At 64.3% G+C, this 48785-nt stretch carries 45 protein-coding genes and 3 pseudogenes (1 of these 48 only partly in view); 27 read left to right on the forward strand and 21 right to left on the reverse strand.

Annotation, left to right across the window (positions count from 1 at the left end; all coding sequences use genetic code 11):
• The 4 genes from EET13_RS27345 to EET13_RS27360 all read left to right on the forward strand — a co-directional run.
• Nucleotides 1-1734, forward strand: the 3' portion of a protein-coding gene (locus EET13_RS27345; protein WP_122445180.1) for a PPE family protein. Its footprint begins 69 nt before the window's first position; the window shows 1734 of its 1803 coding nt (coding positions 70-1803); its start codon lies off the left edge, out of view; its stop codon occupies nucleotides 1732-1734.
• A gap of 103 nt (nucleotides 1735-1837) precedes the next feature.
• Nucleotides 1838-2011 carry a CsbD family protein gene (locus EET13_RS27350; protein ID WP_122445181.1) on the forward strand — a complete coding sequence of 58 codons (174 nt, stop codon included), beginning with the start codon at nucleotides 1838-1840 and terminating at the stop codon, nucleotides 2009-2011.
• 67 nt (nucleotides 2012-2078) lie between these two features.
• On the forward strand, nucleotides 2079-2792 hold the full coding sequence (locus EET13_RS27355) for a cutinase family protein (protein ID WP_122445182.1): 714 nt from the start codon (nucleotides 2079-2081) through the stop codon (nucleotides 2790-2792).
• A 57-nt stretch (nucleotides 2793-2849) separates the two neighbouring features.
• Complete coding sequence (locus EET13_RS27360) at nucleotides 2850-3827, forward strand: SDR family NAD(P)-dependent oxidoreductase (RefSeq protein WP_168990910.1); 978 nt, start codon at nucleotides 2850-2852, stop codon at nucleotides 3825-3827.
• Nucleotides 3828-3849: 22 nt separating this feature from the next.
• On the opposite strand, the gene EET13_RS30680 is transcribed toward EET13_RS27360, so the two are convergent.
• The gene (locus tag EET13_RS30680; protein ID WP_168991173.1) at nucleotides 3850-3993 is read right to left on the reverse strand and encodes a hypothetical protein; all 144 of its coding nucleotides are present in this window, start codon (nucleotides 3991-3993) and stop codon (nucleotides 3850-3852) included.
• Between the two features lie 133 nt (nucleotides 3994-4126).
• On the opposite strand from EET13_RS30680, the gene EET13_RS27370 reads away from it, so the two are divergent.
• The 5 genes from EET13_RS27370 to EET13_RS27390 all read left to right on the forward strand — a co-directional run bounded on the left by EET13_RS27370 (nucleotide 4127) and on the right by EET13_RS27390 (nucleotide 7644).
• Complete coding sequence (locus tag EET13_RS27370) at nucleotides 4127-4438, forward strand: carboxymuconolactone decarboxylase family protein (RefSeq protein WP_122445185.1); 312 nt, start codon at nucleotides 4127-4129, stop codon at nucleotides 4436-4438.
• Entirely contained in the window at nucleotides 4435-5013 is a 579-nt protein-coding gene (locus EET13_RS27375) for a carboxymuconolactone decarboxylase family protein (RefSeq protein WP_122445186.1), read from the forward strand. Before EET13_RS27370 ends, EET13_RS27375 begins: the two co-directional genes overlap by 4 nt.
• A gap of 246 nt (nucleotides 5014-5259) precedes the next feature.
• Complete coding sequence (locus EET13_RS27380) at nucleotides 5260-5994, forward strand: Crp/Fnr family transcriptional regulator (RefSeq protein WP_122445187.1); 735 nt, start codon at nucleotides 5260-5262, stop codon at nucleotides 5992-5994.
• Between the two features lie 291 nt (nucleotides 5995-6285).
• Nucleotides 6286-6960, forward strand: a complete 675-nt coding sequence (locus EET13_RS27385) for a haloacid dehalogenase type II (protein WP_211189150.1) — start codon at nucleotides 6286-6288, stop codon at nucleotides 6958-6960.
• A 204-nt stretch (nucleotides 6961-7164) separates the two neighbouring features.
• Complete coding sequence (locus EET13_RS27390; RefSeq protein ID WP_122445188.1) at nucleotides 7165-7644, forward strand: MPT63 family protein; 480 nt, start codon at nucleotides 7165-7167, stop codon at nucleotides 7642-7644.
• Nucleotides 7645-7652: 8 nt separating this feature from the next.
• Here the strand turns inward: EET13_RS27390 and EET13_RS27395 are convergent, their stop codons facing one another.
• Both EET13_RS27395 and EET13_RS27400 read right to left on the reverse strand, forming a co-directional pair.
• A complete protein-coding gene (locus EET13_RS27395; protein WP_244604141.1) occupies nucleotides 7653-8306 on the reverse strand; it encodes a hypothetical protein in 654 nt (217 codons plus the stop codon).
• 86 nt (nucleotides 8307-8392) lie between these two features.
• Nucleotides 8393-10060: a multicopper oxidase family protein gene (locus tag EET13_RS27400; protein WP_244604142.1), complete on the reverse strand. Its 1668-nt coding sequence runs from the start codon at nucleotides 10058-10060 to the stop codon at nucleotides 8393-8395.
• Nucleotides 10061-10298: 238 nt separating this feature from the next.
• On the opposite strand from EET13_RS27400, the gene EET13_RS27405 reads away from it, so the two are divergent.
• Complete coding sequence (locus EET13_RS27405) at nucleotides 10299-10883, forward strand: hypothetical protein (RefSeq protein WP_122445190.1); 585 nt, start codon at nucleotides 10299-10301, stop codon at nucleotides 10881-10883.
• 20 nt (nucleotides 10884-10903) lie between these two features.
• Here the strand turns inward: EET13_RS27405 and EET13_RS27410 are convergent, their stop codons facing one another.
• A complete protein-coding gene (locus tag EET13_RS27410) occupies nucleotides 10904-11749 on the reverse strand; it encodes a patatin-like phospholipase family protein (protein ID WP_122445191.1) in 846 nt (281 codons plus the stop codon).
• Between the two features lie 265 nt (nucleotides 11750-12014).
• Here EET13_RS27410 and EET13_RS27415 point away from each other — a divergent pair, with 265 nt between their 5' ends.
• Together EET13_RS27415 and EET13_RS27420 are read left to right on the forward strand one after the other, a co-directional pair.
• On the forward strand, nucleotides 12015-12551 hold the full coding sequence (locus EET13_RS27415) for a protein disulfide oxidoreductase (RefSeq protein WP_122445192.1): 537 nt from the start codon (nucleotides 12015-12017) through the stop codon (nucleotides 12549-12551).
• Nucleotides 12548-13426 carry a cytochrome c biogenesis CcdA family protein gene (locus EET13_RS27420; protein ID WP_122445193.1) on the forward strand — a complete coding sequence of 293 codons (879 nt, stop codon included), beginning with the start codon at nucleotides 12548-12550 and terminating at the stop codon, nucleotides 13424-13426. The genes EET13_RS27415 and EET13_RS27420 overlap by 4 nt, the downstream gene beginning before the upstream one ends.
• A gap of 9 nt (nucleotides 13427-13435) precedes the next feature.
• Here EET13_RS27420 and EET13_RS27425 read toward each other — a convergent pair whose 3' ends face one another.
• Both EET13_RS27425 and EET13_RS31030 read right to left on the reverse strand, forming a co-directional pair.
• Nucleotides 13436-13828, reverse strand: a complete 393-nt coding sequence (locus EET13_RS27425) for a hypothetical protein (RefSeq protein WP_122445225.1) — start codon at nucleotides 13826-13828, stop codon at nucleotides 13436-13438.
• A pseudogene (locus EET13_RS31030) lies at nucleotides 13805-14095 on the reverse strand (DUF427 domain-containing protein); the annotation flags it as partial. The gene EET13_RS27425 and the pseudogene EET13_RS31030, both read right to left, overlap by 24 nt.
• 156 nt (nucleotides 14096-14251) lie before the next feature.
• On the opposite strand from EET13_RS31030, the gene EET13_RS27430 reads away from it, so the two are divergent.
• From EET13_RS27430 to EET13_RS29985, 4 genes are all read left to right on the forward strand, one after another.
• Nucleotides 14252-16018, forward strand: a complete 1767-nt coding sequence (locus tag EET13_RS27430) for a radical SAM protein (protein ID WP_244604143.1) — start codon at nucleotides 14252-14254, stop codon at nucleotides 16016-16018.
• A gap of 86 nt (nucleotides 16019-16104) precedes the next feature.
• On the forward strand, nucleotides 16105-17277 hold the full coding sequence (locus tag EET13_RS27435) for a zinc-binding dehydrogenase (RefSeq protein ID WP_122445194.1): 1173 nt from the start codon (nucleotides 16105-16107) through the stop codon (nucleotides 17275-17277).
• Between the two features lie 158 nt (nucleotides 17278-17435).
• On the forward strand, nucleotides 17436-18251 hold the full coding sequence (locus EET13_RS27440; protein ID WP_122445195.1) for a TIGR04255 family protein: 816 nt from the start codon (nucleotides 17436-17438) through the stop codon (nucleotides 18249-18251).
• Nucleotides 18251-18919 carry a hypothetical protein gene (locus tag EET13_RS29985; RefSeq protein ID WP_136623270.1) on the forward strand — a complete coding sequence of 223 codons (669 nt, stop codon included), beginning with the start codon at nucleotides 18251-18253 and terminating at the stop codon, nucleotides 18917-18919. Before EET13_RS27440 ends, EET13_RS29985 begins: the two co-directional genes overlap by 1 nt.
• 266 nt (nucleotides 18920-19185) lie before the next feature.
• Here the strand turns inward: EET13_RS29985 and ligD are convergent, their stop codons facing one another.
• Entirely contained in the window at nucleotides 19186-20223 is a 1038-nt protein-coding gene (gene ligD, locus EET13_RS27445) for a non-homologous end-joining DNA ligase (RefSeq protein WP_122445196.1), read from the reverse strand.
• Nucleotides 20224-20260: 37 nt separating this feature from the next.
• Between ligD and EET13_RS27450 the strand changes: the two genes are divergently transcribed.
• The 3 genes from EET13_RS27450 to EET13_RS27460 all read left to right on the forward strand — a co-directional run bounded on the left by EET13_RS27450 (nucleotide 20261) and on the right by EET13_RS27460 (nucleotide 23958).
• Nucleotides 20261-21367, forward strand: coding sequence for an ATP-dependent DNA ligase (locus EET13_RS27450; RefSeq protein ID WP_122445197.1), 1107 nt, complete (start codon nucleotides 20261-20263; stop codon nucleotides 21365-21367).
• Nucleotides 21368-21380: 13 nt separating this feature from the next.
• On the forward strand, nucleotides 21381-22964 hold the full coding sequence (locus EET13_RS27455; protein ID WP_122445198.1) for an FAD-dependent monooxygenase: 1584 nt from the start codon (nucleotides 21381-21383) through the stop codon (nucleotides 22962-22964).
• 538 nt (nucleotides 22965-23502) lie between these two features.
• Nucleotides 23503-23958 (forward strand): hypothetical protein, encoded by a 456-nt coding sequence (locus EET13_RS27460; RefSeq protein WP_244604144.1) that lies wholly within the window; start codon nucleotides 23503-23505, stop codon nucleotides 23956-23958.
• Between the two features lie 47 nt (nucleotides 23959-24005).
• Here the strand turns inward: EET13_RS27460 and EET13_RS27465 are convergent.
• Both EET13_RS27465 and EET13_RS27470 read right to left on the reverse strand, forming a co-directional pair.
• Nucleotides 24006-25140, reverse strand: a pseudogene (locus EET13_RS27465) (HNH endonuclease signature motif containing protein); the annotation flags it as partial.
• A gap of 288 nt (nucleotides 25141-25428) precedes the next feature.
• Nucleotides 25429-26673 (reverse strand): cytochrome P450, encoded by a 1245-nt coding sequence (locus EET13_RS27470; RefSeq protein ID WP_122445199.1) that lies wholly within the window; start codon nucleotides 26671-26673, stop codon nucleotides 25429-25431.
• Nucleotides 26674-26752: 79 nt separating this feature from the next.
• Here EET13_RS27470 and EET13_RS27475 point away from each other — a divergent pair, with 79 nt between their 5' ends.
• Complete coding sequence (locus tag EET13_RS27475) at nucleotides 26753-27835, forward strand: DUF2330 domain-containing protein (protein ID WP_122445227.1); 1083 nt, start codon at nucleotides 26753-26755, stop codon at nucleotides 27833-27835.
• Here EET13_RS27475 and EET13_RS27480 read toward each other — a convergent pair.
• The 4 genes from EET13_RS27480 to EET13_RS27495 all read right to left on the reverse strand — a co-directional run bounded on the left by EET13_RS27480 (nucleotide 27808) and on the right by EET13_RS27495 (nucleotide 31748).
• Entirely contained in the window at nucleotides 27808-28713 is a 906-nt protein-coding gene (locus EET13_RS27480) for a haloalkane dehalogenase (RefSeq protein ID WP_122445226.1), read from the reverse strand. The genes EET13_RS27475 and EET13_RS27480 overlap by 28 nt on opposite strands.
• 17 nt (nucleotides 28714-28730) lie before the next feature.
• On the reverse strand, nucleotides 28731-29216 hold the full coding sequence (locus EET13_RS27485) for an NUDIX hydrolase (protein ID WP_122445200.1): 486 nt from the start codon (nucleotides 29214-29216) through the stop codon (nucleotides 28731-28733).
• Nucleotides 29217-29227: 11 nt separating this feature from the next.
• Nucleotides 29228-30589 carry a WS/DGAT/MGAT family O-acyltransferase gene (locus EET13_RS27490; RefSeq protein WP_122445201.1) on the reverse strand — a complete coding sequence of 454 codons (1362 nt, stop codon included), beginning with the start codon at nucleotides 30587-30589 and terminating at the stop codon, nucleotides 29228-29230.
• A gap of 82 nt (nucleotides 30590-30671) precedes the next feature.
• The gene (locus EET13_RS27495; protein WP_122445202.1) at nucleotides 30672-31748 is read right to left on the reverse strand and encodes an SDR family oxidoreductase; all 1077 of its coding nucleotides are present in this window, start codon (nucleotides 31746-31748) and stop codon (nucleotides 30672-30674) included.
• 176 nt (nucleotides 31749-31924) lie between these two features.
• On the opposite strand from EET13_RS27495, the gene EET13_RS27500 reads away from it, so the two are divergent.
• Together EET13_RS27500 and EET13_RS27505 are read left to right on the forward strand one after the other, a co-directional pair.
• Nucleotides 31925-32731 (forward strand): lysophospholipid acyltransferase family protein, encoded by an 807-nt coding sequence (locus tag EET13_RS27500; RefSeq protein ID WP_122445228.1) that lies wholly within the window; start codon nucleotides 31925-31927, stop codon nucleotides 32729-32731.
• 139 nt (nucleotides 32732-32870) lie between these two features.
• Nucleotides 32871-33275 (forward strand): hypothetical protein, encoded by a 405-nt coding sequence (locus EET13_RS27505; protein ID WP_136623271.1) that lies wholly within the window; start codon nucleotides 32871-32873, stop codon nucleotides 33273-33275.
• Nucleotides 33276-33467: 192 nt separating this feature from the next.
• Here the strand turns inward: EET13_RS27505 and EET13_RS27510 are convergent, their stop codons facing one another.
• Both EET13_RS27510 and EET13_RS27515 read right to left on the reverse strand, forming a co-directional pair.
• Complete coding sequence (locus EET13_RS27510; protein WP_136623272.1) at nucleotides 33468-33797, reverse strand: DUF732 domain-containing protein; 330 nt, start codon at nucleotides 33795-33797, stop codon at nucleotides 33468-33470.
• A 232-nt stretch (nucleotides 33798-34029) separates the two neighbouring features.
• Complete coding sequence (locus EET13_RS27515) at nucleotides 34030-35613, reverse strand: succinic semialdehyde dehydrogenase (protein WP_211189151.1); 1584 nt, start codon at nucleotides 35611-35613, stop codon at nucleotides 34030-34032.
• Between the two features lie 166 nt (nucleotides 35614-35779).
• Between EET13_RS27515 and EET13_RS27520 the strand changes: the two genes are divergently transcribed.
• The 3 genes from EET13_RS27520 to EET13_RS27530 all read left to right on the forward strand — a co-directional run bounded on the left by EET13_RS27520 (nucleotide 35780) and on the right by EET13_RS27530 (nucleotide 40971).
• Complete coding sequence (locus EET13_RS27520) at nucleotides 35780-36910, forward strand: serine hydrolase domain-containing protein (RefSeq protein ID WP_122445206.1); 1131 nt, start codon at nucleotides 35780-35782, stop codon at nucleotides 36908-36910.
• 133 nt (nucleotides 36911-37043) lie between these two features.
• Nucleotides 37044-38957, forward strand: coding sequence for an ABC transporter ATP-binding protein/permease (locus tag EET13_RS27525; RefSeq protein ID WP_122445207.1), 1914 nt, complete (start codon nucleotides 37044-37046; stop codon nucleotides 38955-38957).
• A gap of 97 nt (nucleotides 38958-39054) precedes the next feature.
• Nucleotides 39055-40971, forward strand: a complete 1917-nt coding sequence (locus EET13_RS27530) for an ABC transporter ATP-binding protein/permease (protein ID WP_122445229.1) — start codon at nucleotides 39055-39057, stop codon at nucleotides 40969-40971.
• 16 nt (nucleotides 40972-40987) lie between these two features.
• Here EET13_RS27530 and EET13_RS27535 read toward each other — a convergent pair whose 3' ends face one another.
• Nucleotides 40988-42790 (reverse strand): AMP-dependent synthetase/ligase, encoded by a 1803-nt coding sequence (locus tag EET13_RS27535; protein WP_122445208.1) that lies wholly within the window; start codon nucleotides 42788-42790, stop codon nucleotides 40988-40990.
• A gap of 265 nt (nucleotides 42791-43055) precedes the next feature.
• Here EET13_RS27535 and EET13_RS27545 point away from each other — a divergent pair, with 265 nt between their 5' ends.
• Nucleotides 43056-44072, forward strand: coding sequence for an AraC family transcriptional regulator (locus tag EET13_RS27545; protein WP_122445210.1), 1017 nt, complete (start codon nucleotides 43056-43058; stop codon nucleotides 44070-44072).
• Between the two features lie 245 nt (nucleotides 44073-44317).
• On the opposite strand, the gene EET13_RS30685 is transcribed toward EET13_RS27545, so the two are convergent.
• Nucleotides 44318-44461: a hypothetical protein gene (locus EET13_RS30685; protein WP_168990911.1), complete on the reverse strand. Its 144-nt coding sequence runs from the start codon at nucleotides 44459-44461 to the stop codon at nucleotides 44318-44320.
• A 179-nt stretch (nucleotides 44462-44640) separates the two neighbouring features.
• On the opposite strand from EET13_RS30685, the gene EET13_RS27550 reads away from it, so the two are divergent.
• Nucleotides 44641-44844: a hypothetical protein gene (locus EET13_RS27550; RefSeq protein WP_244604146.1), complete on the forward strand. Its 204-nt coding sequence runs from the start codon at nucleotides 44641-44643 to the stop codon at nucleotides 44842-44844.
• Between the two features lie 64 nt (nucleotides 44845-44908).
• Here the strand turns inward: EET13_RS27550 and EET13_RS29990 are convergent, their stop codons facing one another.
• The 4 genes and pseudogenes from EET13_RS29990 to EET13_RS27575 form a co-directional block, all read right to left on the reverse strand.
• The gene (locus tag EET13_RS29990) at nucleotides 44909-45700 is read right to left on the reverse strand and encodes a hypothetical protein (RefSeq protein ID WP_136623273.1); all 792 of its coding nucleotides are present in this window, start codon (nucleotides 45698-45700) and stop codon (nucleotides 44909-44911) included.
• A 578-nt stretch (nucleotides 45701-46278) separates the two neighbouring features.
• The gene (locus EET13_RS29995) at nucleotides 46279-46908 is read right to left on the reverse strand and encodes a hypothetical protein (RefSeq protein WP_136623274.1); all 630 of its coding nucleotides are present in this window, start codon (nucleotides 46906-46908) and stop codon (nucleotides 46279-46281) included.
• 941 nt (nucleotides 46909-47849) lie between these two features.
• Complete coding sequence (locus EET13_RS27570; RefSeq protein ID WP_168990912.1) at nucleotides 47850-48299, reverse strand: type VII secretion protein EccE; 450 nt, start codon at nucleotides 48297-48299, stop codon at nucleotides 47850-47852.
• Nucleotides 48300-48659: 360 nt separating this feature from the next.
• Nucleotides 48660-48785 (reverse strand): annotated as a pseudogene (locus tag EET13_RS27575) (WXG100 family type VII secretion target); the annotation flags it as partial.

The following is a 48785-nucleotide window of genomic DNA, read 5'->3' on the forward strand; positions in this document are numbered from 1 at the left end:
ATGCTGAGCGCAGCGGCGGCCTGGGACCGGCTTGCTGCCGAATTGTCCGCGGCGGCAAGCTCGTTCAGCTCCATTACCGCGGCGCTGGCCGGCCAATCTTGGTTCGGGCCGGCAGCCACGGCGATGGCCGCGGCGGCGGCCCCGTACACCGCCTGGCTCACGACGGCCGCGGCGACGGCAGCGGAAGCGGCCGGTCAAGCTCGGATTGCCGCCGCCGGCTATGAAGCCGCACGGGCGGCAACCGTGCATCCGATGATGGTTGCGGCCAATCGCGGCCGGTTGGTGTCGCTGGTGTGGTCCAACGTGTTCGGGCAGAATGCGCCAGCGATCGCGGCCATCGAATCCTGCTACGAGCAGATGTGGGCTCAGGATGCGGCCGCGATGTCCGGCTATCATGCGTTGGCTTCGGCCGTGGCCGCGCAGTTGCCACAGATCAACCTCGGCCTCGGCAACATCGGCTCGCTCAACCTCGGCAGCGGCAATACCGGCGACTTCAACCTGGGCAGCGGCAATATCGGCAACGCCAACCTCGGCAGCGGCAACTTCGGCAACGCCAACTTCGGCAGCGGCAACTTCGGCGACTTCAACCTGGGCAGCGGCAACGGCAATTTCCTCGACGCCGTGCAGGCCAACTTCAACGTGGGTAGCGGAAACAACGGCAGCTACAACGTCGGGTTCGGCAACTCGGGCCCGGCAAGCAGTGCGGGCAACGCCAACGTGGGCAACGGCAACCTGGGGAGCCAAAACTTCGGCAACGGCAACAACGGCAGCCAAAACGTGGGGGCCGGCAACAACGGCAACGTCAACACCGGCTACGGCAACACCGGCGACCGCAACTGGGGACTGGGCAACAGCGGCAACAACAACATCGGCTTCGGCAACACCGGCAACGGGAACATCGGCATCGGGCTCACCGGCGACAACCAGCGCGGCATCAACCTTGCCGGCTGGCTGAATTCGGGCAGCGGCAACATCGGCTTGTTCAACTCGGGCACCGGCAACATCGGGTTCTTCAATTCCGGCAGCGGAAACGTCGGCATCGCCAACTCCGGGCTCAGCAACTTCGGCGTCGCGAATTCGGGCCAGGTCGACACGGGGCTGTGGAACTCCGGAGACACCAACACCGGAATCGCGAACTCGGGTTCCGGAGCATTCGGCGGGGTCAACACCGGCTTCGGAAACGGCGGCTACCACAACACCGGCTTCGCGAACGGGGGTTCCTTCAACGCCGGCAGCTTTAATTCCGGCAACCACAACACCGGCGGCTTCAACTCGGGCTTCATCAACACCGGCTACTTCAATTCGGGCCCGTTGAACACCGGCCTGGCGAACTCCGGCGGCATCAACACCGGCCTGTTCAATGCGGGCGAGCTGAACACCGGGCTGGGCCGCTCGGCGGACCAGCCCGGGCCCAGCTCGGGCTTCGGCAATTCAGACGCGGGCAGCTCGGGGTTCTTCAACGACGGCGTAAACAGCTCCGGCATAGGCAATGTCAGCGGTCTGGGCCTGGACTCCGGCCTCTGGAATCGCGGTGGCGGCGGCCGCGCCACCGGGTTCTTCAACGCGGGCGCGGGCTTTGGTGTCACCGGCTTCTTCAACTCGGGTAGTGGCGCGTTGAGCTCCGGTTTTTTCAATTCCGGTGGCACCGGCAACAATTCGGGCTTGCATAACACGGGTGGCAACAGTTCGGGCGGCTTCAACACCGGCACCGGGCAGTCGGGTTTCTTCCGCTGACGGGTCGTGTCCGGGATCCAGCCCGCCTGCCCTGCCAGATGCCCGCCCTCGCCGCGGCCTGCGGCAGGTTTCATCCTCGCCCATTGCCGGGTATGCGGGCACAATGAGCGCAAAGGACAAGTTGAAGAACAAGGTCGAAGACTTCGGTGGGCGTGCCAAAGAGGCGGTCGGCAGAGCCACCGGCAACAAGGACACCAGGGACGAAGGCCGGGTGGACCAGGCGAAGGCCAACCTGAAGGATGCGGGCGAGAAGGTCAAAGACGCCTTCCGGAAATAGGCGGTCGTCGACCTGCGGTAGTGCGGGAGCCAAACGGCATCCCCACCGGAAAGGGGGGTGGACCGCGATGGGTCATCGCTGGTTAGCCGACAAGTCGCACCGGGCGCGCCGACTGGCAGCCGGCGTCGTGGTCGGCGCGGTTGCCGCGTTGAATCCGGCAACCCAGCTCCCGGCTGCGTCTGCTCAGCCATGCCCTGACGTCGAGGTGTTGTTCGCCCGTGGCACCGGCGAACCACCCGGAATCGGCAACATCGGAGCGTCTTTCGTCGAGGCGCTGCGCCCGCAGATCGGTTCCAGGTCACTTGGGGTCTATGCGATCAACTATCCGGCCAGCGGCGACTTTTCCAGCAGCGATTTCCCACTCACCGTCATCGACGGGGTTCGTGACGCCAGTACACATATCGAATCCATGGCGGCCAACTGTCCCGGCACCCGCGAAATCCTGGGCGGATACTCCCAGGGCGCGGCCGTGGCCGGTTATGTGACCTCCGCTGCCGTGCCGCCCGGCGTCCCCGCGGCTGCGGTGCCCTCGCCGATGCCGGCTGAAATCGCCAATCACGTTGCCGCGATTACCCTTTTCGGAACACCCTCGGATCAGTTCTTAACCCAGTACGGTGCTCCGCCGATCACCATCGGGCCGTTGTATCGGCCCAAGACCATCGAGTTGTGCGCCAACGGCGACGCCATTTGCGGCGGCGGCAACGATCCGATAGCGCACGTCTCATATGCGATGAACGGCATGACAACTCAAGGCGCCGATTTCGCGGCGCGTCACCTCTAAAAAAGACTAGGGCCGCCCCGACCGCACATCAGCCCGCCCACCGTGCAGAATCGCACCATGCATGTTCTGGTAACCGGAGGTACGGGGTTCGTCGGCGGCTGGACCGCCAAGGCCATTGCCGATGCCGGACATTCGGTCCGCTTCCTGGCCCGAAATCCGGCAAAGCTGCAGACAACCGTCGCCACATTGGGTGTCGACGTATCGGACTTCGTGGTCGCAGACATCCAGGACCGCGACTCCGTGCGTGAGGCGCTGACCGGATGCGACGCCGTCGTACACAGTGCCGCACTGGTCGCCACCGATCCGCGCCAGACTCCGCAGATGCTGAGCACCAACATGGAGGGTGCCCGCAATGTCCTCGGGCAGGCCGTCCAACTGGGGCTGGATCCCATCGTGCACGTATCCAGTTTCACAGCGCTCTTTCATCCCGCCTTGGAGACGCTGACCGCCGACCTGCCGGTCGTGGGTGGCACCGACGGCTACGGAACCTCCAAAGCGCAGGTCGAAATCTATGCCCGCGGCCTCCAGGACGCTGGCGCGCCGGTCAACATCACCTACCCGGGCATGGTTCTGGGGCCGCCCGTCGGCGACCAATTCGGTGAGGCCGGCGAGGGAGTCAAAGCGGCGCTGCAGATGCACACCATTCCGGGCCGGCGGGCGGCGTGGCTGGTGATCGACGTCCGCGATGTGGCCGCGGTGCATGCCGCACTGCTGGAACCGGGGCGTGGGCCCCGTCGCTACATGGCGGGCGGACACCGGATTCCGGTGACGGAGTTGGCCGAGATGCTCGGCCAGGTGGCCGAGACTCCGATGATGAGCGTCCCGATTCCCGACACCGTGTTGCGCGTCGCGGGGACACTGCTGGACTTGGCCGGTCCGTACCTGCCGTTCGACAACCCGTTCACCGCCGCCGGGATGCAGTACTACACCCAGATGCCGGAGTCCGACGACTCCCCCTCCGAACACGAACTCGGCATCACCTATCGCGATCCACGCACGACATTGGCCGATACGGTCGCCGCCCTGCGGGCTTAGCGGCTTGCAGCGAGATTGTCTTCTAACCGCCAGGGGGGTCTGCGTCTTCCCCCTCGGGGGGCGGGGTAGGCGAATTCTTCAGCCACGTGCGTAGCCGGAGAAGTTCGTTGATCACGATGCCGAGGCCTACCAGCGCCAGCACCGTCACCACAATCGCGGTGGTCACGTAGTCCATGGTGACAGGCGGGCCATTGGCCGCGGGTGTGTCCCGTCGCTGAACGGCATCCGTAGCGGGAACACCCCGGCTAAGGTCAGCCTCACCGGCGCCCATAGCCGGCCCACGAACAAAGGGGTGCGAGGTGTCGATCAGCGGCCGATACCCACGTCTGCGGGAACAGCTTCGCCGGGCCGTTCTCGAGGCCCCGGCCGATACGGATCCGGCCCTTCGACGGGCCGCCTACCACGGCGATGACCTGCCCGAGCCGTTGGCGGCGTATGCGGGCAAGCTGCGCCGGCATGCCTACCGCGTGCTGGACAGCGACGTCGAGCGGATGCGCGAAGCAGGCTATTCCGAGGAGCAGATATTCGAGGTCACCATCGCCACATCGCTCGGCGCGGGTGACAGCCGCCTGCGCGCAGGTGTGTCCGCCCTCAACGAGGCGTTGCGGTGAGGCTGCACAGCGTCGCGCGCGGCAGCTTTGCCACCCGTCTGGTGTTCGCGCTGTTGCAGACCGTGACCGGCCGCGACGTACCCGACATCATCAAGATGCGCTATTACCGACCGCGCTTCTTCGGCAAGCCGTTCTTCGCACTGGCACAGGCGCTGATGCGGGGCACGTCACCGTGGACCGTCGGAGAGCGCGAGCTCTTCGCGGCCTTTGTCTCGGAGCAAAACCGTTGCCAATTCTGTGCCACCACTCACGAAGCGGTCGCTTCGGCTGTCCTCGAACCCGCCACAACCGTTGCGGTGCTACGCAATTGGCGTACCGCTGCAATCGACGACCGGGTACGGGCGACCCTGGGCCTGCTGGAAAAGCTAACCCGCACGCCCGACGACGTGGGAGAGCGCGATGTGCGCGCGGTCCTTGACGCCGGGGTCGGTCCCGAGGCTATCCGCGATGCGATCGAGATCTGTGCGTTGTTCAACACGATCAATCGGGTCGCCGACGGTCTCGACTTCGCGCTACCGACAGCCTCCGGCCGTATTTTCAACGCTCGCGTGCTGCTCAGGGTTGGCTACCGCTGAGCCAACTCGCTGTTCTTGTTTCACCGCGGCCGCGGCAGAGCCGACGAGTCTAGGCGAATACGGTTGCGGCACAGGTAGTTACCACCCGATCCGGCCGAGCAACCAGCCGCGCAGTGACCGCGTGAGCCCGTGGCCGGACCGCCGGGACCCCGTCACGTCACCAAGGTTCGGCCGGGATCCCGACAGCCCCGTGCGGACAGGATCGCCACCCGGGTGACATGATCGGCGGTGCATCAAGGAGGCGCGATGTCAGACCACCCCGCGAGTCCGCTCAGACATCTCGTGCAATCGCTGGGCGGCGCCCAGCGGGTCTCGGAGGCGCAGGTGCGGCACGCGGCCTGGGTGGCACGGTGCGTGGGCCGCGGAGCGTCGGCGCCACTGCACCCCAAAGACGTGTCGGCGCTGGCCGAAAGCCTGCAAGCCAAAGACTTTTCTCCGGGAACCGTCGTCTTTCTGGCTGACCGCGCCGCCAGCGGGGTGTGCATTGTGCGGCAGGGCCGGATCGAGCTCGCGGTCGGCTCCGGGCGGCGGCGGGTGGTGGTCGATGTGCTCCGGCCAGGCGATGTCGACGGCGACATCCCGCTGCTTCTCGACATGCCACCGCCCTACACCGCAAGGGCGCTCACCGATTCCAGCTGCCTGTTTCTGGATCGGCAGGCGTTCGATCGGTTACTCGCCACGCACCCGGCGATTTCGCGGCGTTGGCTGTCGAGCGTGGCGCAGCGGGTGTCGACCAGTCAGGCGAGGCTGATCGGGTTGCTTGGCCGGCCCCTGTCCGCGCAACTGGCGCAGCTGCTGCTCGATGAGGCTGTTGAGGGCCGCGTCGAGCTGGCGCAGCGCACGATCGCGGCCATGCTGGGGGTTCAGCGTCCGTCAATCAACAAGGTGATCAAGGACTTTGAACGTGACCAGCTGATCCGGGTCGGTTATGCCGTCATCGAGATCCTCGACGAGGGTGAGTTGCGGGCTCGCGCGCAATGACTTTCGTATCCGGGCTGCCGAGTTGTCCGCTGGCGTCCGCAGCCGTCATCGAGTGTCTTGCTCGTCGCATTGGTATGGCCGCGTCCGGATTGGGTATCCATCGGCTGTCATGAAGGAGCAACTCGCATGGGCGAAGCCGCCGTCCCGCAGCCGCCGAGCACCGCTTTACCGCCGTGACCCCTGACTTCGCCGGGCAGCCGCCGGCCGTCGCTCAAGTGTTGGCCGGCGCAAGATGCCCCGGCGTCAGAACCGTAAGTTAGGGCGTTCGTCGCTTCTGGGGAAGGTGAGGCATTGAACATCGCGCATCGGCCGAAAACGGTGGTGTTCGACGTCGTCGAGACGCTGATGTCGCTGGCACCGTTGCAATCCCGCTTCGCCGACGTCGGACTGACCGATGCGCTGGCCGAACGCTGGTTTGATCGGTTGCTGCGCGACGGGATCGCGTTGACGGCGGCGGGCGACTACCAGCCGTTCCCAGTGGTTGCCGCTGCGGCGCTGCGTACGCTGGCCCGAGGTGAGCTCGACGACGACGCTGCGGCTTACGTCATGGCAGGCTTCGGCGAACTGCCCGCTCATGCCGACGCCGAACCCGCTATGCAAACCCTTGCCGACGCCGGAATCTCGATGGCTTGCCTGAGTAATGGCACCGCCGAGGCCACCACGGACTTCCTGGTCCGCACCAACCTCCGGCGCTACGTCGATCAGGTCATCAGCGTGGCCGAGGTAAGCAGCTGGAAACCCGCGTCGCTGGTCTACACCCACGCTGCCCGCGCGATTGGTCGGGCAGCCGACGAACTTGCCCTGGTCGCAGTACACGCCTTCGACTGCCACGGCGCCAAGCGCGCCGGCTGGACCACTGGGTGGGCCAGCCGCACCGATGGCCACTATGCCGAGATCTTCGCCCCTGCCGACGTCGTCGGCGCCGACCTCGTCGATGTCGTTACCCGGCTGCTGACACCGGCCTGACATTGCTTTGGTCTTGGTCGTCGCCAGGCGGAGAGTATGCACCCCCGGCGAATTCAGGTCCATCGCCGCCTATCCACGCGGTACCACTGTTGTGCGGTCGCGACGCCGGTCGCACCGGATAACAATTGTTGAAAACGGTGGTTGTTTTCCGAAAGCGTGATTTATATATAGACCGTTGTCGCCCCAACAACCAAGGAGAACACCATGAAAATTACCACGCTGATACAGGCGGCAGCCGCAACCATGGTCGTGGCAACTGCCGGTGTGAGCAGTGCGCCGACTGCGGCAGCCGCCTATCCTGTGGTTGGCAAACTCGGCAGCGAACTAACAATGACAGACACCGTCGGTCAGGTCGCTCTCAGCTGGAAGGTCAGCAACCTCCAGCCCAGCAACGATGAAACGCCGGGCTATCAGGCGACCGGCAAGCTTTGGGAGGCGACAGCGACCGTTAAGGCCATTCGGGGCAGCGTCACTCCGGCCATTTCGCAGTTCAATGCCGTCGCCCCCGACCAAGCCGCCTACCGAGTTCTGTGGTTTGTCTCTTCGCCTTCCAACATCAGCGGAGCCACCATTCCCGAAGGCGCACAATCGACCGGCAAAATCCACTTCGACGTCACCGGCCCGTCGCCCACCACCGTGACGATGAACAACGGGATGGAAGACCTCATGATTTGGGGGCCATAAAGCTGCCGTTAGCCATGCTCTTCGGCAGCGGGTTCAGGCGGCGCTGAGGGCCCGGGCGGCTCGAGGCTGACCATCGGCGGCAGGGGCAGCGGGGTCGGCGGCAAGCCGCCCCCGTAGGAGGCCTGCCGCACGCCGACCACCAGCGTCAACACGTAGGTAGGCGGGGTGTCCGGCGGAAAGCCCAGCACTCGGACGTCCTCTGGGATCGGGTCGGGCCGCAGGCAGATTGTGGCCAAACCCCGTCCCGCCCAATAATCGTCGGAGGGTCCGGGCACCAGGTGGTAGTCGAAGATCGTGATGGTCGAGCTGCCGTCCACCCGTTTGTCGAAGGGTATGTACACGCCGGGCAGTTCATACGGGTTCGCCGACTCCCGGTAGCGGTTCTGATTGGGAACGGTGTGCTGACCTTCGAGTTCCACCGCCACCCGTTGATGCCGCGGCGGACCATCCGGGTACCACGATCCGCTGATTTCCGCCCAGTCCCACCCCGGGCTCGGCTGACAGTCCGGTTCGCCATAGGGAATCCAATGGATCGGGTCGCTGGGAAGTTGCACTTCGAGCAGCGCGCCCTTGGGGACCAGCTGTGGCACCCAGGTGCGGTTCCACCAACTCAGATTGTCCCGATGCTGCTGGTTGAAGGTATAACGACCTTCGCTTTCCATAGGTTGCATCGAAGGGTCAGCGGTTGCCAGGCCGACGGCCGACAAAGTCGAGAGCACAACTGCGACAACAATTGGGCGGCGCATGGTCACTCCATCGCATGCTGTCCGGGCGGATCGATCATGAGTAGGCCCATCATCCCTCTGTCTTCGTGCGGCAGGATGTGGCAGTGATACACGGTCATGCCGGTCACGTCGGGGCGGAAGTACATGCGCAGTGTGTACCGGCCGAACGGGGGTAGCCGGAAGGTGTCCCACCACACATCCGGTTCCGTCTGCCAGCTGGTGTCGCCGGGCGGAATTCCGTGGATGTCGACGACCTGAAACGGGTTGACATGGATATGAATCGGATGCTGAAAGACGTCCTCATTGATCAGCGTCCACTCTTCGATGGTGCCCGCCTCGACCTCGGTGTCGACCCGCTCGTGATCGAATTCCTTTCCGTCGATCAGGAATTGCACTCCCATGCCGGTCCGGCCGGTGATGTCTCCGGAGAACACCATGGTGCGGCGCCGGGCGATCGGCAGGTTCGGCATCTGCGGCGGATCCACCAGAGTCGTCGGCATCCGGCTGTTGACCTTGTTCCCGTTGACCACCAAGGTGCCCAGCGGCATTGACGGGCGTGGCCCGCCCGGATGGCCTTGGTCGTAGGCTGCGGCGTAGATCCGGTACCTGCCCGGCTCGCGCCCTTTGATGATGAACTCCGCGCGGTTGCCGGCCGCCAGCATGATGTTCGCTCGTGGTCTCGGGGCTCGGTAAGGCGTTCCGTCCGTGGCGATTTGGTGCAAAGTGTGACCCTCGACGTGCAGCCAGATCGACCGATGCGGACACGCGTTGAGAAACCGCCAGCGCTGCGCCTCGCCCGGTTTGATGCTGATGTCGGGCAGCAACTGACCATTGAGCGGGTAGTACATCGACGACGGCACCGCAGGAATCGATTCGAACGGCGCGTGGCCCGCCATGGGAACCACGACGGCGAACGGCACCTCGGCGCTGTCATCGGCGATCCACATCTCGTTGACGACGATGGTTCGCTCTCGCATTTCGGCAATCTCGGGTATCGCGTCGATGTCACCCTCGACGATGATGGGGCCCGACAGCCCGTTCCACAGTTGATGGGCGGTCGCCGTATGGAAATGGGGGTGGTACCAGTGCAGTCCGGTCGGCTGGTTGGCGGCGATGTTGTAGCTGTACTGGTGGTCTTGCAGCGGTCCCAGCTGAAGTCCCACGTTGTCCCCGGGGTCCTCCGGAGACACCTGTAGCCCATGGGTATGCAGGTTCGTGTCGACCAGCTCCTGCAAGATCGTCGCCCTGCGCTCCCACCTATTCCAGAAATCGTGCATGCAGGCACGGCGCGTGTCGAAACGCGGGTCGTTGGATTTGGAGGCGCAGTAGGGCACCATGAACACGTTGTTCGTGGGGATGCCCACCGGAACGATGCGGTTCTTGAGCAGAATTCGTAGGTTGTCTCCCCGCCGTATCCTCAGGATGGGTCCGGGAAACTGGCCGTTGTACGTCTCTAAAGTCAATTGACGACCACCCAGCTCCACCGGGTTGGTCACGACCTCCAGGGTGTAGTCCAAGACGCCGTTCTCGCTGGACACCTCGGGCAAATCGCGAAGCTCTTCGCCGCCGGCTCGCGCCGGACCGGCGCTCCTGATCACCCCAGCGCCGGCCGCGACAGCCATCAGGGCCAGAAATGTCCTGCGGTCCAATGGATTTTGCCGCAGGCGACGCCGGAGGGATGCAGATTCCATTGCGGATCCTTGTCGTCGTGGAAGTCCGCCGAGCCTAACCCACGAAAGCGGTGTGCAGAAGCCGTTCTTTTACATCGTTATCCGGGCCAGAAGCGGAATGGCAAGAGTGTTATCCACATGACTATTGGGTTGAAAGAAGTCGCGCGCTCTAATAGCGGCCGGACTGCGTTCGCCGGGGCTGCGGCAACGCCCGAAAAACCTGGCCGACATGGCGCGCGGGAGCGTATTGTCTGCCGTCATGATCACCACCACGCGCAGCTGGGCGGTGATCGCCGCTGTCACGGTCGCCGCCATGGGCTGGCTGCTGACTCCCACGGCCGCACAGGCCGACCCACACAACCCGCACAACGTGACCTACATCGTCAAGGTGGACGCACCGATTTCCAGCGCCCGGGCGATCTACATGGTCAACGACACCTACACGGCCACGGCCCCGTTGAGCGCAACCGGCCGCGAATTCACCACCAACACCATGCTGGCCGATCCAGCGAAAGCTGGTATGCAAGTGAGCATCCCATCGCCGTATTCGGGCAACGTGCACTGCGAGATCGACATCGACAACAACGTCGCCGCAATGGTGGACCAATACGTGACGTCGACGCCCGGATCTCCCGGCGACCCGGATACCTACGGGGTGGTCACCTGCGGGTCGTCTCCGCTACCCGTGCCGCAATGGTGGGCCAAGCTTTGTGATGCGTGGTGGTGCACCGATACCTCCCTTCCTGCGACCGCCCGCGACGAGGCCCGCACCGACGTGACCCGGGACTCCGATCCGGAGCGCAGTCCGACGTGGCCGCGCCGACCATACGAACCAGCGCTCTGAGGCTGCCGGCCTTGCGGTGGTCAATGTCGGTGCGGCGCAAGCAAGTTCGCCTGACCAACGGTGGGCCGGCTCGACGCCAGCCACTCCCGGGTACTGTCATGGGACCGCTCGATGAGCCGGGCGGTGTGCGAGAAGTCTATTGGCGAAACGCCCAGCGGGCACAGCGGCGGAACGACCCGCAGGTCGACCGACTTCTCATAGCGGGCGATATCGAGGGCCATGCGCTGGTTGATGGCGAGGGTCAAGGCGTGTATCGCCATCGCCAGCGCCCCCCGCGGCACCTTGGGTAGCGCACACGGGTAGCCGGTGGTCAGCACCCATATCGGATCGGCGCCCAGCGCGACGGCGTGCGACAGCGGAGTGTTGTTCACGACCCCCCCGTCCATCAGTTCGCGACCGTCGATGTTCACCGGCGGAAAGACGGCGGGAATGGCGGCGCTGGCCGTGATCGCGTCGACCGCGTCTCCCGACGAAAGCAGGACATCGTGGCCCGACAGGACGTCGGTGGCCACCACATGCAGCGGTACCGGCGCATCCTGAAGCCGGGGAAACTGCAGGTGGTCCTTGAGAAGCCGCCGCAGGCCGTGGTTGGGGACCAGGTTGGAGCGCAGCCCCAGAAAACCCAGCAGCCCCACGATCGGTCGGGTGGGGAACACGTCTTGTCTCGACAACGACCGCCACAGGTCGGCCAGTGCGCGGATCCCCTCGACATCGGCACGCGACGCCACCCAACCACCATTGACGGCTCCGACGGACGTGCCGACGATCAGTTCCGGGACGATTCCGCTCTCGGCCAAACCAAGGAGCATCCCCACCTGAATAGACCCAAGGCTTCCGCCGCCGGAGAGCACAAACGCTGTCGTCATAGTCCACCTAATAGCACGCCTAATGACATCTCCGGCGGCTGGAAGGCGCCCGACCTCGATCTACCTGACGCGATGGAGCGGTGGCGATCATGGGGATGACTGTCAGCATGCTGACCAACGGGTAGCTCGCGTCGAGCCTTTCGGCTGTGCTGACCAGGTGATGAGTAGCAATCGTTCGTCCCTGACCGCTTCGGCGCGGCGCCGGCGGGCGGCTGGTCGACCAGCCCTCGGGCCGGCAGCGCCCACTCGGCAGTCCCGTCGCGTCATGGGCACGCGCCTGCTTGCCCCGCTTGCCGCCCTGGTCGTCGCCGTGGCCGGTTGCGGCTCGGCCTCGACGGCGGCGCCCACGGTGCCCGCCGGTGCCGTATCCGGTCCGGCCGGCTCCCATGCGCCGGTGCCAACGCAACTCCAGTTCACCGCGTCCACCATCGATGGCCGGCCATTCTCGGGCGCAAGCCTGTTGGGCAAGCCTGCGGTGCTGTGGTTTTGGGCGCCGTGGTGTCCGGTGTGTGAGCGGGAAGCCCCGACGGTGGCCAAGGTTGCTGCCGAGCATCCGTCGGTGGCCTTCGTGGGGGTGGCCGCGCAGGACCAACTGCCGGCCATGCGGCAATTCGTCGACCGCTACCAGCTCGGCGCCTTCCCGCAGTTGGCCGACAGCGATGCTGCGATTTGGGCAAGGTTCGGGGTGGTGGCGCAGCCGGCGTTCGCATTCGTCGGCGCGGCCGGCCACATCGACGTCGTCGAGGGTCCCCTGACACAGCTCGAGCTGACCAATCGGATAGCCGCCCTGGCCGGCCAATGATCGACACCGCGCCGCTTGGCTTCGCGCTGGGAGCCGGGCTGGTGGCTGCGCTGAACCCTTGTGGATTCGCCTTGCTGCCAGGCTATCTGGGATTGGTGATTGCCGGTGGTAGCCAAACCACCTCCCGCCCAATGGCGTTAGTTCGCGCCGGATCGGCCACACTGGTCATGTCGGCTGGCTTCCTCACCGTATTCGGCTTGTTCGGCCTGCTGATTTCGCCGCTGATCGCCTCGGTGCAGAAGTATCTTCCGGTTGCCACCGTGGTCATCGGTGTAGTGCTGATCGCATCGGCGATCTGGCTGCTGGCCGGCAAGGATATCGCGGTGATCACGCCGAAGCTGTCCGGCGGGGCGCCGACGGCACGCTTGCGCTCGATGTATGGCTACGGTGTCGCCTACGCGGTGGCCTCACTGTCGTGCACCATCGGGCCGTTTCTGGCCTTGATCAGCACGACGTTTCGGCACGGCTCAACGGTCACCGGCGTGCTGGCATTTCTGGTCTACGCCAGTGGCATGGCCATCACCGTCGGGGCGGCCGCACTGACCGTGGCCTTCGTCGGATCTTCGGCAACCGGCGGGCTCCGCCGTATCCTGCCCCATGTCGGGCGCATCGCCGGCGCCCTGCTGCTGCTCACCGGGCTCTACGTGACGTATTACGGCTATTACGAGATTTCCCTGTATCTTTGCGACGCCAGCGCAGATGATCCGGTCATCGCGGCCGCGGGCACAGTGCAAAGCTGGCTGGTCCGCCACGTCGACGCGCTCGGGGTATGGCCCATGCTCGGCGTCCTCGCCGCGCTCACCGTGACCGCCGTCGGATGGCGAATACTACTCTGCCGCAATGCATCTGATAACAGAAGCGCACCGCACGACTGACATCGCGGATCAGGCGAACCGTTCCAGCCAGGTCGTCACCGCATACAACACCGCGTAAGTGCCGGCCGCTATTGCCAGGGTGGTCGCCAGCCGCCACCGCAACCGGCGCACGCCGCCGAGGCTGCACTGATTGCGTCGCCGCAGCGCGATCCACACCAGCAGCGCGAGGACACCGAGTCCGCTCAGCCGGAACCACCATGCATAGTTTCCGTACAGGTTGTTTGCCCACGCCAATGCCGTTGCACCGCTGATGATTCCGAACATCGCGAGCACGGTGGGACCGACGCAGCACAGGATGCCGACCAAACCGCCGGTGATGCCGATGCGCCAAATCGGCAGCCGGTCACCCTCCTGTGAGCGCGGCGGTGCAGGAGCTTCTTCGGGCTCGCCTTCCACGCGCACACCGTTCCAGAACGCGACGTGGTTCTTGATCCGGCGCGCCAGCGGACTGGGACGCGGGTAGTACCAGGCCGCGTCCGGATTCACATCGCCGTTAACCGATACGGTGTAGTAGTGCGCCAGGCCCTTCCACGGGCATATCGACTTGGTCCCGCTGTCGACGAGGTGCTCGCGCCGCAGCGACTCCGGCGGGAAGTAGTCATTGCCCTCCAGGCGGACGGTCTGCGGCGCCTCAGCCAGCACCGTCCCGTTCCACACGGCACGAATCATTTCGGTCAACCTCCTGCAATCATCCTTGCCGCCATTGCACGCTATTGCGGTGCGGCGCGCAGCCGAACTGTAGTTCTGATGACAGTTGCGCGTCGGCACGCTATCCGACGTGATGAGCTACCCCGGTTTACCGGGCCGATGGGAAGCGGGGCACCAGTGACGACAATAAAGCGGGATCGCGACGAGGTATTTCTCGAATACACCAAGAGCATCTGCCCGGTATGCAAGGTGGTGATCGACGCCCAGGTCAACGTCCGCGGCGGCAAGGTCTATCTGCGCAAGCGGTGCCGCGACCATGGCGAGTTCGAGGCTCTGGTGTACGGAGACGCTCAGATGTACGTGGAGTCAACACGATTCAACAAGCCCGGCACCATTCCGCTGCAGTTTAAGACCGAGGTCCGCGACGGCTGTCCCAGCGACTGCGGCCTGTGCCCGGACCACAAACAGCACGCCTGCCTCGGCTTGATCGAAGTCAACACGCACTGCAACCTGGACTGCCCGATCTGTTTCGCCGACTCCGGTCACCAACCCGACGGCTACGCCCTGACCGTGTCGCAATGCGAGAAGATGCTCGATGCACTCGTCGCCGCCGAAGGCGAGCCCGAAGTCGTGATGTTCTCCGGCGGCGAGCCGACGATCCACAAGCAGATTCTCGAGTTCGTCGACGTCGCCCAGGCCCGTCCGATCAAGACCGTCATCATCAACACCAACGGCATTCGCCTCGCATCGGATCGACGGTTCGTCGCCAGCCTCGCGCAGCGCAACCAACCGGGTCGCCCGGTGCACATCTACCTGCAGTTCGACGGGCTCGAAGAAGCAACCCACCGCCAGATCCGGGGCCGTGATCTGCGGGATATCAAGGCCCGCGCGCTGGACAACTGCGCAGCGGCGGGCCTGACCGTGACGTTGGTAGCCGCCGTCGAGCGCGGGATCAACGATCACGAACTCGGCGCCGTCATCCGGCACGGTATGGGCCAACGCGCGGTGCAGTCGGTGGTATTCCAGCCGGTCACCCACGCCGGCCGGCACCTGCAGTTCGACCCTCTGACCCGGCTGACCAATTCCGATATCGTGCACGGCATCGCGGCCCAGCTTCCCGACTGGTTCCGCGCCGACGATTTCTTCCCGGTTCCGTGTTGTTTTCCCACCTGTCGCTCGATCACCTATCTGCTCACCGACGGCGAACACGTGGTACCGATTCCACGGCTGCTCGACGTGCAGGATTACCTCGACTACGTGTCCAACCGGGTGATCCCGGACCTGGCGATCCGCGAGGCTCTGGAGAAGTTGTGGTCGGCGTCGGCCGTGCTGGGCACCGACACCACGATCGAACAGCTACAGAAGGCGGCAGCAGCGCTCGATTGCGCCAACGCCTGCGGCATCAACCTGCCCGAGGCGCTCGCCAATCTCACCGATCGGGTGTTCGCCATCGTCATCCAAGACTTCCAGGACCCCTACACCCTCAATGTCAAACAACTGATGAAATGCTGTGTGCAGCAACTTACTCCGGACGGGCGGCTGATCCCGTTCTGCGCCTACAACTCGGTGGGCTACCGCGAGCAGGTCCGCGAGCAGCTCACCGGGGTGGCGGTTCCCGATATGGTGCCCAACGCCGCGCCGCTGGCCGGCCTGCTGGCCGACTCCCCACGCGGGTCCAAGCAGTCGCTCGACCGAAAACACCCGTCCCCCAAGCACCCCGCGCCCATCACGCTTCCGCCGCAACGAATCAAAGCCTGCTATGATCGACCGCATCGACGCGCGGCTCACCACCCTGGCCATGGCTGCGCCAAAGATGCTGGCCGACAACGGTATCCAACCGGACACGGCCCGCGCGGTCACCGCACTGGCGCGCGCCGAGGTCGAAGCCGGACGACTCGGATACATGCTGATGATCGCGGAAAAGGCGTGATCGAGCTCGGGTGATGACGCCCCGGGGGTGACAGGCCGGTTCGTCGAGGCTTACGTTGGCCCGACAAGGACATCAACCTGACCGGAAGGGCTGTCTCAGGATGAGAGCGCTAACCTGCCACAACGGGAAGCTCGAAGTGGTCGAACAGCCCGCCCCAAAGCCGGCCAAAGGCCAGCTGCTGATCGATGTCCGCAGGTGTGGCATCTGCGGATCGGACCTGCATGCCCGTTTCCATTGCGACGAACTCGCCGACGTGATGGACGAATCGGGCTACCACGCATTCATGCGCTCCAACGAGCACGTGGTGTTCGGACACGAGTTCTGCGGCGAGGTGGTCGACTACGGTCCCGGCACCCGCAAGGCCCCCCGGCCCGGCACCCCGGTTGTCGCCCTGCCACTGCTGCGACGCGGCAACGAGGTGCACGGGATCGGGCTGTCGACAATGGCACCGGGCGCTTACGCCGAGCAACTGCTCGTCGAGCAGTCGCTGACCTTTCCCGTCCCCAACGGCCTGCCGCCCGAGATCGCCGCGCTGACCGAGCCGATGGCGGTCGGCTGGCACGCCGTCCGGCGCGGCGACGTCAGCAAACGTGACGTCGCGATCGTGATCGGCTGCGGCCCCATCGGACTCGCGGTGATCTGCATGCTCAAGGCGCACGGCGTACGCACCGTGATCGCGAGCGACTTCTCCCCGGGCCGGCGCGCGCTGGCCACCGTCTGCGGCGCCGACGCCGTCGTCGACCCGGCGCAGGACTGCCCCTATGCGACGGACGCAAGCCGCAAGCACTTGCAGGGCATCCTCGAGGCGTTCGATCTGGCGGTCGGCACGATCGAAAAGCTGCACCGGCTGCGGCTGCCCTGGTGGCACCTGTGGCGCGTCGCCGAAGCGGCCGGTGCCGCCACGCCCAAGCATCCGGTCATCTTCGAATGCGTTGGTGTCCCAGGCATTATCGACGGCATCATCGCGAGCGCGCCGCTGTTTTCCCGCGTCGTCGTGGTCGGGGTCTGCATGGGCGCCGACCACATCCGCCCGGCGATGGCGATCAACAAAGAAATCGACCTGCGGTTCGTGCTCGGCTACACCCCGCTCGAGTTTCGCGACACGCTGCACATGCTCGCCGACGGCAAGGTCAACGCCGATCCGCTGATCACCGGGACCGTCGGGCTGGCCGGTGTCGAGGCCGCATTCGACGCGCTGGGCGACCCCGAGGCGCACGCGAAAATCCTGATCGACCCCAAGAGCAGCGCCGCGAGCCCACAACCCGTTGGTTGACCGCGGTGTGAGTTCGGTGTGGCCCCCCCAGCCGGCTAGTTCTGGGGCGGAGTCGAAAACAAGATGGAGGATCTCCCAGCAACGTCCCATCTCAGGTGGGTCGTCGCCTCGTCTTTCGATTGTCATACTCGTCATGGGTGTGAAGTACAGTGTGAAGCATGGCGACCGCCGCTCATCCCTTCGCCTTCGCAGAGCCTGACATCAATGTCCCACTGCAGTCGGCTCCGCTTGTTCGCGCCATCGCTCAGATCAGGTTTCCGCACCTCACGCGATTCTCGACCAACGAGGACGCCGTAGCCACGCGCATTGCTGATGCTCTCGCGGACCAGTACCCATTGATGGATGTCGGCCAGGAAACGACATTGATCATCACCCCTGATGGCCTCAGTGAAGATCCCACTACCACTCGACTGTGGCGTCTCAGCAGCGGCGATCGCGACTGGCAGATTACCTTCTGTGGCACCTTTCTCAGTGTCGACACCACTCATTATGTTCGACTCAGGGACTTTGCTCAGCGGCTCGTTGACGCATGGAAGGCCGTGAATGAGCAGGTGACCGTACCCTACATCGATCGTCTTGGGGTTCGGTACGTCAACCAACTCACCAGGCGAGACCTCCTGACCCGACTGCCCGAACTGTTGCGAACCGAGGTGCTGGGAATTTCAGTCTCCCAAGGTGAGGAATTCGCGCTGCTTTCGAATATCACTGAAGCGCGCTATCGGTTGTCGGATGGGGCGTCCTTTATGGCGCGCTGGGGCATGCTGCCGGCCAACACAAGCATCGACAATGCGGTGCCCGCGTACGACTACCCGACATGGCTGCTCGACATGGATTCGTTCCGAGAGTTCACACCCGGCTCGCAACAGGACGCGGATATCTTCGAAGATGTGCGCGCCCTGGCGCTACGGGCTTATCAGTTCTTCCGGTGGGCAGTGACAGAGGACTTCCTCGTCGCTTTTGGGGGTGAGTTGTGATGGCCACAGCAAGTGTTGGCAATTACCGCGTTCAGGTTGCTCAGTATCAGTTCAGCAAATTTGGCACCGTCGCGCCGCCGATATTTCCGTGCGCAGGAAAAGCGGGCGCTTCCCTCCTCATGGCTGGCCTTGCAGCGTTTGGTGGGCTCGCGGGGACTTCGATCGGCAGCAATTACGGTGCGATCCGGGTGCTTGCGGTTGTAAACTGCACTGGCCGTGGAGGATTCGCCGCGGCAATCAAGCCGAAATCCGCCCCAGCCGCCACGCGCGTACTTGGCGCTGAGTCTCGAGGCGACCGCGAAGAGGTCGCATGGATCAAAGCGCACTCTGGGCTCACCTGGGACCAGATGGGAAAGATCTTCGGCGTCTCTCGGCGCGCCGTTCATATGTGGGCTAACGGTGGACGACTCAACGAGTCGAATGCCCGCCGATTGCGCGCCTTTGCTGCGATCATCCGTGGTCTTGAGTCCGAGATGCCGGACGACCCAAGGCCAGAGGTAGTACGTGCCCGATTACTTCAAGTTGAACGAGACGGGTTGAGCGTTGTCGACCGTCTACGTCGAGGGCATTCCACCGGACCAACTTGGGGCGCTCCGTTTGGTCCGGAACGCCTCGTGAATGCTACCCGCGAACCCCTGCGCAAACCGGCGGGTGAAGTCGGGCCGTAGCGGTGTGGGGTATCGGGCGGTTTCTGGCACTACTTCGATCGACAGAGGTTAATTCGGACCAACCAGCGCAATGCCCGGCGCCCGAGTTAGCCACATCGTGCCGTGATTGGCGACAGGGCGATGTCTTCCGTAACGCCAACACGTTTGTGTTCGATCACAATGAGGGGGACCTCAAATGGCTTAATAGCGAGCAGATCCAGCGGAAGCCTGGCAGATCGCCACCAACTAGACATGGCCGGATCTCGGCGCACGAAGACGAAATCCCATTACCCCTTGGTGTCCCGTTTCAGATCGGTGTCCCGGCTCGGCTGCACCCGTTTCGGCTCGCCCGGCATTTTCGGATAGTTCGGCGGATAGGGCAGGTCACCCAGCCCGCGTTCGTCGTCGGCAGCTGCGAGGTCCAGCAACGGCGTAATCGATTGAGCCACATCGTCGATACCGGCCCACGGGTCCTCGCGGCTCGCCACCAGATCGGGCACCGTGGCGATGGTGTAGTCGTCGGGATCCGCACCGGCCAGCTCGTCCCAGGTCAACGGTGTCGAAACGGTGGCAATCGGAGTAGGGCGCACCGAATACGCCGACGCCATGGTGCGGTCGCGAGCATTCTGATTGAAGTCGACGAAGATTCGCGCGCCCCGCTGTTCTTTCCACCAGGACGTGGTCACCGTGTCCGGTGCGCGCCGCTCCAATTCGCGGGCCAGCGCGATGCCGGCCCGGCGCACCTGGATGAAGTCCCAGTCGGTGGCGATCCGGAAAAACACGTGCACCCCGCGTCCCCCGGAAGTCTTCGGGTAGCCGACCAACCCGAGTTCGTGCAGCAGCGGCCGCAGCACGTCGACGGCAACGGACCGGGCCTGGGCAAAACCGGTGCCGGGCTGCGGATCCAGATCGATGCGCAATTCGTCGGGATGCTCGGTGTCGGGGCAGCGAACCTGCCAGGGATGCAGCGTCACGGTACCCATCTGCGCGGCCCACACGATCGCCGCGGGGTGGGTGACCTTCAGCGCATCGGCGGTGCGTCCCGACGGGAAGGTCACCCGGCAGGTCTGCAGGTAGTCAGGATGGTGCTGGGGCACCCGCTTTTGATAGATCTCCTCGCCGTCGATGCCGTCCGGGAAGCGCTGCAGATGCGTGGGCCGGTCGCGCAGGGTTGCCAGCATCGGGCCCCGGCCCACGGCGAGGTAGTACTCGACGAGCCGGCGCTTGGTGCCGTCGGACCCGAGTTGCGGAAAGTACACCTTGTCCGGATTGGTCAGCCGCACCCGGATGCCGTCGACGTCGACTTCTTCTGCTGCAGCAGTCATAGCTGGACTCCAGCATGCCGCACGACACAATGAACCCATGGACCTGCCCGTTATGCCGCCCGTTTCGCCGATGCTGGCCAAATCCGTCAAGACCATTCCGGCGGACGCGTCGTACGAGCCGAAATGGGACGGCTTCCGGTCCATCTGTTTTCGCGACGGCGACGAGGTCGAGCTGGGCAGCCGCAACGAGCGGCCGATGACCCGCTACTTCCCCGAACTGGTCGCGGCAATCAAGACCGAACTGCCGGCGCGCTGCGTCGTCGACGGCGAAATCGTCATCGCCACCGACCACGGCCTGGACTTCGAGGCGCTGCAACAGCGCATCCACCCGGCCGATTCGCGGGTACGCATGCTCGCCGAGCACACGCCGGCGTCGTTCATCGCGTTCGACCTGCTGGCTCTCGGTGACGACGACTACACCACCCGTCCGTTCAGCGAGCGCCGGGCGGCGCTGGTCGACGCGTTAACTGTCTCGGGAGCCGCTTCGGGCCCGTCGATTCACGTCACCCCGGCCACCACCGACCTGGCAACCGCGCAGCGCTGGTTCGAGGACTTCGAGGGCGCCGGTCTCGACGGCGTCATCGCTAAGCCGCTGACCATCACCTATCAACCCGACAAGCGCGTCATGTTCAAGGTCAAACACGAACGGACCGCCGACTGCGTGGTCGCCGGTTACCGGGTGCACAAGTCCAGCGGCCCGGAAGATGGGGCGGTCGGCTCGCTGCTGCTGGGGCTCTACCAGCAGGACGGCCAACTCGCTTCGGTGGGCGTGATCGGAGCCTTCCCCATGGCGCACCGACGGCGGCTCTTCGACGAATTACAGCCTCTGATAACGACTTTCGACAACCACCCCTGGAACTGGGCGGCCCACGAAGCCGGCGAACGCACCCCCCGCAAGAACGAATTCTCCCGCTGGAACGTCGGCAAAGACCTGTCCTTCGTGCCGCTGCGACCGGAGCGGGTCGTCGAAGTCCGCTACGACCACATGGAAGGCGCGCGGTTTCGCCACACCGCCCAATTCAACCGGTGGCGGCCCGACCGCGATCCACGCTCGTGCACCTACGCCCAACTCGAGCAGCCGGCATCGTTCCACCTGAACGACATCATCACCGGCCTGGGACCGGGCACTGCGGCCGACAGCTAGGTACTCTCACCCCGTGGTCCAGGTCGTCATCGCCGGAGCCGGCCCGAACGGGCTGATGCTGGCCTGCGAATTGGGACTGGCCGGGATCCGGCCGGTGGTGTTGGACGGCAGTCCCGGGCCCACCCGGCAACCTCGCGCGGCGGGCATTGTCGGGCAAGGAGTTCGGATCTTCGACCACCGCGGCCTCTATAGAACCCTCGCGCAGACGCAGGAACCGCCGCAACCCGCACCCGGCTCATTTTTCGCTGGCTTCGGCTTCAGTCTTGCGCAGGTGCCGAATCACCAGCTGTACCGGCTTCAAGTGGAACAACCCAGGCTTATCGAGGTGCTGGTGGCCGCCGCCCAGAATTACGGCGTCGACTTTCGCTGGGGTCACGCGTTAGCCGGCTTCGAACAGGGCGGCGACGGTGTCACCGTGAACATCGCGGGTCCGGAAGGCCCCTATGAGCTGTCGGCCGAATACCTGATCGGCGCCGACGGCGGTTCGAGCACCACCCGCAAGCTGGCTGGTATCGACTTTCCCGGGATGTCGTCATACGACGTGATCGAGCACGTGACGTTCGGCGTGCTGCCGCCGCTTGACTGGGTGGACCCGGTCACCGGGGCGCTGAACGTGCCGGGGTTCGGTGCGGTGCCGGCCAGACAGTACTTTCGTACCGGCCGCGGCATCTTCGGGTGGGGCCTGCAGCTGACGGACCGGCCGGGGGCATTCACCATCGAATTGGACAGCTCGCCACGCGAAACCCCCTGCGCGGCAGACAGCGACGCCGCGCCTATGTCGGTTGCCGAGCAGGAGGCCAGCATCAAACGCGTGCTGGGGGCGGCTGTACCGCTTTTGCCCGAATCCACCGGCGCACCACCGGATTTGCGGCGTTACCGTGGTGTGAATTCGAGGATCGCGTCGCAATACCGGGCCGGCCGGGTCATTCTGGTCGGTGACGCCGCGCACGTGCAGCCCCCGCTCGGGGGGCCAGGTCTCAATTTGGGACTGCAGGACGCGATGAACCTCGGCTGGAAGCTGGCCGCGGTGCTGGACAGACGGGTCGGCCCCGAGCTGCTCGACACCTACGAGACCGAGCGCCGGCCGGCCGCCGAGCGGGTGATCCTGTACAGCCGCGCCCAGCTGGCCCTCATTCGGCCCGGGGGCGAAGTCACTGCCTTACGGGAAGTCTTCAGCGAATTGCTGGGGCAGGCCGATGTCACCCGTCATCTCGGCGACCTGGTGTCCGGCGCCGACATTCGCTATGCCGCGGGTCCGGACGACCATCGCCTCGTCGGGCGGTGGGTGCCGGATTTTGCCGTCGCCAACTCCCGCGGAACCACTCGCATTGCCGAGCTCGCACGCGACGGGAGGCCGTTGCTGGTGGACCTCACCGAGCACGGGGTGGTGAAGGAAGCGGCGGCCGGCATTGCGAGCCGGATCACCGTCACCGCGGGACGCCCGGTCGGTGACGTGGCGGCGACAGCGCTGCTGGTGCGTCCGGACGGATATGTGGCCTGGGCCTCCGCGGCGCCCACACCCTCCCTCGCCGAGCTCGACGGCGCGCTGACCCGCTGGTTCGGGGTCACCTTGGCCTCGCCCCGGGCAGCACGATGACGGATCCCCCGGCCCGTCGGGTTCATGCGGCGCGCAACCCATCGCGATGTCGATGCTGTGACGGCCCGGTCCCCCGGATGGTGGACCGGCAACGTCCGCCGTTGGTGGTACCCGGATTTCGTCGTCAAAAGCCCCTGATCAGGGGACAACGCGTGCCGCCGGAATCAGGCATCGTGTTAAGGCTGGGCATTTCTGCACGGCACATGAATCGACAAGGAGAGATACCTGATGAGCCATGAAGCCCTTTTCCAAGAGGTGGACGTCGCGTACGCCTGGGCCATCTTCGTGGTCGACGACATCGATTCCTGAACACCGTGTCGGCTTTCGCGCCGACATGATCGGAGGTTGAGTCCCGAGACTCCCGAGACGTGGTGTAGCAAGGCTCGATCGCCCGACCTAAGGCGGGCAGTTACGGCGATGCGCTATCCGGAAGTGTGATACCCGCCGGCTACATCGCGTGCTCGGGCGCAACCCGACGCGGCACGCCCGCAAATTCGAACGTCCGGGTTCAGCTATTCGGCCCGCTTAGGATGTCGAGATGCTGCACGTATCGTCATTGTTCGTCGCCGGTACCGCCACGCTCGACGAATACGGTGCGATCAATGCGACGCGCATCCCGATGACCTGGTTTCAGGTCGACCAAATGCCGCTCTGGGCAAAGGTACCCGTAGTTCTGGTGGTGCATGCGAAAGCAGGCGGGGACTACGACCCGGAACTGCATGTCGTGTGCAAAGATCCCGCCGGGGTGCCGCGCGGAACCCTCAAAGCCAGTTGGCACTGGCCTGACGACGACGATAAGGCATCGAAGTACCGGTGCTTCACCCAAGAACTCTCATTCCCGATCGAGACCGCGGGTGAGTACACGATCGGCGCCTACTATGACGAGCAAGGCAAAATCGAGATCTCCACACCAATACCGATCTCCATCATTGTGGCCCCCGAACCTCCTCCCGGTGGGGAGGGCGAAGAGGCTGCGAACGACGACAGCGGCTAGGCTGACCGCTGGTCGGCTAAGCGTGGGAAGTCGTGCGGACTACCGGGTTACGTGTCGCCTTCGTCGTCTTCGTCTGCGCGGAGCAGTTTTTCGGGATCGTGCATGGTGTTGGTGCGGGGTTGGCCGCGCTCGAGTGGGGTGGGGCTATCCATTCGGTGTCGCCATGGGTGTTTTTGCGGGTGCTCCAGCCTTGTCGGCTAACGGGTGGTGGCCGCCGCAGGCGAAGGTGAGTTGGTTGACGTCGGTGCTGGGGATTGGGCGTAGGGCAGTACATGGTGGACCTACAGAAATAGCCCTTGACGTCACAGCCCGGGGCGCTGCACCCGCGCTCCTTGCCATACAACACGATTCGCTGCCCCGGTGCGGCCAGGCGTTTGCTGTGATACAGCGCTAACGCCTTGCCCTTGTCGAAAACCGCCAGGTAGTGGCGGGCCAGCCGGATCACATCGCTCATCGGCAAGATCGTGCCGGCGCCGGTGAGTCCTTGTCCGGCAGCGGCTTTCAGTTCGGTCAGCGTGGTGGTCACGATGATCGTCGCGGGTAAGCCGTTGTGCTGACCCAACTCTGCGGACGCCAGCAGACCGCGCATCCCGGCCAGCAGCCCGTCAGCAGAGCGTTGGGCCGCTGAGCGGGGTCGGTGTCGATGGCGGCCTGACTGGGGGCGCCGTCCATATAGGGGGCTTCCGATTCAGGGTTGCACATGCCGGGGGCGCCCAGTTTGGCCAGCACGGCTTCGACGGTGGCTCGCGGTTCGGGGGTGATCAGCCCGCGCAGCTTTGACATGCCATCGGCTTGCCGGCTGCCTAAGGTCAGGCCGCGGCGTCGCGCCCGGTCCTCATCGCGGTAGGTGCCGTCGGGATTGAGACAATCAGCGATGGTGGCGGCCAGCCCGGATAGTTGTTCGGGGCGAACCTGGCCGCCGTGGCACGCCAACTGAGCTTCGGCGCGCTCGCGGGTGGCTTGACCGACCCAGCCCGGTAACTGGTGACAAAAGCGGCGAATCACCGCGATGTGCTCGGCGCCGATTTTTCCCTCGCGTTGGGCGGCGGCGGCCCCGGCCAGTACCGGGGCGATCGGTTCTCCGGTCAGCCCGCGCCGCGGCCCCAGATCGGCGGCGGCGTTGATGCGCCGGGTGGCCTCGGTGCGGCTGATCAGCGCCCAGTCGGCGATGGCATGGGAGAGTGTAACCGTCTGCCGATCCACGACACCGCATGAGCCCATACCCGCAATCTATCGATGTGCCCTGACAAGAACCGGGAAGAAAATGCCTGCCAAACAACATATTTCACATGTTCACTCACAGCGAAAGGCGATCCGATGCTCGGGTCACCGTATGAACCAGCCACGCGCTACCAAGACCGGCAACCACAGCAGCACAAGAGAATTCGGCGCTCCAAAGCGGGCACCAATCCAGATCTCCCACAGTGAGCAGACCCATCGCCGCCCCGCGCCCAACGGCTCGACGACTGTCTAGATCGCGACGGACAACGTCTGCAACCCACGCAGCGTCACGTTCGTTTTGTACTGCGGCTCACCGACCAAGCGCGCGTCGGGGAATCGAGCGGTGATCGCCGACAACGCCACACCGGCTTCCAGCCGTGCCAGCGGGGCGCCCAGGCAGTAATGCGCACCGTGGCCAAACCCTAAGTGCCGCAACGGGACACGATCCGGATCGAATGTGTCCGGCCGGTCGTACTCGGTGGGATCACGATGCGCCGCCGCCATCAGCAACATCATCGTGTCACCCTTGGACACCTCGATGTCTGCGATCGTCATGTCGTCGGCGGCAATTCGGCCCACCAATTGCACCGGCGGGTCATAGCGCATGGTCTCCTCGATGACCAACGATGCCCGGGCAGCATCGGCGCCCAGCGCAGCCCAGTGCCGACGATCCCGCAACATCGCCAAGATGGCGTTGCCGATCAGGTTCACCGTTGTCTCGTGTCCGGCAACCAGCAGCAGCATGCAGGTGGACACGATCTCCTCCTCGGTCAGCTGATCGCCGGACTCCTCCACCGCGATCAGCCCGGACATCAAGTCGTCGCCGGGCCTAATCCGGCGCTGCGCGATGAGGCCGCGCAGGTACTCGCGCAACCAGCTGCCGGCCGCCAGCCCGTCGTCGAAGTCCTCGGGATCCTCGCCGGTGAAGGCGAGGAAAGGGTCCAGTGACTGCGCGAGCAAGGCCGATGCCCGGCTGAACTGCGGCTCGTCTTCGAGCGGCACCCCGAGCAGCCGGCAGATCACCGCCACCGGCAACGGATAGGCGAAGTCGCTGACCACGTCGAAGCGGCCCTTTTCGGCGATCCGGTCCAGCAATCCGTTTACCAGCGCAGTGACGTCGGGTCGCAGTGCGTTCACCACTTTCGGGGCGAACGCCTTACTGACCAGCTTGCGCAGTCGAGTGTGATCGGGCGGATCGAGAAAGAGAAAGCCAGGCGGGAATTCGGTGCCCGGAGCCGGTGCATCCTGTAGCCGTCGCCGCGCGATCGTCGAGTTGGACCGGTCGCTGCTCGACAACGGGTGCCGCAGCACGTCGGCGCAGTCGTGATAGGTCGAGAAAAGGACGAAGTTGGCGTCCGGCAGCTGCAGCGGCCCGTGCTCACGAAGCTGAGCGCACACCGGATAAGGGTTGGCCCGGATCGCTGGGTCCAGCAATTGCAGCAGCAATGCCTGCGGGTCGGCGTATTCGGTGGACTCCATGGGCCGTGTCGTCATGCTGACATTGTGCCTGTGCGCCGGGCGAACCCAGTCAAAGTGGGTGGCCAGGGCCACGCTGCCGCGTAACATCTGCGGCATGGCGGTGCTGCGCTTCTGCCGGCTGGTTTTCGGTCTCGGGTTGCTGCTTTGGGTAACGATGGCCACCATGGTGCTAGCCGCGCCGGGCCACGCCTGCGCATGCGGCGCGGCGATCGCTCCGGGTGGCGCCCACGCGACCATGAATCATGAAGTGGCATTGGTACATTGGGACGGAACAACCGAGACCATCGTCATGCAGATCGCGATGGACGCCACCACCGATAACGTCGCCCTGGTGGTACCTACGCCCGCCCCGGCCACCGTCGCCGCGGCGGACAAGGCCACCTTCGTGGAGTTGGACACGGTGACGGCGCCGCAAGTCCAGCACAAGCGCCGCTGGATCCTCGGGATAGGGATGGTCGGCTCTGCACCCCGCGAAGGGGCCGCGGCAGCCCACGCTCCGGATGTGGTCAGTCAGGTGCAGCTTGGACCGTTGGAGGCCACCACCCTGGCCGGCGGCGACCTGGCCGGCCTGCAGGACTGGCTGGCCGGCAACGGCTATGCCATCCGGCCGGCAGTGGCGGCGGCACTCGACCCCTACGTGCGCGACGGATGGGCGTTCGTCGCGATCAGGCTGACCAGTAGCGCGCCGATCGTGGGCGGGCTCGACCCGGTGCGAATGACCTTCCCCGCACCGCAATTGGTTTATCCCATGCGCCTATCCGTTGCGGCGACGGACCCACAGCACGTGGTCGTCTACACCCTGGCCGACCATCGCCAGCAACGCACGGACGCCGACAGATCCAGGCAGTTCACCCAGGTACAGTTCGCCGGCACTATTGCGGGCGAGGTTCGCGACCCGGTGCTGCGGGAATTGGCCGCAAGCCATGGGTCCTACCTGACCAAGACCGAGATCGACGTGTACCAACCGTCGCAAATCTCTTCGGATTTCACGTTCGCCAACGCAGCCAACGACAACGCTTACCGGCAAGTGGTTGTCGTCTACGACAACGTCGCCATCCCGATCCTGGTGATCCTGTTCGTCGGATTCCTGGCGGTCGTCCTGGCGGCGGCGGTGATCTTGTTCGTGGTCTTCGTACGGCGCGGTTCCGGTCAGCGACGCAGAAATTCCGCGATGTAGTTGGCTAGTTCCTCCCCGGCGTCCTCTTGCAGGAAATGTCCGGCGCCATGCACCACCGGATGCTCGATGCCCTGCGCGCCACGCATTTCGCGCTTGAAGATCTCGGCCATGGGCCCGGTGATGGGGTCGCTGTCGCTGAACGCCACCAGCATGGGCGTCGGACTCACACATAGTTTCGTCCAGGCCGTCTTGTTGGCCGCCGCCGCCGGATCGTCCGGGGAGGTCGGCACCAGACCGGGCATGGCGCGCGGCCCAGCACAGTACTCGTCGCCGGGGAAGGGCGCGTCGTAACCCGCGCGCACCGCGTCATTCATCTGCCGCCGGCAGCCACCCTGCACGAACCAGCCGACGTCCAGCTTCGGCGTGTTCTGGATCGCCTCGCGGAAACGCCACCAGATCTCGGCCATTGGCTGGTCGCCGTTAGGCAGCCCGGTGTTGGCCACCACCAGCCGGGAAAAGCGCTCGGGATGTTCGGCGGCCAGCCGCAATCCGATCAGCCCACCCCAGTCTTGGCCGACCAGTGTGACGTTGCGCAGGTCCAGCACGTCGAAAGCCAGGGCACGCATCCACTCGACGTGACGCGCATAGGTGTGGTCTTCGCGACGCGTGGGCTTGTCCGAACGCCCGAAACCGACCAGGTCCGGGCAAATGACGCGATGCCCCGCAGCCGCCAGGATCGGAATCATCTTGCGGTACAGATACGACCACGACGGCTCGCCATGCAGCATCAGCACCGGGTTGGCACGGTCCGGTCCGTCCTGCACCCAGGCCACCCGCAACGTCCCGCCTTCGCCATCGGGAATCTCGCAATACCTTGGTGGGTAAGGAAATTCAGCAAGATTGGCGAACCGCTCGTCGGGAGTGCGCAAGGTCTGCATCATGCGACCATACGCCGTTACAACCCCTCGCTTAAGCCCGCCACCGAAGGATCGGCCATCAGCCGATCCAGGAAGGCGCGCTGCCCCTTGAGCAGCTTCGCGCGCGCCTGCGCCACCGGGAACCAGCCGGCCCGATCGACCTCTGGGAACGACCGCAACGTGCCGGACCCCTTCGGCCATTCCAGCTCGAAGCTGTTGCTGTGCATGTCGATGACGTCGAGGTCGGCTTCGACGGCGAAGACGGTCACGACCTTGCCGCCCGGTTGTTTCAGCGCGCCCAGGTCGATTCGCGCTCCGTCCGGAACCGGCAACCCCAGCTCCTCGGTGAACTCGCGCCGGGCGGCCAGCCACGGGTCGTCGCCGTCGGGGTATTCACCTTTCGGAATCGACCATGCGCCAACGTCTTTGCGCGCCCAGAACGGCCCTCCGGGATGTGCGATGAGGACGTCGACGGCGCCGGCCGGTGCCCGGTACAGCAGCAGGCCCGCGCTGAGCCTGGGCATTCGGGTAAGCCTCAGAGTCCGACGGACTGTTCCAGATCCTTCAGCGACGACTCCAGATGCAGCAGCAGCCGCTGCAGATGCGGCACACTGCGGCGACAACCGACGAGTCCGAAGTCCAGATTGCCGGCATTGTTCACCAGGGTGATGTTGAGGGCCTGGCCGTCTGGAATGTTGGACAGCGGGTAGCTGCCGTCGAGCCGGGCGCCGCCGTAGTACATGGGCTCGGTACCGCCCGGCACGTTGGAGATGACGATGTTGAACGGCGGCGGCACCGTCGAGAGGAAGCCCGGGATACCCGCCAAGGTCAGCGGCGCCATATGTAATGCGGACAGCGCGAGCACCTGCAGCTGCGGCAACTCGGCGAGCACCTTCTTGTTGGCGCGCATCGACTCGCTGATGATCTTGATCCGCTCCGCGGGATCATCGACATGAGTGGCGAGGTTGCACAGCAGGCTGCCGACTTTGTTGCCGCCGCCTTCCGAATCGTCTTTCGACCGCAGGCTCACCGGAACCATCGCGATTAGCGGAGTGTCGGGCAGGGCGTTCTGCTCGATCAGGTAGTACCGCAGCGCGCCGGCACACATTGCCAGAACGGCGTCGTTGACGGTGACCCCGGCGGCCTGCTTGACGGCCTTGACGCGCTCCAGGGACCAGGATTGCGCGGCGCAGCGGCGCGCTCCCCCGATCTTGACGTTGAACATGGTGTGCGGCGCCGCGAACGGCAACGTCAGCTGCTGTTGGAACAGCGCGGCGCGGGCCAGCTTGAAGGTCGAAGGGCCAAGTCCTACAACCGATCCCGCCAACTTGAACAGCGAGCTCAGCGGGGAAGACGATTCACCGGACGGCGGCCGCGACGTTCGGGGCAGGTTCCACATCGCGCGTACCCCAGTGTCGTCGGGGTCGGTCGACAGGGTGCGCTGCATCAGCTTCATCGCGGAGACGCCGTCGATCAGGGCGTGGTGCATCTTGGTGTACATCGCGAACCGGCCGTCGTTCAGCCCCTCCACCACGTACAGTTCCCACAACGGGCGATGCCGGTCCAACAGGCTGGTGTGCAGCCTCGAGCTCAGCTCCAGCAGGTCGCGGACCCGTCCCGGTGACGGCAGGGCGGAGCGCCGGACGTGGTAGTCCACGTCGATCTCGTCGTCGTAGGCCCATGCCAAGCGGGCGATTCCACCCCCGATGGTCGCGGGGTGCTTGCGGAAGACGGGCTGGAACTCCTCGTTGGCCACCAACGCTTCGTAGAACTGGCGCACAAACTCCGGGCCCGCCTCCTTGGGCGGCTCGAACAATGACAAGCCGCCGACGTGCATGGGATGCTCCCGTGATTCGGCGAACAGGAACATCGAGTCGTTGGGCATCATCAATTCCATGCCGCTATTAGACACCTGCCGCCGGCAGTTGGCTCGGCGCTGCGGCTAAATCACAGTGGCGCGCGGCAAGGTCAAATGAGGTTCAGAACATGGCCGCTGAACCGACTTCCGGGTGGCGGCGCAGGTAATCAACCAGGCGGTCGACGTAGCCGGTGAACGGCGGGGGTCCGACCGGGCCGTCGGCCAGGTCGGCGCGGCAGTGGTCGGTCAAATAGAAAGTGGGATGGGCGACATAGTCCACCGCCTCGGGCGGGATCCGCATCAAACGGTAGAGCCCGGGAACGTGTGCCAACGCGCCTTTGGCCAGCTTGCGCGGTAGCGGAACCTTGATCAGCCGCCGACCGGTTGCCCGCGCCAGTACGTCGGTCATCTCCTCGACCGTGAGCGGCTGCGGATCGGCCAACTGATAGGTGCGTCCCGCCGAAATGGCCAGCCCACTCAGGTAGTTCACCGCGTCAACGACGAAGTCACGCGGGACCACGTTCACCCGCGTCATCGCCGGATCTCCCGCAACCGGCAGCACCGCGCGGCGTGGCTGCCGCAACAGCCACTGCATGACGAAATAGGGCCCGTCGAATTTTTGCGTCTCCCCCGTGCGGCTGTCGCCGACCACAATCGAAGGACGATAGATGGTGGCCGGCATCCCGGCCGACATCCGCCATCGCACGTCGGCCTCCGCGAGATGCTTGGTCTCCTCGTAGTGGTTGTTGAACGGCGCACCGACTTCCAGATCGTCCTCGCCGAAGGCGCCGGCGTAGCGTCCGCTGACGTAGCAGGTGCTGAAGTAGTGCAGACGAGTCAGGTTGGGACATTGCTCAAGGGCGTCAAGGACGTTGCGGGTGCCGTCGACGTTGATCCGAACCGCCGCCTCGCGAGCGACCGCCAGGTCGTAGGCGGCGGCCAGGTGCCAGGCCTCGGTGACCTCGCTCAGAGCGGCCGAGGCAAGGCCCAGACCCGGTTGGGTGATGTCGCCCTCGACCAGCTCGACCCGCCCGCTCAGCGACGGTTCGGTCGCGTTGAGTTCGGCGACGCGGCGCTTTGCCAGGGTGGCAAATTTGGACTGCACCAGACAGATCGCGGTACTGTCCGTGCGTCGCAGGATGCCCGGCAGTAGCGCACTGCCGAGAAAGCCGGGAAACCCGGTCATCAATACGGTCATCGCCACACTCCTGCTCACTCGTGCGATGTCGCGGTTAGACCAGAGGCTACCGATTCGCCGGCTTGCCGACGGGGGCCTTTAGACCTCGTATCCGCAGCCATTAGTCCTCGGACAGAGCAATGCGTCGCGAGGATAATCGTGTCTTGCGGCACTGCGACTACCGATGGGCAGAAGACTTGAGCGGCAACGAGATTGACGAATCCGAGATCTCCAGGTGGGATCCGGGCTTCACCTCGGCGCTGATCGGTGCGGTGACACCGGTCGTCAGGCGATGGTTTCGCGCCGAAGTGCGCGGTCTGGAATCGTTTCCGCCGACCGGGGGTGCTTTGCTGGTGTCCAATCACTCCGGCGGGGTGTTGACGCCCGACTGGAACGTGCTTGCACCCGCCTTCTACGGCAGGTTCGGCTATGGCCGTCCGCTGTATACCCTTGCGCACTACGGCGTTTTCTTCACCCCGTTCCGCGCGGCGCTGGGCCGCCTCGGCGTCATTCACGCCAATCGTGGCAACGCGATCAAGGCGTTGCGTTCGGGCGCTGTGGTGTTGGCATTTCCAGGCGGCGACTACGACGCATTCCGGCCAACGCTGGCTCAGAACGTCATCGACTTCGGCGGCCGCACCGGATACGTCGCCACCGCCATGCAGGCCGGGGTGCCGATCGTGCCCGCGGTGTCGATAGGGGGCCAGGAGACCCAACTGTTCGTCACTCGCGGCAATCGGCTGGCAAACAGATTGGGGCTCAAGCGCATTCGTATCGAGATTCTGCCGGTCACCATTGGGCTACCGTTCGGCATGACGGTGTTCTTCCCGGCCAATATGCCGTTGCCTACCAAGATCGTTTATCAGGTGCTGGAACCGATCGACATCGCCGCCCGATTCGGCACGGACGCTGACGCCGAGACTGTCGATGCCCATGTGCGTGCCGTGATGCAAGCCGCTCTCGACCGGCTGGGCCGCCAGCGCCGGGTCCCCATACTGGGCTGACTAAATTGCCGGCTGAGTCCGTGGCCATTTCAGGTGACGAAAGTCCTCAACTTGGTGACTGATCTTCAAATCGAGTTGCAACGGCGTTACTATTCGCCCGAGTCACACTAGTTGACCCACGAATGGTGAGGGGGCGCTAATGCGTCGAGGACTCGCAATAGCAGCGGTTGGAGTGGGGTTCGCCAGCGCCGGGTTCATGGGTACTCCGGCGGCGCAAGCCGACGATCCTCCCTACCACATCCTGAGTGCCCAGGATCTGTGCAACCTCGTCTATCCCAGTTCAGAGGCCATGCCAGACCCGTCCAAACAGCCGCCGGCGGTCGGACTCATCTGTGTGCGGCAAGGAGGGGCACTGCTCCGCCTGGCCCGTGACATGCCGGCCATTTTCTCCAATACTTTCACTCTGGAACCCGGCAAGGCTCCAGAATTGCCGAAGGGTTCGGTGCGCGTCAACCCGAATGATCCGCTCAGCGACTGGATCATTCCGGACTGCAATATCCCCGACCGCATCGACTGCAATCCGAACGCACCCGGGCACCGCTAAATAGCGTCGCGTATGTTCGGTCGGGCGACATCTGAAAGGTGCCACCCGAGCGAATCGGTACCCGCACCATGCCGGATCAACCGTGCGGCAACGCCTGTCCACAATCGTCGATCCAACAATGTGAGCATGGCAATAGTTACCTTGGTTCGGCTAATGCGGAACCAAGGTAACTATTGCAAAGTTGCAGAATTCCTAGTGGGCCGTGTCCGGGCAGTAAATACCCTGGGCGAGCTGGGCGAACTGCGCATCCTGTAATGACGTGGCGTTGGCACGGTCGGTCTGAGCCGTGAAAAGCAGCGCCTCGGCCTCGGTGTGGCCCTGGTTCAGGTACAGACACATCGCCGTCGCTCGCCCGACCGCCAAGTACGGGTTGACATAGGGGATTCCGGCCTTGTCGAGCTGCTGGATGAACGTGGAATCAGCGGTGGAGTCGGCGTGTGCCGGCGCCGCGCCCGCTCCCGCGCCTGCCACGATGGCCCCGACAGCCAACCCGGCAGCAGCCAGCATTGAGAACTTAACCATGATCTGTCCATTCACGAGGGGTACTTACTCGAATCGTACGCCGCTGATACCGGTAGGGGTACTCGAAATTTGAACGAAACCGCATTCAGAACCCGAACACGCCGTGAGTAGTCAGCGCCGCAATGAATCGCTTGATCTATATATCGCTTCGGCCCCGGAATTTATTCCGGTTCGTTCGGCCTAAAGCGGCCCGGCCGGCAACCGCCGCTGCCGAAGTGGCGTCGGGAAGCCGCTATTTGATGCCCGGCATGCGGCGCAGCATCCGCAACCCACCGCTCATGAGGCGTGCGTAGTGGTCGGCGCGCATCCAGGACGGCACGCCGACCGGAAGCCCGCGTTCGATGGCGATGGTTTGCGGTTCGGTGTATTTCAGGATTCCCTGCGCGCCGTGACGACGACCCAGCCCGGAAGCCTTCATGCCACCCATTGGCGCATCGATAGACGCCCACGCGGCGGCATAGCCCTCGTTGACGTTGACCGTCCCGGCCTGCAACCGGGTGGCCACGGCCCGGCCGCGCTTGGGGTCGGACGTCCACACGCTGAAGTTCAGCCCGTACAGACTGTTGTTCGCCTGCTCCACGGCCTCCTGTTCGCTGTGCACTCGATACAGCGAGACAACCGGGCCGAAGGTTTCGTCGGCGAATGCCGCCATGCCCTCTCGCACGCCGGTAAGAATGGTCGGCTCGTAGAAATAGGGGCCGATGTCGGGACGCGGCCTGCCGCCGGCGAGCACGGTCGCGCCGCGGTTCACCGCGTCCTCGACGTGATGGGTGACGGTGTCGAGCTGTGTCTGACTGATCAACGAACCCACGTCAGCCGAATAGTCAAGCGCGGCGGACAGTTTGATTGCCGTGGTGGCGGCCACAAAACGTTCGGTGAACTCGTCCCACAAGGTGTCGGGCACGTAGATGCGTTCCACCGAGATACACAACTGGCCCGCGTTGGAGAATGCCGCCCGCACCGCACCGACGGCAGCCTTGGCAACATCGGCGTCGTCGAGAACCAGCAACGCGTTCTTGCCGCCCAGTTCCATAGAACAGTCGATCAGCCGCTTGCCCGCCTGGGCCGCTACCGTGCGGCCGGTGTCGGTGGAACCGGTGAACATCACGTAGTCGGACTGCTCGATGATCGGTGTGCCCAGCTCCGAGCCCGATCCCGGGACGCTCTGCACCAGCCCGTGCGGCATCCCCGCCTCTTCGAGCAGCCGCACCGCCCACAGGGCAGCGAACGGTGTCTGATTGTCCGGCTTGGCCAATACGGCATTACCGGCGACGATCGCCGGCAGCGCATCACTGATACCCAAAGTCAGCGGATAGTTCCACGGCGAGATGATCCCGACCACGCCCTTGGGCAGCCGGTGTTCCCACACCTCGGTCAGGGCCAGTAGCACTCCCTGGCGGCGCTGCGGGCGCAGATACTTCTCGGCGGTGTGGGCGTAGTAGCGGGCGGTCAGGCATACGTCGGCGACCTCCTCGAAGGCATGGGCGCGGGCCTTGCCGCTCTCCAGCTGAATGATGTCGAGGATCTCCTCCTGGCGCCGCAGCACCAGGTCGTGAAAGCGCAGCATGACCGCGGTTCGCTCGGCCAGCGGGCGCTGCGCCCAGGCACGCTGCACTGCGCGGGCGCGCCCGGCGGCGGCGACGACGTCATCGGGAGTGCACTGCGGTATAACGCCGAGCCGCCGGCCCGTCATCGCGTTGGTGACGTCGCGGCTACCGGATCCTGACGGCTCACCCGTCGCGGCATCGACCCCCCGGGACAGCGCCTCCAGCAGCGGCGTGACTTTCGATGTCTTCGGCTCGGAAATCGCGGTCATATGGTCACTCCTTGCGGCGTCGGGCTTCATAAGTCGACTACCCGAGAAGTGGTCACGGAACACGCGCTCACGAGCCGCAACTGCGATACCTTCACGCACAGCACGTCGGCGCTGTGCACGCCGCGCCCGCGGAAGAAGGAGAGCGACGGTGCGCACACCGGGCCAGATGTCACAAACGAAGCGGCGGCGGCTCTGGCCGCACGGTGTGTTGGCGGTGATGTTGCTGATGACACTTTCGGGCTGCGACCTCAAGGACGTCCAACCCAAGAGCTGGGCACGGCAACTCGACCAGCTCATTCCGGCCGGGATGGCTGCGGCGTCAGTACCGGGCGCTCTGATCGGCGTCTGGAAACCCGGTGAGGCCCCCTACGTGCGGGCCTTCGGACTGAGCGACACCAGCACCGGCGCGCCGATGGCCACCGACATGTACATGCGTATCGGCAGCGTCACCAAGACCTTCACGACTACCGCCATTCTGCAGCTGGTGGACCAGCGCAAGATCGGCCTCGACGATCCGATCGCCAAGTATGTGCCGGGCGTCCCTAACGGCGACATGATCACGCTGCGCCTGCTGGGTCAGATGCGCTCAGGGCTCTTTGACTACTCAACAGAAACCGCGCCGCCTAAGCCGGGCCAAGAGGGACGCCAACGCACACCGGAGGAGCTGATCCAGATCGCTGCCAGCCACCCGCCGATCTTTCCGCCCGGGGCGCAATTCGACTACAACAACACCAACACGGTGTTGCTCGGCATGGTGGTCCAGAAGGCTTCCGGCCAGTCGCTGACCGACTTCATCGGTGACCACATCACGCGACCACTCAACATGGCGCACACCGTGTTGCCGGTCGGCGCCGAAATTCCCTCGCCACACGCGCACGGCTACACCAAGCGTCCGGACGGCCAAATCCAAGATGCCACCGACTTCAACCCGTCATGGGGGTGGGCGGCGGGGGCCATGGTCTCGACGCTCGACGACCTGCGCATCTGGGCGCGCAATCTCGCGGAAGGCACGTTGGTGTCGAAAGCCGCACAGACCCAACGGCTCGAGTTTCTCGTCGCCCCGTCGGAAGGAACCGGCGCGCTCTACGGGTTTGGAGTCGAAAACCAAAACGCATGGATAGGCCACAACGGGAACATCACCGGCTACCAGTCATACGTCTACTACTTGCCCGCCGAGGAAACGACACTGCTCATGCTTGTCAACTCGAATGTCGAGGTTCTCGGGGTGTGGAACTTCTTCACCAAGATCGCCAACGTCGTCAGCCCCGCCCATACCTGGCCGGCCCCACCCGCATAGCAGGTCGGCTTCGGCGGCGGTCCGCGGCGGCCGGTGAGCACTTGAAGCGCGCTCACCAGCCGCAACTGCGATACCTTCACGCACAGCACGTCGGCGCTGTGCACGCCGCGCCCGCGGAAGAAGGAGAGCCTCCGTGGAAAAGTTCACCCCCGCCATCAATTGGGGCCATGAGCCGGTTGCGTCGTCGCAGTGGATTCTGCAGGCCTGGGCGGTCAGCGCCACATGTTTGCTGATCGTCGCGGTGCTGGTCGTCCGGTTCACCCGGTGGGGCAGTCAGTTTTGGCGCGTCACCGGCGCGTACTACATCGGACGGCAGAGCATCCCGGTATGGGGCCTGTTCGCCGCGCTGCTGCTGTCGGTCATCGTCTCGGTGCGGCTCACGGTGTTGTTCACCTACTACAGCAACGACCTGTACTCCGCGCTTCAGGCCGCCTTTCAGGGCGCCGCCGCCGGCAACACCGCCGTGCGTGATTCAGGCATCCACGGCTTCTGGGTCGCCATCTGGACCTTCTGCGTCATCGCCACCTTGCAGGTGCTCCTGGTGATGACGGATCTGTATGTCACGCAACGGTTTTTGATTCGCTGGCGGGTGTGGCTCACCGACCGGCTGACCGCGGACTGGCTCAACGGGCGCGCCTACTACCGGGGCCGGTTCCTCGACACCACGATCGACAACCCCGACCAGCGCATCCAGCAGGACATCGACATCTTCACCGCAGGAGTCGGTGGCGCCACCAACAGCCCGTCGGTCGGAACGACGGCCACGCTGCTCTTCGGCGCGGTACGCTCCGTCGTCTCGGTGGTGTCGTTCGCCACGATCTTGTGGCGATTGTCGGGAACGTTGACGGTCGTCGGTATCGGCATCCCGAAGGCGCTGTTCTGGGTGTTGTTTGCCTACGTCTTGCTGGCCACGGTGATTGCCTTCTGGATCGGGCACCCGCTCATCCGGTTCAGCTTCCGCAACGAACTGTTCAACGCCGCCTTCCGGTATGCGCTGGTGCGGTTACGCGACGCCGCCGAGGCGATCGGCTTCTATCGCGGCGAGCGAGTCGAGCGTGGCCTGCTCGGGACCCGCTTCGCCGATACGATCGCCAACTATCGCCGCTACGTGCGCCGCACGATCGGCTTCCTCGGCTGGAATGTCACGATGAGCCAGACCATCAATCCGCTGCCGTTCATGGTGCAAGCGCCGCGACTGTTCGCGGGCAGCATCAAGTTCGGCGACGTAATCCAATCCGCCGGCGCCTTCGGCCAGATCGAGGAGTCGCTGTCGTTCTTCCGCAACGCCTATGACCGATTCGCCAGCTATCGGGCCGCGATCATGCGTCTCAGCGGACTGGCTGAAGCCAATGCCAAGGCGCGCAAGCTGCCCGAGCTGTGCACCGTCGCCAGTGACGATGTCGCGATAGAGCTCGACGACATCGAGGTCCGCTCACCGGCCGGCACGCAGTTGATCGAGCCGCTCACTGTGCGGCTCGTGCCGGGCGACGCCCTGGTCATCACCGGCAAATCCGGTTGCGGCAAAACGTCGCTGCTGCGCACGCTGGCCGGGCTATGGCCGTATGCCTCGGGCACGCTGCGCTATCCGGCCGGCCGCCACGGTGTCATGTTCGTCCCGCAACTGCCCTATCTTCCGCTGGGCAACCTGCGTGCCGGCGTGAGCTACCCGGCGGAGGAGGGCGAGATCGACGACCTCACCCTGCGGCACGCCCTGGCCAGAGTCACCCTGCCTAACCTGGTCAGTCGGCTCGACGATGTAGAGGAATGGGCCAAGGTGCTTTCGCCCGGCGAGCAGCAACGCATCGCTTTCGCCCGCGTCCTGGTGACCAGACCCAAGGCGGTGTTCCTCGACGAAGCCACCTCGGCTCTCGACGAGGGACTGGAGTTCGCTCTGTATGACCTGCTGAGAAAGGAACTGCCGGACTGCATCGTGGTCAGTGCCAGCCACCGCAGCACCGTCGAACCGCACCATCACCAGGAACTGGAATTGCTGGGCAACGGCCCGTGGCGGCTCAGCCGCATCGGCGAATCCGTCGCATCGGTCTGAATCGGCCGGCTGGCGCGATTTCTCCGTTGCGGGCTTTTCGAATCACGGTAGCTTCTCGACATAGCGTCGCCACGACGCCATGGCACAGGAGCTCACCATGGATACCTTCACGCCGTCGATCGACTGGAGCAACGAGGTTGCCGGGTCGTTGTGGTGGCTTCTCCAAGCCTGGACGGTCAGCGGCGCAGGCCTGTTGGCCGTCGGGACGCTCATCGCGCACTACACCACATGGGGCCGCCAGTTCTGGACGGTGACCGGGGGATACTTCAAGGGCCACGACAGCATTCCGGTGTGGGCGCGGCTGGGATTGCTGCTGATGCTGGTGATGGTCGCGGTACGGATCAACATTCTGCTGAGCTACTACAGCAACGACTTGTACTCTGCGCTCCAGGTGGCGTTCGAGGGCGCGGCCAGCGGCGACGTGCGAGCCCGCAACTCCGGCATCCACGGCTTCTGGGTGGCTATCGCGACCTTCGCCGTGCTTGCGGTCATCTACGTTGCGCGCGCAGTCGTCGACCAATATCTGATGCAGGAGTTCATCATCAGGTGGCGGGTCTGGCTCACCCACCGCGTGATGGGCGACTGGCTGGGCGACCGCGCTTACTATCGCGGACAGTTCATCGATCACCCGATCGACAATCCCGACCAGCGCATCCAGCAAGACATCGACGCGTTCACCGCGTGCTCGGGCGGCATGGCGAACATCCCTTCCAACGGAACCGCCAAGACGCTGTTGTTCGGCGCGGTGCAGGCGGTGGTGTCGGTGGTGTCGTTCGCCGCGATTTTGTGGAACCTGTCGTTCCCGATCACCGTCGTAGGTCTGCGGATCCCCCGCGCGCTGTTCTGGATCGTCATCGCCTACGTCACGTTCGCCACCGTGGTGGCCTTCTGGATCGGGCGTCCCCTGATCCGGCTGAGCTTCCGCAACGAAAAGCTCAACGCGGTGTTCCGCTATGCCCTGGTGCGGCTGCGCGACGCCGGCGAGGCGGTCGGTTTCTACCGCGGGGAGCGAGCCGAAAGTGTGGAATTGAACGGACGATTCGCCGGGGTCATTACGAACTATCGCCGCTATCTGCGGCGCAGTGTGGGTTTCACGGGGTTCAACGTGGCGGTGAGCCAGGCGATCGGCCTGCTGCCATTCCTAATCCAGGCGCCGCATTTGTTTGCCGGGTCGTTCAAACTCGGTTACGTCATGCAATCCACGCAGGCATTCGGCACGGTTCATGATTCGCTGTCGTTTTTCCGCAACGCCTATGACCTGTTCGCCAGCTACCGCGCCTCGATCCTGCGAGTGCACGGGCTGGTCGAGTCCAACGCCCAGACCCGCGCCTTGCCGAAACTGCGAACCAGGTCCAGCGCCGACGGCTCGGTCGAATTGGACGAGGTCGAAGTGCGCACGCCGGACGGCCTGCAATTGGTCGCGCCGCTCAGCATGAAACTGGCTCCCGGCGACTCCATGGTGATCGTCGGCCGGTCGGGTTCAGGCAAAACCACACTGCTGCGCAGCCTCGCCCAGTTGTGGCCGTTCACATCCGGGACGTTGCGACGCCCGAGCCAGGACAACGCGACGATGTTCTTGAGCCAGTTGCCGTATGTGCCCCTGGGCAATCTGCGTGCCGTGGTTTCATACCCGGCCGCCGAGGGCGACATTGCCGACCGCCGACTTCGCGACGTGTTGGCCAAAGTGGCGCTGGCTCACCTGCGCGACCGGCTGGACCAGGTGCAGGACTGGGCCAAGGTGCTCTCACCCGGCGAGCAGCAGCGGATCGCCTTCGCGCGCATCCTGCTCACCAGACCCAGTGCGGTGTTCCTCGACGAAGCAACCTCGGCGCTGGACCCGGGGCTCGAATACTCGCTGTATCAATTGCTGCGCACCGAGTTACCGCAGACCGTGGTGGTATCGGTCAGCCACCGCAACACCGTCGAGCCACATCACGAACAGCAGTTGGCGCTGCTGGGCGGCGGCGCCTGGCGGGTGGGCAAGGTCGGCGACCGTGGCAGCATGACTCTATAACCGCGGTCCGCTACCGTCACCGTTTGCTGTACAGGGATTCGATCTCGGCGGCGAATCGTTGCGCCACCACGTTGCGTTTGACCTTCAACGTCGGGGTCAACTCGCCGGTCAGCACGGTGAAGTCGACCGGCAGAATGCGGAACCGCCGGATCGATTCGGCTTGAGAAACGACCTGATTGGCTTGCTTGACCGCCTGGTCGATCTCGGCGGACAGGTCGGGGTCGTCGATCAGATCGGCTACCGATGCCGTCGCCTCTTTACCGTGGTGCTGTTTCCACACGTCGAACCCTTCCGGGTCGATCGCTATCAGCGCAGCCACATACGGCCTGTTGTCTCCAACCACCATGGCCTGGCTGATCAGCGGGTGCGCGCGCAACTGGTCTTCGAGGACGGCCGGGGCGACGTTCTTGCCGCCGGCGGTCACGATGATCTCCTTCTTGCGGCCGACGATCGACAAGAAACCGTCGTTGTCGACCGATCCGAGGTCGCCGGTGTGGAACCACCCGTTGACGATCGCCTCGGCGGTGGCATTCTCGTTATGCCAATAGCCGGTGAACACCACGCCGCCGCGCACCAGCACCTCGCCGTCATTGGCGATCGCCATGCTGTTGCCGGGCAACAGCTTTCCCACCGTGCCGACCCGCTCTTCGCCGATCCGGTTCACGGTGATCGCGGCACTGGTCTCGGTGAGACCGTACCCCTCGTAGATGGTCACCCCGATGCCACGGTAGAAGTGGCACAGCCGTTTGCCCAACGGCGCGCCACCCGAGACCGCGGCATGGCAGTTGCCGCCCAACGCCGCACGCAACTTGCCGTGCACCAGCCGGTCGAACAACGCGTGCCTGGCCCGCAACAGCAGCCCCGGACCGCCGGTGTCCAGCGCCGTGCTCCACTCGATCGCGGTGCGGGCCGCGGCGTCGAAGATCTTGCCCCTGCCGGCGTCCTGGGCCTTCAACTCGGCTGTGTTGTAGACCTTTTCGAACACCCGGGGCACCGACACCACCACTGTCGGCTGGAACACGGCCAGCGTGGCCACCAAGTTCTTGATGTCGCTGGTGTAACCGATCGTGACCTTGTTGGCGAATGCCGACATCGACAAGGAACGCGCCAGCACATGCGCCAGCGGCAGGAAGACGAGCAGCCGTTCATCCTTGCGCAACAGCGTCGGAAAGCACGACGCCGCACCGCGCGACTCGTACAGCAGGTTGGAGTGAGTCAACTGGCAGCCTTTCGGGCGGCCCGTCGTGCCCGAGGTATAAATCAGCGTGGCCGGGTCGGCCGCGCGCAACGACGCGAGCCGTTCGTCGAGCTGGCCGATATCTGCCGACCCGGCGGCCTCGGCCAGTTGCTCCAGGGCCGTCGGGCCGCTCGTCTCGAGCTGCAAGACCTTGCGGAGGTTCGGCAGCTCGTCACTGAGCTCCTTGATCACCTGAGCATGGGCGTCGGTCTCGGCGATAACCAGCACGGCTCCGGAATCCTCGAGCACCCAGCGCACTTGCTCGGCCGAGGAGGTGTCGTAGATGGGGACGGTGACCGCTCCCACCGAAAGGATCGCGTAGTCCAGTATCACCCACTCGTAGCGGGTGGCCGACAAGATCGCGACCCGATCGCCGGCGTTCACGTTCTCGGCGATCAAACCCAATGCCGTGGTCCGGATCTGCTGGGCGGCCTGAGCACAGGTCACGTCGGTCCACACCCCATTGACCAGACGCTGGAAGATCACATGATCCGGGTCGTCGCGCTCGTGTGCGTACACACTGGCGGCGATGTGGTCGTTGTCGGCGACGGTGAAATCGGCAGCAACATTGAATTCACGCATGATCTAAGGTCCCTTGCAGCTGGTCGCGATCGGATCGACTTCTCCGGTTACGGTCGCCGGATGGGCCGGCGTCCACCGCCGTTGACGGTCTTGCCGGTGAACACCCAACCACCTCCTGGCCTCTGCCGACTGCCGCCGGCAAGTCCGGTGCGAAGCATTATCACCGACGCTAGCCGTCTGCGCAGTTGCTTCCAAGTGGTGTCGATCAGCGCCACGGGTTGTGGGGTGCTTGACATCGAGGCGCCGGCCACTGAGGGTCAACGGCATGTCCGTGGTGCGCGGGACCGGGCTGTCCAACTACCCGAAACTGGTTGCCGAATTGGGCGGTGACCCGGCCGGCCTGCTGCGGGCGGCGGGCATCCGGGACCGAGACGTCGGCAACTATGACGCGTTCATACCGTTCCGCGCGGCGATACGGGCCATGGAGTCGGCCGCCGAAGCTACGGCCACACCGGATTTCGGGCGCCGGCTGGCCCGTCGGCAGAGCATTGAAATTCTGGGGCCGGTGGGCGTGGCCGCTCGGACCGCCGCGACCGTGTCCGACGCCTTGGCGATCTTCAACACCTTCATGACGGCCTACAGCCCCGTTATCCGCATCCAGATCACCTCGCTGGCCGATGTGCAGCGGTCGTTCGTCGGAATCGAGTTTCTTCTCGATGAGCCGATTCCCTGTCCGCAGACAATGGAACTGGCACTGGGCGTCTCGCTCGGTGTTTTCCGCCTGCTGATGGGCGCCGACTACGCTCCGCTGGCGGTACACCTACCCCATGACCCGCTGACGGCGCCGGCCGACTACGCGCAGTACTTCGGATGCACGCCGCACTTCGCGCAGCGCAGCAGCGGATTCGGCGTTCGCACCGCCGACCTGAGCCGGCCGCTGAACCGTGACGACATTGCCCACCGCGCGGTGGTCGACTACCTGAGCAGCATCACTCCGTTGGGCGCCGGGATCGTCGAATCGGTGCGCGCCATCGTCCGCCAGCTGCTGCCCACCGGGGCGGCGGCTCTGGATGTCGTGGCCGAACAATTTCACCTGCATCCGAAAACGCTGCAGCGCAGGCTTGCCGAAGAAGGGACCACTTTCGCCGTGCTGGTCGATCAAGTTCGCAGGGACACCGCCGACCGTTACCTGCGCACGACCGGTATCAGCCTGACGCACCTGACCCGGGAATTGGGCTATGCCGAGCAGAGCGTATTGACGCGCTCGTGCAAGCGCTGGTTCGGAAGCGGGCCGGCGGCTTACCGAAGCCGGACGCGCTTTCCGGCATTCGTCCGGACTTGAGCGGCACCCGCACCGGTCGTTTGACGTCGACGGGATACGTTGCGGTGGGCCAACTCAAGCGGCGGAGTACGTCGGCGGCCAGGCAGGTGTGCCCGTCAAGTCGCTGCGTCGATAAGGGATGCAACGCCGCCAGTGCCGTGTAGTGGTTGCCGTGCTGCGGAGTCAAGCCGGTCGGCGGCGAGGCGCTTCCGGGCTTGGCCGCGGCGCGAAAGGCGCACGCGGCAGCCAAGGTGCGCCCGCCGCCATTACCGGCGATCTCCAGGGCCGTCCAGGTCCGATGCCTCGCGATTGCGCATCGCGGCCAGCACACCGGTCAGCCGCTCGTCGACGTTGATCCGGTATGCCGCAATGTAATCGGCGCGGGCACAATGCTTTTCACGGATCACCACGCGCCAGGTGTCGCGCGCCAGGTGTCACGCGCTGATCGAACGACCAACAGCGACCCTATCGACGCCGAGGCTGCGGCACGAATCATCCTGGCAGGCAACGACAGGTCCCGATAGTCGGTCCACCAGGTTTTGGAGCCGGGTTGTGGTTTAGAGCCGGGTTGTGATTGAGGCGATTTCAGTTGATCTCGCAGGCCACCGAGTGGTGCTTGTGCCCGCATTGGGCCGCGCGCCTACACCGCGGCGGCGACCGGGTCGACATCTCCGGCTTGCATATCGCCACCGTCGTGCGACTGCGTTATGACCCCCATAGCCAGGCCTACGTCGACCGCCGCATCTCCGAGAGCCTGTCCATGCCCGAAATCATCCGCTGCCAGAAGCGCTAGCTCGCCCGCGAACTCTTCCATGTCCTAGTGGTCGACTACGCCCAACTTGACGTCTATAGGAGCTTCAGTAGCTATCGTCCTCCGAGTCACTTGATGAATTGAACGGTGGAGTCCTCGGGAAGATGTAAACGATACTACTTCCCGCGCCATCGGGTTGCCAAGGAATATCTTCTGACGACTCTGAAGTTTCCTTTACAGGAGGATCCTTTGGGCTTTCCTGCGTTGGCGGATATTTTATGGTTCTAGGAAAATGCGCCTGCATCTCCCACTCTAGGATTTCCTGCTTATACAACGAAGAAATTGGATCGAGAAATTCCATTTCGACATCATTCGGAGACAGAATTTCATTTCTAATGGGAGGTTGAGCGAACGGGTTCACCAGATCGTTAGCGTCATATTCGCCCAATTCCCGCCAATCGAGTATTGAAGAATATTTGACAGCTGATTCGGTTTCGCTGATGAACGGATTCTTGAAATCTTCACTGCCAAGGTCGACCAAGGGTGTTTCTGAGCTTACGGGTGAAATATTTCCACCGTCTCCAGCAATAAGAAGCACGGGAGGCGTACTTTCGTTGTTGAGGCTGGCGGTGGTGGCGTTGTCGTTGTTGATGCTGGTGTTTTCGTTATTGGAGCTGCCGCTAGTGGAGTCGCCGCTCGTGCAAGTGTCGAGCTTGAATCCGTCGTGGGCAGCCAAGTTGATGGCCAGTCTGCCGACGCTGACGGTGGCGCTGCCGTTAGCCGCGGTGGCGGTGGCGCCACCAGCGACTCCACCGGTCAGTGCCAGCACCGCCAGCGCAACAGCAGCACCGCCTTTACGGCGCTGCGCCGTGACCGTTGGCCCCAGAGGATGAGTCACTCGAGGCTCCGCAGCGCCGATGTTGCGTCTTGGCATTGTGTCTTGATGCGGTCGAAGCAAGGGCAAGGAACCACTGCACCTCTTAATCGATAGTTAAAAGCTAGATCGAAGCAACGTACGAATCGCCGCAATGTCGAGATCAACGCGGTGAGAGAACAACAAGTGAACATGCTGCCACAGGGACAATGGCGAACACAACCTCACCAGATTGCCAACGTGGCGGACCCTTCCGACGCCTTTGATTCCACCCAAACCCAACGCTTCAGCGTTCGGCGGAGCCGCACCGCACTTATTCATCACAACGCACCTCTGGCGGTGATCAGCTACTCGAGGAGTCATCTGGATAGACATTGATTTCCGCCGAACCAGCCTACTCGGCGGGCAAGCAGCCTTACTGTAGCTATACAATAATCGGGCCTTTGCACAAATAGCAGTTGCATATGGAACGATAATCTTAAATTCTTAAAGGCTGCGGCGTATGCCGCCATCACCCTTCCGCCGATCGCCGGCGCCGACACCCGCTCATCCGCAGGTCCTGACCTCCGGCAACAACTCAGCAAGCTCACCGATCAGCCTGATCAGTTGCCCTCGGGACTGGGATCAAATTCCACGAGTTGTATATCTCCTGGAGGATAATTTCTAATAACAGGGCCACTGAAAGGGTTTAGAACTGGGGGATCAGGTAAGGGTACGTCTATACCATAGATTCCATTTCCATCATCGGCTAAAGCCGACCCAATTCCATCGTCGAACATGGTCGCTCGGTAGTCCCGAAGAAGCTGTTGGTTATCGCTATTTAAGTCATCGTGGTAGAGTTGCCAGCTGCTTTTAGTCAGCACCAAATCATTGGGTGTCAATTCGTACTCGAAAGCGCCATTGTAGCCGAGATCGTAATACACATCATTTGTCGTTGCTTGCTGATTAGAAAAGGCGTCATACTCCCGTTGGGAGATTGGACTTGTGTCCCCTATTGCGTGGAGCGGTCTAGATTCGAGGATTATGGTAGCTTCTTCCCCCGGGGGTGGCTCGTAGGAGACCGAGAAAGGGATTTCTAGATCCTCCGCGTAAAGGTTGACCATCGGAGTGTTTTCGTTGTTGGTGCTGCTGGTGTTGCCGCTGACGGTTTCGTTGTCGGCGCCGGTGGTGCTACTGCTCGTGATGTTGTCGTTCGCGCAGGTGTCGAGTTTGAATCCGTCCTGGGCGGTCAAGGTGATGGCCAGTCTGCCGACGCTTACGGTGGGGCTGCTATTAGCCCTCATCACAGCGGTGGTGCCGGTGACAGCGCCGGCCAGTGCTAGCGTCCCCAGCGCAACAGCAGCACCGCGTGTGCGGCGCCGCGTCGTGGCGGTCGGCCCTGCGGCGTGAACCGACCGGGGTTTGGCAGCCCCACGGTTGCGCGTTGCCAGTGGGTCGCGCGGCAATCGAGGCATCAATATAAATACCCTTTCTATCGATCTTATCGATAGGTGAAAGCCAGTTCGAGCAAAGTATTTAACACGGCGATTTCGAGATCACCGCATTAAGATCAGCCCGACAAAGGCAAGAAACTGTAATTTCGGGGTCCCGCCGACATATTTGAATCCCAGCTGGCCGAGGCCGGTGACGTGTTGTTTCGCTTAGCCGCACAGCGCTCATCCATCACTCCAGACATGTGATCATGACCAAACTCCTCGAGCCATCACCCAGAAAACCGACCATCGCCCAACACGTCTACCCGGCGGGGAACAAGCCGACTCTAGGAGAAAACGGACCCTTTGACCAATAAATATGGCTGATGAGTCGATAGTCGGTGGTTATCGACTCATAGCGGGCTGACAGGTCCCCGATTGTCGGTCCGCCAGGTCTGTACCCCGTTCATATGTCCACCGTCATGAGAGTTGGGCAGAGTGATCACCAGGAGGTCACATGCCCCGTCAATATTCGTCGTCGGTGCGCCGGCAAATCGTTGCTCGGCTTCGATCGGGTGAACCGGTGGCCGCCGTGGCGGTCGAAACCGGCGTCTGTCAGGCCACGCCATTCCGGTGGAACGCCAGGCGCTGATTGATGCCGGAGTGATCGAGGGCATGTTAGCCGGTCGAGAGCGGCGTTCCGGGCGGGATGTTGCAAAGCCCGACCTGCCCGGCGCAAAAAGCTTGCAGCGCTCAGGAAATCAGCTCAGGCCGGTTGGCCATGCGCAGCACAGCGGAGGCCCGCCGGCCGCGACGAAACAGGTGCGTAGCTCGGCGATCAGCCGCTCGTCGACGTTGATCTGGTATACCGCAATGTAATCGGCGGGGGCATAAGGCTTTTCGCGGACCACTGCGCGCCAGGTGCCGCGGTCTGATCGGGCGACCAACGAGGGAACGTCGTCGGGACCGGCAATGCCTGCCGTCCAGCCCATCTCGCACAGTCGGGCGGCAAGACGGCGCGCCGCAATCCGAGTGACCTCCTGCAACGGGATGCATGAGTTGCGGGCCTGTAGCGCCACCGGGTTATCGGTGGCCGACAGCGTCAGCGCGATCCACGTCTCGCTACCACCAGATGCTGTGTGGCGGTCGGTAATCCGGATCTTATCCGCAAGAATGCCGTAACGGTTCAGATACTGGGCGATCAGCGGCACGGGAAGTGCGACGCCCCGGCGTCCAGCCGTCGTACCCGAAGTAGCGCGGTGGCTTTGATATCCACCGCTCCGCGCCGGCATCCCGGCTGTCGGCAGCGACGGGTGATGGCCAGCCGCCGGCGCAGGATCTGGGTCAGGTGAAGCCCACGCCACCAACCACATATGACGATGACAACGGCCGCGTTGGGGCTGCCGCGACCCCGAGGACCCACTGGTCACGAGGCGATCGCCAAGGGTAGGCCATCAGCGCCGGCACTACAGCCGACGATGCCAGGGTGAAGCGCCTGGCACTCGGCCAGACGACCGTCGATCGCACCCTAAACATCGCCGCTGCCACCAGAACGGATCACCACCGAGCAGTCAGGCGCCCCACTTGGCGGCCTCGGCGGTGTCGCGGGCCAGCATCGCCATCGTGTTGGATTCGTGGGTAGCCGCCATCGACTGATAGGACCGCATCAGGTCCGCCATGGCCTGGTTCCACTGGGT

The sequence above is a fragment of the Mycobacterium attenuatum genome, assembly GCF_900566085.1.
In the GTDB taxonomy this organism is placed as follows: Bacteria; Actinomycetota; Actinomycetes; order Mycobacteriales; family Mycobacteriaceae; genus Mycobacterium; species Mycobacterium attenuatum.

Coding starts and splice junctions, on each gene's coding strand:
- EET13_RS27395 (WP_244604141.1), bottom strand. CDS start 8,306: ATGGAAAGCGAAGGTCGTTATACCTTCAACCAGCAGCATCGGGACAAT.
- EET13_RS27360 (WP_168990910.1), top strand. CDS start 2,850: ATGCATGTTCTGGTAACCGGAGGTACGGGGTTCGTCGGCGGCTGGACC.
- EET13_RS27390 (WP_122445188.1), top strand. CDS start 7,165: ATGAAAATTACCACGCTGATACAGGCGGCAGCCGCAACCATGGTCGTG.
- EET13_RS27410 (WP_122445191.1), bottom strand. CDS start 11,749: ATGACGACAGCGTTTGTGCTCTCCGGCGGCGGAAGCCTTGGGTCTATT.
- EET13_RS27510 (WP_136623272.1), bottom strand. CDS start 33,797: ATGGTTAAGTTCTCAATGCTGGCTGCTGCCGGGTTGGCTGTCGGGGCC.
- EET13_RS27460 (WP_244604144.1), top strand. CDS start 23,503: ATGCTGCACGTATCGTCATTGTTCGTCGCCGGTACCGCCACGCTCGAC.
- EET13_RS27530 (WP_122445229.1), top strand. CDS start 39,055: ATGGATACCTTCACGCCGTCGATCGACTGGAGCAACGAGGTTGCCGGG.
- EET13_RS29985 (WP_136623270.1), top strand. CDS start 18,251: ATGGCCACAGCAAGTGTTGGCAATTACCGCGTTCAGGTTGCTCAGTAT.
- EET13_RS27490 (WP_122445201.1), bottom strand. CDS start 30,589: ATGGAATTGATGATGCCCAACGACTCGATGTTCCTGTTCGCCGAATCA.
- EET13_RS27515 (WP_211189151.1), bottom strand. CDS start 35,613: ATGACCGCGATTTCCGAGCCGAAGACATCGAAAGTCACGCCGCTGCTG.
- EET13_RS27400 (WP_244604142.1), bottom strand. CDS start 10,060: ATGGAATCTGCATCCCTCCGGCGTCGCCTGCGGCAAAATCCATTGGAC.
- EET13_RS27435 (WP_122445194.1), top strand. CDS start 16,105: ATGAGAGCGCTAACCTGCCACAACGGGAAGCTCGAAGTGGTCGAACAG.
- EET13_RS27440 (WP_122445195.1), top strand. CDS start 17,436: ATGGCGACCGCCGCTCATCCCTTCGCCTTCGCAGAGCCTGACATCAAT.
- EET13_RS27495 (WP_122445202.1), bottom strand. CDS start 31,748: ATGACCGTATTGATGACCGGGTTTCCCGGCTTTCTCGGCAGTGCGCTA.
- EET13_RS27535 (WP_122445208.1), bottom strand. CDS start 42,790: ATGCGTGAATTCAATGTTGCTGCCGATTTCACCGTCGCCGACAACGAC.
- ligD (WP_122445196.1), bottom strand. CDS start 20,223: ATGACTGCTGCAGCAGAAGAAGTCGACGTCGACGGCATCCGGGTGCGG.
- EET13_RS27380 (WP_122445187.1), top strand. CDS start 5,260: ATGTCAGACCACCCCGCGAGTCCGCTCAGACATCTCGTGCAATCGCTG.
- EET13_RS27450 (WP_122445197.1), top strand. CDS start 20,261: ATGGACCTGCCCGTTATGCCGCCCGTTTCGCCGATGCTGGCCAAATCC.
- EET13_RS27505 (WP_136623271.1), top strand. CDS start 32,871: ATGCGTCGAGGACTCGCAATAGCAGCGGTTGGAGTGGGGTTCGCCAGC.
- EET13_RS27420 (WP_122445193.1), top strand. CDS start 12,548: ATGATCGACACCGCGCCGCTTGGCTTCGCGCTGGGAGCCGGGCTGGTG.
- EET13_RS27475 (WP_122445227.1), top strand. CDS start 26,753: ATGGCGGTGCTGCGCTTCTGCCGGCTGGTTTTCGGTCTCGGGTTGCTG.
- EET13_RS27470 (WP_122445199.1), bottom strand. CDS start 26,673: ATGACGACACGGCCCATGGAGTCCACCGAATACGCCGACCCGCAGGCA.
- EET13_RS27485 (WP_122445200.1), bottom strand. CDS start 29,216: ATGCCCAGGCTCAGCGCGGGCCTGCTGCTGTACCGGGCACCGGCCGGC.
- EET13_RS27405 (WP_122445190.1), top strand. CDS start 10,299: ATGATCACCACCACGCGCAGCTGGGCGGTGATCGCCGCTGTCACGGTC.
- EET13_RS27480 (WP_122445226.1), bottom strand. CDS start 28,713: ATGCAGACCTTGCGCACTCCCGACGAGCGGTTCGCCAATCTTGCTGAA.
- EET13_RS27545 (WP_122445210.1), top strand. CDS start 43,056: ATGTCCGTGGTGCGCGGGACCGGGCTGTCCAACTACCCGAAACTGGTT.
- EET13_RS27355 (WP_122445182.1), top strand. CDS start 2,079: ATGGGTCATCGCTGGTTAGCCGACAAGTCGCACCGGGCGCGCCGACTG.
- EET13_RS27415 (WP_122445192.1), top strand. CDS start 12,015: ATGGGCACGCGCCTGCTTGCCCCGCTTGCCGCCCTGGTCGTCGCCGTG.
- EET13_RS27350 (WP_122445181.1), top strand. CDS start 1,838: ATGAGCGCAAAGGACAAGTTGAAGAACAAGGTCGAAGACTTCGGTGGG.
- EET13_RS27520 (WP_122445206.1), top strand. CDS start 35,780: ATGTCACAAACGAAGCGGCGGCGGCTCTGGCCGCACGGTGTGTTGGCG.